57 protein-coding genes and 1 pseudogene (1 of these 58 only partly in view) are annotated in these 56,099 nt (G+C 61.7%); 25 read left to right on the top strand and 33 right to left on the bottom strand.

From position 1 onward, the window contains the following. Window positions 1–41: 41 nt before the first annotated feature. Window positions 42–1,001, bottom strand: a complete 960-nt coding sequence (gene panS, locus NCS02_RS25725) for a ketopantoate/pantoate/pantothenate transporter PanS (RefSeq protein WP_008348034.1) — start codon at window positions 999–1,001, stop codon at window positions 42–44. Window positions 1,002–1,315: 314 nt separating this feature from the next. Between panS and NCS02_RS25720 the strand changes: the two genes are divergently transcribed. The 3 genes from NCS02_RS25720 (at window position 1,316) to NCS02_RS25710 (ending at window position 3,630) form a co-directional block, all read left to right on the top strand. Continuing rightward, window positions 1,316–1,825, top strand: a complete 510-nt coding sequence (locus NCS02_RS25720) for a DUF6622 family protein (RefSeq protein ID WP_008348033.1) — start codon at window positions 1,316–1,318, stop codon at window positions 1,823–1,825. Window positions 1,826–1,974: 149 nt separating this feature from the next. Further along, on the top strand, window positions 1,975–2,748 hold the full coding sequence (locus NCS02_RS25715; protein ID WP_175980823.1) for a DUF899 domain-containing protein: 774 nt from the start codon (window positions 1,975–1,977) through the stop codon (window positions 2,746–2,748). 219 nt (window positions 2,749–2,967) lie between these two features. Next, entirely contained in the window at window positions 2,968–3,630 is a 663-nt protein-coding gene (locus NCS02_RS25710) for a hypothetical protein (RefSeq protein WP_008348031.1), read from the top strand. Between the two features lie 29 nt (window positions 3,631–3,659). Here NCS02_RS25710 and NCS02_RS25705 read toward each other — a convergent pair whose 3' ends face one another. The 7 genes from NCS02_RS25705 to NCS02_RS25675 all read right to left on the bottom strand — a co-directional run bounded on the left by NCS02_RS25705 (window position 3,660) and on the right by NCS02_RS25675 (window position 10,441). Beyond that, window positions 3,660–4,511: an alpha/beta fold hydrolase gene (locus NCS02_RS25705; protein WP_250503655.1), complete on the bottom strand. Its 852-nt coding sequence runs from the start codon at window positions 4,509–4,511 to the stop codon at window positions 3,660–3,662. Between the two features lie 3 nt (window positions 4,512–4,514). Next, window positions 4,515–6,236 (bottom strand): ubiquinone-dependent pyruvate dehydrogenase, encoded by a 1,722-nt coding sequence (poxB, locus tag NCS02_RS25700; RefSeq protein ID WP_250503654.1) that lies wholly within the window; start codon window positions 6,234–6,236, stop codon window positions 4,515–4,517. Window positions 6,237–6,538: 302 nt separating this feature from the next. Further along, a complete protein-coding gene (locus NCS02_RS25695) occupies window positions 6,539–7,336 on the bottom strand; it encodes a transporter substrate-binding domain-containing protein (protein ID WP_008348028.1) in 798 nt (265 codons plus the stop codon). A gap of 47 nt (window positions 7,337–7,383) precedes the next feature. Further along, window positions 7,384–8,112, bottom strand: coding sequence for an amino acid ABC transporter ATP-binding protein (locus NCS02_RS25690; RefSeq protein WP_175980819.1), 729 nt, complete (start codon window positions 8,110–8,112; stop codon window positions 7,384–7,386). Then, the gene (locus NCS02_RS25685; protein WP_008348026.1) at window positions 8,096–8,749 is read right to left on the bottom strand and encodes an amino acid ABC transporter permease; all 654 of its coding nucleotides are present in this window, start codon (window positions 8,747–8,749) and stop codon (window positions 8,096–8,098) included. Before NCS02_RS25685 ends, NCS02_RS25690 begins: the two co-directional genes overlap by 17 nt. After that, a complete protein-coding gene (locus NCS02_RS25680; protein WP_175980815.1) occupies window positions 8,746–9,492 on the bottom strand; it encodes an amino acid ABC transporter permease in 747 nt (248 codons plus the stop codon). Before NCS02_RS25680 ends, NCS02_RS25685 begins: the two co-directional genes overlap by 4 nt. Before the next feature lie 103 nt (window positions 9,493–9,595). Then, a complete protein-coding gene (locus NCS02_RS25675; protein WP_250503652.1) occupies window positions 9,596–10,441 on the bottom strand; it encodes an NAD-dependent epimerase/dehydratase family protein in 846 nt (281 codons plus the stop codon). Between the two features lie 144 nt (window positions 10,442–10,585). Here NCS02_RS25675 and NCS02_RS25670 point away from each other — a divergent pair, with 144 nt between their 5' ends. After that, a complete protein-coding gene (locus NCS02_RS25670) occupies window positions 10,586–11,347 on the top strand; it encodes a FadR/GntR family transcriptional regulator (RefSeq protein ID WP_250520046.1) in 762 nt (253 codons plus the stop codon). A gap of 43 nt (window positions 11,348–11,390) precedes the next feature. Here the strand turns inward: NCS02_RS25670 and NCS02_RS25665 are convergent, their stop codons facing one another. From NCS02_RS25665 to NCS02_RS25655, 3 genes are all read right to left on the bottom strand, one after another. Further along, entirely contained in the window at window positions 11,391–12,737 is a 1,347-nt protein-coding gene (locus tag NCS02_RS25665; protein ID WP_008348022.1) for an MFS transporter, read from the bottom strand. 232 nt (window positions 12,738–12,969) lie between these two features. Continuing rightward, window positions 12,970–13,878: an SMP-30/gluconolactonase/LRE family protein gene (locus tag NCS02_RS25660; RefSeq protein ID WP_250503651.1), complete on the bottom strand. Its 909-nt coding sequence runs from the start codon at window positions 13,876–13,878 to the stop codon at window positions 12,970–12,972. Then, window positions 13,875–14,705, bottom strand: a complete 831-nt coding sequence (locus NCS02_RS25655; RefSeq protein WP_008348019.1) for an NAD-dependent epimerase/dehydratase family protein — start codon at window positions 14,703–14,705, stop codon at window positions 13,875–13,877. The genes NCS02_RS25660 and NCS02_RS25655 overlap by 4 nt, the downstream gene beginning before the upstream one ends. Before the next feature lie 198 nt (window positions 14,706–14,903). Here NCS02_RS25655 and NCS02_RS25650 point away from each other — a divergent pair, with 198 nt between their 5' ends. Next, window positions 14,904–15,893: a LacI family DNA-binding transcriptional regulator gene (locus tag NCS02_RS25650; protein WP_008348017.1), complete on the top strand. Its 990-nt coding sequence runs from the start codon at window positions 14,904–14,906 to the stop codon at window positions 15,891–15,893. Window positions 15,894–15,968: 75 nt separating this feature from the next. On the opposite strand, the gene NCS02_RS25645 is transcribed toward NCS02_RS25650, so the two are convergent. Beyond that, entirely contained in the window at window positions 15,969–17,258 is a 1,290-nt protein-coding gene (locus tag NCS02_RS25645; protein WP_175980811.1) for an MFS transporter, read from the bottom strand. Window positions 17,259–17,659: 401 nt separating this feature from the next. Here NCS02_RS25645 and NCS02_RS25640 point away from each other — a divergent pair, with 401 nt between their 5' ends. Then, entirely contained in the window at window positions 17,660–19,615 is a 1,956-nt protein-coding gene (locus NCS02_RS25640) for a methyl-accepting chemotaxis protein (protein WP_175980809.1), read from the top strand. Between the two features lie 83 nt (window positions 19,616–19,698). Here the strand turns inward: NCS02_RS25640 and NCS02_RS25635 are convergent, their stop codons facing one another. Then, on the bottom strand, window positions 19,699–20,007 hold the full coding sequence (locus tag NCS02_RS25635; RefSeq protein WP_008348011.1) for a non-heme iron oxygenase ferredoxin subunit: 309 nt from the start codon (window positions 20,005–20,007) through the stop codon (window positions 19,699–19,701). Between the two features lie 17 nt (window positions 20,008–20,024). Beyond that, window positions 20,025–21,104 carry a fatty acid desaturase family protein gene (locus tag NCS02_RS25630; protein ID WP_250503650.1) on the bottom strand — a complete coding sequence of 360 codons (1,080 nt, stop codon included), beginning with the start codon at window positions 21,102–21,104 and terminating at the stop codon, window positions 20,025–20,027. A gap of 146 nt (window positions 21,105–21,250) precedes the next feature. Between NCS02_RS25630 and NCS02_RS25625 the strand changes: the two genes are divergently transcribed. Next, entirely contained in the window at window positions 21,251–22,303 is a 1,053-nt protein-coding gene (locus NCS02_RS25625; protein ID WP_008348007.1) for a LacI family DNA-binding transcriptional regulator, read from the top strand. Here NCS02_RS25625 and NCS02_RS25620 read toward each other — a convergent pair. After that, window positions 22,282–22,656 carry a hypothetical protein gene (locus NCS02_RS25620; RefSeq protein ID WP_250503649.1) on the bottom strand — a complete coding sequence of 125 codons (375 nt, stop codon included), beginning with the start codon at window positions 22,654–22,656 and terminating at the stop codon, window positions 22,282–22,284. The two genes, NCS02_RS25625 and NCS02_RS25620, sit on opposite strands and share 22 nt — an antisense overlap. A gap of 339 nt (window positions 22,657–22,995) precedes the next feature. Between NCS02_RS25620 and NCS02_RS25615 the strand changes: the two genes are divergently transcribed. Beyond that, complete coding sequence (locus NCS02_RS25615) at window positions 22,996–24,057, top strand: glycosyltransferase family 2 protein (protein WP_144403691.1); 1,062 nt, start codon at window positions 22,996–22,998, stop codon at window positions 24,055–24,057. A 13-nt stretch (window positions 24,058–24,070) separates the two neighbouring features. On the opposite strand, the gene NCS02_RS25610 is transcribed toward NCS02_RS25615, so the two are convergent. After that, on the bottom strand, window positions 24,071–24,391 hold the full coding sequence (locus NCS02_RS25610) for a hypothetical protein (RefSeq protein WP_250497375.1): 321 nt from the start codon (window positions 24,389–24,391) through the stop codon (window positions 24,071–24,073). 42 nt (window positions 24,392–24,433) lie between these two features. Here NCS02_RS25610 and NCS02_RS25605 point away from each other — a divergent pair, with 42 nt between their 5' ends. Further along, entirely contained in the window at window positions 24,434–24,886 is a 453-nt protein-coding gene (locus tag NCS02_RS25605; protein WP_250503648.1) for a Rossmann-fold NAD(P)-binding domain-containing protein, read from the top strand. Between the two features lie 38 nt (window positions 24,887–24,924). After that, window positions 24,925–25,182 carry a hypothetical protein gene (locus NCS02_RS25600; protein WP_033536198.1) on the top strand — a complete coding sequence of 86 codons (258 nt, stop codon included), beginning with the start codon at window positions 24,925–24,927 and terminating at the stop codon, window positions 25,180–25,182. Window positions 25,183–25,199: 17 nt separating this feature from the next. Here NCS02_RS25600 and NCS02_RS25595 read toward each other — a convergent pair whose 3' ends face one another. Then, window positions 25,200–26,612 (bottom strand): HdeD family acid-resistance protein, encoded by a 1,413-nt coding sequence (locus tag NCS02_RS25595; protein WP_250503647.1) that lies wholly within the window; start codon window positions 26,610–26,612, stop codon window positions 25,200–25,202. A 171-nt stretch (window positions 26,613–26,783) separates the two neighbouring features. Between NCS02_RS25595 and NCS02_RS25590 the strand changes: the two are divergent. After that, window positions 26,784–27,368: pseudogene (locus NCS02_RS25590) on the top strand (DUF1349 domain-containing protein). Window positions 27,369–27,477: 109 nt separating this feature from the next. Here the strand turns inward: NCS02_RS25590 and NCS02_RS25580 are convergent. Next, entirely contained in the window at window positions 27,478–28,266 is a 789-nt protein-coding gene (locus NCS02_RS25580) for an aldolase (RefSeq protein WP_250503646.1), read from the bottom strand. Window positions 28,267–28,508: 242 nt separating this feature from the next. Here NCS02_RS25580 and NCS02_RS25575 point away from each other — a divergent pair, with 242 nt between their 5' ends. Next, window positions 28,509–28,712: a cold-shock protein gene (locus NCS02_RS25575; protein WP_008347993.1), complete on the top strand. Its 204-nt coding sequence runs from the start codon at window positions 28,509–28,511 to the stop codon at window positions 28,710–28,712. 69 nt (window positions 28,713–28,781) lie between these two features. Here the strand turns inward: NCS02_RS25575 and NCS02_RS25570 are convergent, their stop codons facing one another. Further along, the gene (locus NCS02_RS25570) at window positions 28,782–29,051 is read right to left on the bottom strand and encodes a hypothetical protein (RefSeq protein ID WP_250503645.1); all 270 of its coding nucleotides are present in this window, start codon (window positions 29,049–29,051) and stop codon (window positions 28,782–28,784) included. A gap of 30 nt (window positions 29,052–29,081) precedes the next feature. Here NCS02_RS25570 and NCS02_RS25565 point away from each other — a divergent pair, with 30 nt between their 5' ends. After that, window positions 29,082–29,432 (top strand): hypothetical protein, encoded by a 351-nt coding sequence (locus NCS02_RS25565; RefSeq protein WP_250503644.1) that lies wholly within the window; start codon window positions 29,082–29,084, stop codon window positions 29,430–29,432. A gap of 223 nt (window positions 29,433–29,655) precedes the next feature. Here NCS02_RS25565 and NCS02_RS25560 read toward each other — a convergent pair whose 3' ends face one another. Continuing rightward, window positions 29,656–30,423, bottom strand: coding sequence for a sulfite exporter TauE/SafE family protein (locus NCS02_RS25560; protein WP_250503643.1), 768 nt, complete (start codon window positions 30,421–30,423; stop codon window positions 29,656–29,658). A gap of 82 nt (window positions 30,424–30,505) precedes the next feature. On the opposite strand from NCS02_RS25560, the gene NCS02_RS25555 reads away from it, so the two are divergent. After that, complete coding sequence (locus tag NCS02_RS25555) at window positions 30,506–31,396, top strand: LysR substrate-binding domain-containing protein (RefSeq protein ID WP_175980791.1); 891 nt, start codon at window positions 30,506–30,508, stop codon at window positions 31,394–31,396. Here NCS02_RS25555 and ppk2 read toward each other — a convergent pair. Both ppk2 and NCS02_RS25545 read right to left on the bottom strand, forming a co-directional pair. After that, complete coding sequence (gene ppk2, locus NCS02_RS25550) at window positions 31,393–32,484, bottom strand: polyphosphate kinase 2 (RefSeq protein WP_250503642.1); 1,092 nt, start codon at window positions 32,482–32,484, stop codon at window positions 31,393–31,395. The genes NCS02_RS25555 and ppk2 overlap by 4 nt on opposite strands. Before the next feature lie 52 nt (window positions 32,485–32,536). Then, complete coding sequence (locus NCS02_RS25545) at window positions 32,537–32,758, bottom strand: HP1242/YdcH family protein (protein WP_250523332.1); 222 nt, start codon at window positions 32,756–32,758, stop codon at window positions 32,537–32,539. 222 nt (window positions 32,759–32,980) lie between these two features. On the opposite strand from NCS02_RS25545, the gene NCS02_RS25540 reads away from it, so the two are divergent. Then, window positions 32,981–33,292 carry a hypothetical protein gene (locus NCS02_RS25540; protein WP_250503641.1) on the top strand — a complete coding sequence of 104 codons (312 nt, stop codon included), beginning with the start codon at window positions 32,981–32,983 and terminating at the stop codon, window positions 33,290–33,292. A 147-nt stretch (window positions 33,293–33,439) separates the two neighbouring features. Next, window positions 33,440–34,087 (top strand): VC0807 family protein, encoded by a 648-nt coding sequence (locus tag NCS02_RS25535; RefSeq protein ID WP_250523331.1) that lies wholly within the window; start codon window positions 33,440–33,442, stop codon window positions 34,085–34,087. Here the strand turns inward: NCS02_RS25535 and NCS02_RS25530 are convergent, their stop codons facing one another. Together NCS02_RS25530 and NCS02_RS25525 are read right to left on the bottom strand one after the other, a co-directional pair. Continuing rightward, window positions 34,088–34,912, bottom strand: coding sequence for an alpha/beta fold hydrolase (locus tag NCS02_RS25530; RefSeq protein WP_081851823.1), 825 nt, complete (start codon window positions 34,910–34,912; stop codon window positions 34,088–34,090). Between the two features lie 25 nt (window positions 34,913–34,937). Further along, on the bottom strand, window positions 34,938–35,111 hold the full coding sequence (locus NCS02_RS25525) for a DUF3563 family protein (protein ID WP_235366224.1): 174 nt from the start codon (window positions 35,109–35,111) through the stop codon (window positions 34,938–34,940). Between the two features lie 351 nt (window positions 35,112–35,462). Here NCS02_RS25525 and NCS02_RS25520 point away from each other — a divergent pair, with 351 nt between their 5' ends. Then, on the top strand, window positions 35,463–39,551 hold the full coding sequence (locus tag NCS02_RS25520; RefSeq protein WP_250503640.1) for a response regulator: 4,089 nt from the start codon (window positions 35,463–35,465) through the stop codon (window positions 39,549–39,551). Window positions 39,552–39,554: 3 nt separating this feature from the next. Here the strand turns inward: NCS02_RS25520 and NCS02_RS25515 are convergent, their stop codons facing one another. After that, window positions 39,555–40,466, bottom strand: a complete 912-nt coding sequence (locus tag NCS02_RS25515) for a response regulator (RefSeq protein WP_033536196.1) — start codon at window positions 40,464–40,466, stop codon at window positions 39,555–39,557. A gap of 406 nt (window positions 40,467–40,872) precedes the next feature. On the opposite strand from NCS02_RS25515, the gene NCS02_RS25510 reads away from it, so the two are divergent. Beyond that, the gene (locus NCS02_RS25510) at window positions 40,873–42,246 is read left to right on the top strand and encodes a sigma-54 dependent transcriptional regulator (protein ID WP_008347976.1); all 1,374 of its coding nucleotides are present in this window, start codon (window positions 40,873–40,875) and stop codon (window positions 42,244–42,246) included. Window positions 42,247–42,603: 357 nt separating this feature from the next. After that, complete coding sequence (locus tag NCS02_RS25505; protein WP_250523330.1) at window positions 42,604–43,911, top strand: MATE family efflux transporter; 1,308 nt, start codon at window positions 42,604–42,606, stop codon at window positions 43,909–43,911. Here the strand turns inward: NCS02_RS25505 and NCS02_RS25500 are convergent. The 4 genes from NCS02_RS25500 to NCS02_RS25485 all read right to left on the bottom strand — a co-directional run bounded on the left by NCS02_RS25500 (window position 43,896) and on the right by NCS02_RS25485 (window position 48,039). Then, the gene (locus NCS02_RS25500; RefSeq protein WP_250503637.1) at window positions 43,896–44,600 is read right to left on the bottom strand and encodes a class I SAM-dependent methyltransferase; all 705 of its coding nucleotides are present in this window, start codon (window positions 44,598–44,600) and stop codon (window positions 43,896–43,898) included. The genes NCS02_RS25505 and NCS02_RS25500 overlap by 16 nt on opposite strands. A gap of 14 nt (window positions 44,601–44,614) precedes the next feature. After that, a complete protein-coding gene (locus NCS02_RS25495; RefSeq protein ID WP_250520044.1) occupies window positions 44,615–45,811 on the bottom strand; it encodes an acyltransferase family protein in 1,197 nt (398 codons plus the stop codon). A 144-nt stretch (window positions 45,812–45,955) separates the two neighbouring features. Further along, window positions 45,956–47,128, bottom strand: coding sequence for an alpha/beta hydrolase (locus NCS02_RS25490; protein ID WP_250436493.1), 1,173 nt, complete (start codon window positions 47,126–47,128; stop codon window positions 45,956–45,958). Window positions 47,129–47,157: 29 nt separating this feature from the next. Then, window positions 47,158–48,039, bottom strand: coding sequence for a LysR family transcriptional regulator (locus tag NCS02_RS25485; RefSeq protein WP_250520042.1), 882 nt, complete (start codon window positions 48,037–48,039; stop codon window positions 47,158–47,160). A 126-nt stretch (window positions 48,040–48,165) separates the two neighbouring features. Here NCS02_RS25485 and NCS02_RS25480 point away from each other — a divergent pair, with 126 nt between their 5' ends. The 3 genes from NCS02_RS25480 to NCS02_RS25470 all read left to right on the top strand — a co-directional run bounded on the left by NCS02_RS25480 (window position 48,166) and on the right by NCS02_RS25470 (window position 51,305). Then, complete coding sequence (locus NCS02_RS25480) at window positions 48,166–49,449, top strand: MFS transporter (protein ID WP_250457278.1); 1,284 nt, start codon at window positions 48,166–48,168, stop codon at window positions 49,447–49,449. A 7-nt stretch (window positions 49,450–49,456) separates the two neighbouring features. Beyond that, complete coding sequence (locus tag NCS02_RS25475) at window positions 49,457–50,326, top strand: amidohydrolase family protein (RefSeq protein ID WP_502800899.1); 870 nt, start codon at window positions 49,457–49,459, stop codon at window positions 50,324–50,326. A gap of 97 nt (window positions 50,327–50,423) precedes the next feature. After that, window positions 50,424–51,305: an isocitrate lyase/PEP mutase family protein gene (locus tag NCS02_RS25470; RefSeq protein ID WP_008347967.1), complete on the top strand. Its 882-nt coding sequence runs from the start codon at window positions 50,424–50,426 to the stop codon at window positions 51,303–51,305. A gap of 48 nt (window positions 51,306–51,353) precedes the next feature. Here the strand turns inward: NCS02_RS25470 and NCS02_RS25465 are convergent, their stop codons facing one another. Further along, window positions 51,354–51,653, bottom strand: coding sequence for a DUF4148 domain-containing protein (locus tag NCS02_RS25465; protein WP_008347964.1), 300 nt, complete (start codon window positions 51,651–51,653; stop codon window positions 51,354–51,356). Window positions 51,654–51,881: 228 nt separating this feature from the next. On the opposite strand from NCS02_RS25465, the gene NCS02_RS25460 reads away from it, so the two are divergent. Next, window positions 51,882–52,175: a DUF1330 domain-containing protein gene (locus NCS02_RS25460; protein ID WP_008347963.1), complete on the top strand. Its 294-nt coding sequence runs from the start codon at window positions 51,882–51,884 to the stop codon at window positions 52,173–52,175. Between the two features lie 33 nt (window positions 52,176–52,208). On the opposite strand, the gene NCS02_RS25455 is transcribed toward NCS02_RS25460, so the two are convergent. After that, window positions 52,209–52,931: a haloacid dehalogenase type II gene (locus NCS02_RS25455; RefSeq protein ID WP_008347961.1), complete on the bottom strand. Its 723-nt coding sequence runs from the start codon at window positions 52,929–52,931 to the stop codon at window positions 52,209–52,211. 186 nt (window positions 52,932–53,117) lie between these two features. Here NCS02_RS25455 and NCS02_RS25450 point away from each other — a divergent pair, with 186 nt between their 5' ends. After that, window positions 53,118–53,828: an SDR family NAD(P)-dependent oxidoreductase gene (locus NCS02_RS25450; RefSeq protein WP_250523329.1), complete on the top strand. Its 711-nt coding sequence runs from the start codon at window positions 53,118–53,120 to the stop codon at window positions 53,826–53,828. A 69-nt stretch (window positions 53,829–53,897) separates the two neighbouring features. Continuing rightward, a complete protein-coding gene (locus tag NCS02_RS25445; protein ID WP_008347957.1) occupies window positions 53,898–54,134 on the top strand; it encodes a tautomerase family protein in 237 nt (78 codons plus the stop codon). Window positions 54,135–54,194: 60 nt separating this feature from the next. Here the strand turns inward: NCS02_RS25445 and treA are convergent, their stop codons facing one another. Together treA and NCS02_RS25435 are read right to left on the bottom strand one after the other, a co-directional pair. Then, entirely contained in the window at window positions 54,195–55,844 is a 1,650-nt protein-coding gene (gene treA, locus NCS02_RS25440; RefSeq protein ID WP_250523328.1) for an alpha,alpha-trehalase TreA, read from the bottom strand. Window positions 55,845–55,977: 133 nt separating this feature from the next. Beyond that, window positions 55,978–56,099: the final stretch of a helix-turn-helix domain-containing protein gene (locus NCS02_RS25435; RefSeq protein ID WP_250503633.1), read on the bottom strand. It continues 772 nt past the right edge of the window; only the last 122 of its 894 coding nucleotides appear in the window; its start codon lies off the right edge, out of view; the stop codon is at window positions 55,978–55,980.

Below are 56,099 nucleotides of genomic sequence, written 5' to 3'. Positions count from 1 at the left end.
GCGCCACAATCGGCGCGTTTTTTTTCGATCGATTCACACGTTCAGCCGTGCCGCGCGACGGCGGCCTGCGCGTGGGCTTCGCGCGTCGAGCCTTTCGCCGGACGTCCCGCCCAATAGCCCGCGAGCATCGACCCCGACAGGTTGTGCCACACCGAAAAAAGTGCGCCGGGCAACGCCGCGATCGGCGTGAAATACAGCTTGCCGAGCGTCGCCGCGAGCCCCGAGTTCTGCATGCCGACTTCGATTGCCAGCGTGCGGCAGACGGCTTCGTCGAAGCCGAGCAGACGCCCGCCCCAATAGCCGCCCAATAGACCGATGCCGTTGTGCAGCACCACGCCCACCGCGACGACCATGCCCACCGACGCGATGCTCTTCTGCGTGCCGCCGACCACCGCGGCGATGATGAGCAGGATCGCCACCATCGACACGAGCGGCAGCATCCACTCGATCTTGCGCACGAGCTTGCCGAACAGATGGTTCACGACGAGGCCGATGACGATAGGCAGCGCGACGATCTGCACGATGCTCATCAGCATGCCGTGCACGTCGACGGCGATGGAGGCATCGACATAAAGGCGCGTGAGCAGCGGCGTCGCGAACACGCCGACGAGCGTCGAGAGCGCGCTGATCGTGACGGACAGCGCCACGTCGCCACGCGCGAGATAGATCATCACGTTCGACGCCGTGCCGCTCGCGACGCTGCCGACGAGCACCATGCCCGCCATCAGATCGGGCGGCATGTGCAGCGCTTTCGCGATGACCCACGCGGCGAGCGGCATCACGAGGTAATGCAGCACGATGCCCGCGATGACCGGCGCGGGCCGCGTGAACACGCGCCTGAAATCGTCGATGGAAAGCGTGACGCCCATCGACAGCATGATGATCGTGAGAAGCGTCGTGACGTGCGGCGCGATGCCCGTCACGGATGAAGGCGCGCTATAGGCGGCGATGGAAACCAGCACGGCCCAGAGCGGGAAAAGGCGGGTGATGCGGGCAAGCATGAAAACGATCCTCGAATGTCGTTGCGTGTCGTGTTTGGTTCAGCGAAAGCGGCGGTGCGCGGGTTGACCGGACAGGCGCAGACGGACGAAAGCTTGCCCTCGTGGGGCGGACGCTGCCCGCGATGCCGGCGCGCGCGGGTCACGCGCGGTCTCTCTAGCCGATCGTCGGGCAGGCGCCGCATTTTACCCGTCGCGCGACGGGTTTTCGGAATTCGCTTAATTCCCGCGACGCGCGCATACGCTCGCCAACTCATTCGCGGCTAATTCTCCGGCGTCATCATGCGCATCAAACAACCACTTGCAAGGAGATGATCATGACGCCAATCGCCATCGTTCAAGGCACGCCGACGTGGGTCTGGGTGCTGCTCGCATTCCTTTTGTATCGCGGCATCAAGGCGATGCAGGCCAGCACCACCCCGCTGTCGAAGCTCGCAATCGTTCCGATTATTTTCGCGGGCATGGGCATCGCGCATCTCGTCGCGTCGCCGCTCGCCGGATGGATGGCCGTCGCCGTGTGGATCGCCACGCTGGGCGCGGGCATCGTCGGCGGCGTGTTCCTTGCGAGCCAGAGCCGCTTCATCGTCGATCCGATCGCGCGAACCGTGATGCTGCCCGGCTCCATGTTGCCGATGCTGCTGATCCTCGCGACGTTCATCGCGAAGTTCTGGCTCGGCTTCGAGATGGCGACCGTCGCCTATCTGCCCGCGCTCACGACCTATGCGGCAATCGACGCCGCCGTGTCGGGCATCGTCGCGGGCATCTTCGCGGGACGCTTCTTCACGTACTGGAAAACGATGCACGCGCTGCGCGCTTCGTGGGCTTGACCCTGATTGCTGCGGTCGCGCGTCGGGCCATCGGAACGCGCGATCGGGCAAATGGCGTCACACTTGTTACTCTCCGTTTTCCGCTATCGGAGTCAGACTGAATCACGGCAAACAACGAGCAAGAGTCCAACTCAGGAGGTTGCAAGGCCATGACTACATCCGACGAAACAGGGATGCGCACGCCGCCCGTCGTGTCGCAGGAGCAATGGGAAGCAGCGCGTCAGCAGTTGCTGGTGAAGGAGAAAGCCCAGACGCGCGCCCGCGACGCGCTCGCCGCTGAACGCCGCCGCATGCCCTGGACCGCCGTGAAGACGGACTACATGTTCGAAGGCCCCGCGGGCAAGATCGGCTTTCTCGATCTTTTCGATGGCCGGCGTCAGTTGATCGTCTATCGCGCGTTCTATGAGCCGGGCGTCTTCGGATGGCCGGAGCACGCGTGCCGCGGCTGCTCGCTGGTCGCGGATCAGGTCGCGCATCTTGCACATCTGAATGCGCGCGACACGACGCTCGTCTTCGTATCGCGCGCGCCGCAGCAGGACATCGCGCGGCTGAAGGAACGCATGGGCTGGACCATTCCCTGGTTCACGCTGACGGATCGCTTCGATGCCGACTTCGGCGTCGACGAGTGGCACGGCACGAACGTGTTCTTCCGCGAAGGAGACCGTGCATTTCGCACGTACTTTCTCAACAATCGCGGCGACGAGCAGATGGGCAATACCTGGAACTATCTCGACATCACGCCGCTCGGCCGACAGGAACTCTGGGAAGACTCGCCTGAAGGCTATCCGCAGACACCGACCTATAAGTGGTGGAACTGGCACGACCGTTATGTCGACGATGCGCCGCCCGATAAAAAATGGGTCGAAATCTCCGATGCCGGCGAAGCGGCATTCCGTGCTGAAAGCGCAAGGAACAAGGTCTAAAAACGAGCGATGTTGAATGCGGAACCGGTCATCATTTCTTGCCGGTTCCGTTCCGCATTTTTGTGGAACGATTTAGCTAAAGTTTTCGGCAAACGTTTCCGTAAACACAATCATCAACAGCGACGCCTCCGTCGCGCACGGCTCTCCCGCACCAGCCGGCACTATTCGCCGCTTTCGCCTGGACGCCCTCTCGTCCATCTCCTCCACGGATAATCTGCAATGAAGAAGTCGTTGGCCGCATGCGCGGCCGCTATCGGCACGCTCGCCGCGCTTGCCGCTCCGCTCTCGCACGCCCGCGAAATCTACGGTCAGATCGGCACCGAAGGCGTGGGCATCGGCTACTCGGAACCGCTCGGCACGCGCGACAACGTGCGCGCCGAATTCAACGGCCTGAAGTTCTCGCATAACTTCGACGCTGGCGGTCTCCACTACGACGGCACCGCGAGCATCTATCACGGCGGCTTCTATTTCGACTTTTTTCCGGCGCCGGGAACGGTCGGTTTTCGCATCACGGCTGGCGCGCTCATCGGCGGCGATCATGTCGATGGCACCGCGACCAGCATGAACGGCACCTACACCATCGACGGCATCGCTTATCCGACTTTCGGGGAAAGCATTCACGCCAAGGCTAAGTTCCCGGCCGTGCGTCCGTATATCGGCATCGGCTTCGGGCATACGCCTGTTGCCGAGAAAGGCTTTTCCGCGTTCTTCGATGCAGGCGTCGCGTATGGCCGCCCGCGCGTCACGCTCGACGTTCCGGCGGATATCGTCGCGGCGGCGGGACAGGAAAACATCGACGCGGAACAGCAGGATCTGCAGAACAAGGCGGACAAGTTGCGCTTCTATCCGATCGTAAAGGTCGGCGTCACTTATCGCTTCTGATCGCGCTTCTGATAGCGCTTCTGATCGCGTTACTGGATTCCGCCCGCGAACGCCAGCCATTCGCCGACGATCGCTTCGGGCGCATCTTCCTGCATCAGATGCCCTGATCCGCGCACGCGCGTAAAGCGCGCGCCCGGAATCAGCGATGCGAGTTCGACACCGCGCTCGACCGGTATCCACTCGTCCTCTTCGCCCCAAAGAATCGATACGGGGCATTTCAATTCGCCATAGCGCGATTGCACTTCATCGGTATAGCGCTGATCCATCTGCGCGATCTGCCGATAGAACGCGGCCTGCCCGACTTTGCCGGTCCACGGCCGCGTATAGACGCGCAGCGTCTCTTGCTGCAACCGCCGATGCGCCGCACCCTGCAGATACGCATCGAGCATCGCCTGATGCATGTACGGCGGCACACCCGCAAACGCGGCTTCATGCTGTCGCACATGACGCACGAAGGGCGATCCCCACGGCGCGACGGCGACCGGATCGACGAGCATCAGCGAACGATACGCGCAGCCGTCGATCAACGCGGCTCGCACCGATGTCGCGCCGCCGAAATCGTGTGCGAGCACATCGGGCAAGGCACCGTTCCACTCACCGCACCAGTGCGCGAGAAGCGCCGCGAGCACGCGATTCTGCACGCCGAGCGATACGTCCTGCCCCTCGCGCATCTCCGACGCACCGTAGCCCAGCAGATCGAAGTAATGCACACGCCGCAAACGCGCCGCTACCGGTGCGATGCGTCGCCACACCTGCGATGAAAACGGCGTACCGTGAACCATCACGAGCGGCGCGCCCTCGCCGATCATGCCGTAGCGCACGGCTTGTCCTTCGTATTCGAAAACGTGATCGAGTGGCAGCGTATCGTTCGATTCGTTCATGGGTCAACGCAGATTCGTGCGCGCGAGTTCGACGATCTCATCGCCGCGCCCGCTCAGGATCGCTCGCAACATATAGAGGCTGAAGCCCTTCGCTTGCGACAGTTCGATGGTCGGCGGCATCGCGAGTTCATGCTTCGACGTGACGACATCGACGACCGCCGGTCCCTTGTGCGCGAACGCTTCGCGCAGCGCGCTTTCGAGTTGCTCCGATTCCTCGACGCGCACCGACCAGATGCCTGCGCCCTTCGCGATCTGCGAGAAATCGGTCTTGCTGAGATCGACGTTGGTGTCGAGATAGCCGCCAGCCTTCAGTTCCATCGACACGAAACCGAGCAGGCTGTTGTTGAACACGACGACCTTGATCGGGAGATCGAGTTGCACGGCCGAGAGCAGATCGCCGAGCAGCATCGACAAACCGCCGTCGCCCGATAGCGAAACGACTTGCCGTTGCGGCCGCGCGGCCTGAGCGCCGAGCGCCTGCGGCATTGCGTTTGCCATCGAGCCGTGATTGAACGAGCCGTGCAACTGGCGCTTGCCGTTCATTGTCAGATAACGCGCGGCCCACAGTGTCGGCGTACCGACGTCGACGGTGAAGATCGCGTCGTCGGCTGCGATTTCATCGACGAGCTTCGTCAGATATTGCGGATGAATCGGACGTCCCGGCGCGGATGGCGTCGCGAGATCGTCGAGGTCCTTGCGGGCGGTCGCATAGTGCTTCAATGCGTTCTCGAGAAAACGCCGCTCATCCTTGCGTTGGAGCTTCGGCAAGAGCGCCGCGAGCGTTTCCTTGATCGTGCCGACGAGCCCCATTTCCAGCGGCGCGCGGCGTCCGAGTTGCGAGCCGCGCCAGTCGATCTGCACGATCTTCGCTTGCGGCGGATAGAACGGGCGATACGGAAAATCGCATCCGAGCAGGAGCAGCGTGTCGCACGACATCATCGCGTGATAGCCCGAACTGAAACCGATGAGCCCTGTCATGCCGACATCGAACGGGTTGTCGTACTCGATGAACTGCTTGCCGCGCAACGCATGCACTATCGGTGCTCCGAGCGTATCGGCGAGCGCGACCACTTCGTCGTGCGAGCCGGCGACGCCGCTGCCGCACATGATCGTCACCGCTTCGCAGCCGTTCAGAAGGCTCGCGAGCTTGTCGAGATCGGCGTCTGCCGGCACGATCGCGCCCGGCGCGCTCGCGGTCCAGCGCGGCTCGACGGCCGGGCCTTCGCTCAATGCGACGTCGCCCGGCAACACGATCACCGCGACGCCGCGCTGATCGATCGCGGCGCGCATCGCGCGTTCGAGCACGCGCGGAAACTGCGACGCATTCGACACCAGCTCCACGAAGTGACTGCATTCCCTGAACAATTCCTGCGGATGCGTTTCCTGAAAGTAGCCGAGGCCGATTTCCGTCGATGGAATGTGCGCCGCGATGGCGAGCACCGGTTGATGATTGCGATGACAGTCGTAAAGACCATTGATGAGATGCAGATTGCCTGGGCCGCAACTGCCCGCGCATACCGCGAGTTTGCCTGTCGCGGCGGCATCGGCTCCGGCCGCGAAAGCGGCTGCTTCCTCGTGACGCGTATGCATCCAGCGGATCGAGCCGACACGATCGAGGCTGAACGCCAAACCGTTCAGGCTGTCGCCCGTCACGCCCCAGATTCGCTCTACGCCCGCCGCCGCCAGTGTCTTCGCCAGATAGTCCGCTATCGTGCCCTTGGCCATGATGTGTCCCGTGATGAAGAGAGGATGTCCAGTGATCGACGGAGCCGCGCACGGAATGACGTGGCGCGCATCCGTGTTGGCTCAATGCATGCAGGATTCAAAACGCAAAAGGAGTGTACGCCGGAGCGCGGCGGTTTGTCCTGAACCGTGTCGAGACCGCGTGGTGCGGGCGTTCAGGATAGGCGATCGCGGTATTTTGAATGCATCATTCCGGAATGAATCCGGTATGCGTAATGCAAACGACAACGGCGGCGGATCGATGACCCGCCGCCGTTGCGCATGACTGAAGCGAGACCCTGCGCTCAGGCGCCCTTGCGCATGTTCTCCGGCAGATCCCGTCCGTGATACTTCTTGTAGATCGTGTTGAGGTTGCCGCTCTTCATGTTCGCGCCGACCCAGTTGTTCACCCATTCCTTCAGGCGCGGCTGGTCCTTGTTCATCGCGATGCCGAGATCGAACGTCTTCTGCTCGAACTTCATCTCGATGTTGCGTTGCGGAGCGCGATCCTGCATCTCCTTCAAGTTCGAAGGCGTGCTCGAGAAGATGTCGACCTGTCCCGTGACCATCGACGTGATGAGCGTCGCATCGTCTTCATAGCGTTGAATCTGTGCGCCCTTCGCCTGCTGTGTCGTCAGCGTGTCGTTCACCGTTGCACGCGTGAGGCCGATGGTCTTGCCGTCGAGATCCGCATAGCTCTTCACGTTCGCCGTCTTCACGCCGCCAACGATGATCGAGATGACCGCATACGGGTTCGAGAAATCGACGACTTTGGCGCGCTCCGGCGTGACCGACAGCGAGGAAATCACGAGGTCCGCGCGCTTCGCCTGCAGCGTCGGAATGCGCGCGGCGTTGGTGATCTGCACGAGTTCTAGCTTCACGCCGAGATCCTTCGCAAGCGCGGCGGCAGTATCGACGTCCGATCCCGCGGGCTTCAGGTTCTGGTCGGCATAGCTGAAGAGCGGCGTGCCGATGGCGATCGCGACGCGCACGACGCCTGCCTTCTTGATGTCGTCGAGTTCATCGGCCATCACGCTGTGAACCGCGCCTGCCATCATCAACGTTGCGAGCGTTGCGCGTGCAATGATTGATTTCGCTTTCAAGTTACGTCTCCGTCGTTATTAGTGTTGCTGAATTGATGCTGCGGTTATCAAAGTCCGTTATCGAGGAATGCGCGCAATTCGGGTGTGCGCGGCGCATCGAGCATGCTGCCGTCGCCCACTTCCCAAACCGTTCCCTGATGCATGTAGATGATGCGATCCGCCACGCGCTTCGCGAAGGCCATCTCGTGCGTGACGAGCAGCATCGTCATGCCGTCGGCAGCGAGGTCTTCCATCACGCGCAGCACTTCGCCCGTCAATTGCGGATCGAGCGCCGAGGTCACTTCGTCGAACAGCATCACCTTTGGCGACATCGCGAGCGAGCGCGCGATCGCCACGCGCTGCTGCTGTCCGCCCGACAATTGCTCGGGATACGCATCGGCCTTCTGTCCGAGACCGACTTGCTCCAGCACGTTTATCGCAATGCGCCGCGCTTCGTCGCGCGACATCTTCTTGACGTGACGCAGCGCGAGCATGATGTTCTCTTCGACCGTCAGATGCGGAAAGAGGTTATAGCTTTGAAACACGATGCCCACTTCGCGGCGCAACAGATGCAGATCGACCTTCGGATCATCGACGCGAATGCCGCACACTTCGATTTGCCCTTGGTCGATCGTCTCCAGCCTGTCGATGCAACGCAACGCCGTGCTCTTGCCCGAACCGCTCGCGCCGATCACGGCGATCATCTCGCCCTTGTTGACTTCGAAGGAAACGCCCTTGAGAACATGATTGGAGCCGAAGCTCTTGTGAATATCGCCGACCTTAACGATTGCTGACATTGAGCTTGTTCTCCATCGATTGGCTCCAGCGCGAAAGCGGATAGCACAGGACGAAATAGAAAGCGCCGACCAGACCGAAGATGAGGAACGGCTGGAAGATCGAGTTATTGATGATCTGCCCCGCGCGCGTCAGCTCGATGAAGCCGATCACCGAAGCAAGCGACGTCATCTTGATGAGCTGCACGAGAAACCCGACGGTCGGCGGCAGCGCGAGACGCATCGCCTGCGGGATGATGACGAGGCGCAGCGTCTGCCAGCGCGTGAGCGACAGGCATTCCGACGCTTCCCACTGCGGCTTGGGCATCGCTTCGATACAGCCGCGCCAGATATCGCCGAGATATGCGCTCGAATAGATCATCAGCGCGAGGCCGGCCGCGACGAGCGCGGGCACCTGATAGCCGTACACCGACAGGCCGAAGTACACGATGAACAGCAGGATCAGCAGCGGTATGCCCTGAATCGCCTCGATATACACGAGCGCCACGCGCGCAAGCCATGCGCGCGGCGAGATGCGCGCGAGCATCACGGCAAAGCCGCCGATACCGCCGAGCACGAACGCAAGCGCGGAAAGCACGAGCGTCCAGCCGATCGATTGCACTAGATAGACAAGGTGCGATGACGTGAATCCGCCGCTCATGCCGCACCTCCGGGAATGACCGTATCGATGCGCTGCGGATCGGGCGGCGTCTTGCCGGCGCGTTTAGCAGCAAGACGGATCGCGCGGCGGCGCTTGAAGAGATGTTCTCCCACCGCCCACGCGATGAGCTTGATGACGAGCGACAACGCCAGATATAGCGCCGCGACCACGATGTACGTTTCGAGCGAGCGGAACGTATCGGACTGCACAGTGTTCGCGACCGCCGTGAGCTCTTCGGCCGAAATCTGCGAGGCGATCGCGGAGGCCTGCATCATCAGCAGGAACTGGCTCGTCAGCGCGGGATAGACCTTTTCGATCGACGGCTGCAACATCACATGCCAGCCGATGCGCCACTTCGGAAGCCCGAGGCATTCGGCCGCTTCGATTTGTCCGCGTGGCACCGATTCGAGTCCCGCGCGGATGATCTCGGCCGCATATGCGCCGATGTTGATCGTCATCGCGAGCGCGGCGGCCGCGAACGTCGGCATGCGCAAGCCGATGCTCGCAAGACCGAAGTACAGCAGAAAGATCTGCACGAGGAACGGCGTATTGCGCACCGCCTCGATATAGACGATGCACAGGCGCGTGAGGACCGGCACTTTCGCGCGCTTCGCGAACGCCACCAGCATGCCGAGAATCAGCCCGAAGAACACAGCCACGCAAGTCATCTTGAGCGTGAGCCATGCGCCCAGCAGGAACGTCGGCCAGTACGGCAGCAGCGGTGAAAAATCGAGAGAGAACATGGCGGCAAGAGTTCCTGTCAGGTGTGGGCGCTAACACGCTGTGCGCCCGCTCTGGATGTATGACGACATACTACGAGTGCCGTGATACTGCATTTCGCATGCATTAAACCGGATCGAACGGGCCAGTCGTCGTGAAGGCACCGCCCTGCAGCACCGCCACGGGATCGGTGGGCGCCGGCGGCGGCGTCGCTTCGACCTTTTCGCGGAACTGCTCGGACGAGTCACGCGGAACGAAGCCGAGATGCGCGGCGCAGCGGTTGTCCCACCATGTATGCGCGTTCGCCGACATGCCGAAGACGATCGTGTGGCCGACGTCTTTCGTGAAGAGACTGCGGCGCAACAGGTCATGAAAATCGTCGTAGCTCATCCAGCTCGCCATCATGCGGCGGTCCTTCGGCTCCGGAAACACGGAGCCGATACGAATGCTCACCGTCTCGATGCCGTACCGGTCGAAATACATTTGCGCCATGTCCTCGCCGAAGGACTTCGACAAGCCGTAGTAGCCATCGGGGCGCTTGCGCGCAGCGGCGTCGATTCGTTCGTCCTGCCGATAGAAACCCGTGACGTGATTCGAGCTTGCGAACACGATGCGCTTCACGCCCTGACGGCGCGCCGCTTCGTAAAGATTGAAAACGCCCTTGATGTTGGCTTCAAGAATCTCTTCGAACGGACGCTCGACCGATACCCCGCCGAGATGAATGATCGCGTCGCAGTCCATCGCAAGCGCATCGACGGCGTCGCGGTCGGCGAGATCGCAAGGAGCGATCTCTTCGTGAGGCGCGGCGTCGCCCTGCAACACGCCAGGCAAGTCGGAGATCCGCACATGCCGCGCGAACTCGGCGACGCGATGCCGGATCGCGCGGCCGATTCCGCCGGCGGCGCCCGTCAGCAACAGACGATCGAATTGCGCATCTTCGTCGGCGGACGGCGTGCTGGTTTGTTGTTCCATCGTGTTGTGTCTCCTGAAGGCTGTCGTCGCTAGGGATTACCCTGCGCGCATCTTCTTGTACGTTGTCATATCACTGCATGACGCATATCATCATTTGCCGAACGATTTGTCAATGTGTGTAAAACCCACGCCAACGAGAATACCGTGACGCTATCGCCCGATCTTCATGCCGGCACCGACGCATCCTCGATTGCATCGCCGCAAGCGCGACGCAGTCTGACCGCGCAACTCGTCGACGCCTTGCGCGCCCAGATCGATGCACAGGAACTGAAGGGCGGCAGCAGGCTCGCGACGGAAGCGGAAATGGTTCAGCGCTTCGGCGTGAGCCGCACCGTCGTGCGTGAGGCGCTGTCGCGTCTGCAAGCGGCAGGACTCGTGGAAACGCGGCATGGCATCGGTACGTTCGTGTGTGAAGCGGGCATGTCGCCTCTTCTGCAACTCGATCCCGCCGATGTCGCCGGTTCGATGGATGCGCTCGCCATCCTCGAATTGCGCAGCAGTCTCGAAACCGAAAGCGCGGGACTTGCCGCAATGCGTTGCGATGCCGCGCGTCTTGCGACGATGCGCTCGACGCTCGGGGACTTTTCAAGAAATGTGGGCGAAGCAAGCGATACCGTATCGCCCGATCTGCGCTTTCACATGGAGATCGCGCATGCAACGGGCAATCGCTATTTCGTCGAGATCATGGAGCATCTGGGCACGCGCATGATTCCGCGCACGCGCATCACGGCGACGCCGATTCCGCGCGATCAATACGCGGATTACCTGATGCGCGTGAATCGCGAGCATGAACAGATCGCGGACGCCATTGAACGCGGCGATGCCGATTCGGCGCGCACCGCGATGCGTCTGCATCTGATCAACAGCCGGGAGAGATTGCGACGCGCGCAGTCGTCGCTTGAATGAATACGCGAGTACCGCGCGTTGGCGCGGTCCTCGCGATGCAACATCAACGCGCCATGTTCGGCTCGCCATCCTCGACGTCATGCGCGCCGGAAATCGTCTCCAGTGCCTGATCGTGATGCAGCAGCAGGACCGCCGCCACGCCGACCATGCCCGCCCCTGCCAGGCACAGCAGGCCCGCGCCGAAGCCGCCCGTGCTGTCCTTGATCCAGCCCATCGCATAGGGACCGAAGAAGCCCGCGAGATTGCCGAGCGAGTTGATCGCCGCGATGCCGCCCGCCGCCGCCGCACCCGAAAGGAACGAGGCCGGCAGCGTCCAGATCACCGGCAGGCAACCGAAGATGCCGAAGCCCGCGATCGACAGCGCGATCATCTTCATCACCGGATCGTCGAGGCCCGCCGATGCCGCGATGCCGCCCGCCGCGACCATCAACGCAATCGCGACATGCCAGCGCCGTTCGAGCTTGCGATCCGAATGACGGCCCCACAGCACCATGCTGATCACGCCCACGGCATAGGGCAATGACGTGACGAAGCCGGTCTGCAAGTTGGAAAGACCGAACGATTTGACGATCTGCGGCAGGAAGAAGCTCAGCCCATAGTTCGTGGCATTCGCGCCAAAGTAGATCAGGGCAATGGCGAGCACGCGCGGATTGAAAATGGCTTCCTTCACGCTGAACGCATGCACGGATTCGCGATGCGCGCGCTCTTGCGCCTGACGATCGACGAGCCAGTCACGCTCTTCTTTTGCAAGCCAGTGTGCGTCGGAAGGCTTGTCGGTCAGATAGAAGTACACGACGAACGCGAGCAGCAACGCGGGAATCGCTTCGATCAGATACAGCCACTGCCAGCCCGCCATGCCGTTGATGCCGTCCATCTGCAAGAGCGCGCCGGAGATCGGTCCGCCGATCACGGTGGACAGTGGAATCGCCGCCATGAAATAGCCGACGACGCGGCCGCGATACTTCGCCGGGAACCACAAGGTCAGCAGAAAGATGATGCCGGGAAAGAAGCCCGCTTCCGCGACGCCGAGCAGGATGCGCAAGCCATAGAACACGTATGCGTTGGAGAGGCCCGTCGCCTGCGCGATATGCGGAATGTAGGCCATCGCGGCTGCGAGGATGCCCCACGTGAACATGATGCGTGCGATCCAGCGGCGCGCGCCGAATCGTTCGAGCAGCAGGTTCGAAGGAACCTCGAAAAAGAAATAGGCGATGAAGAAAATGCCGGCGCCGAAACCGAACATGCTCGCAGTGAAACCGAGCGCCTTGTTCATCTGCAATGCGGCAAAGCCGACGTTGACGCGGTCCAGATATGCGATGAAGTAACACAAGATCAGGAACGGCACGAGGCGAACCATCACGCGCTTCATGGTGCGAGCTTCAAGGTCCATCAATGTCTCCTCCGGATTAGAGAATCTGTTGATCGCGGGTGCTTGAGATACCTGCGGAGACTACTCTTTCAGAAGGACTTGCAGCATTGGTGTTTGTGCTTGGTATCGGTTCCGAAGGGGGACGTGTCCATCATTTCGATGCGCGCCAATAAAGTGCGCTCGAATCGTTTGCGTCCCAAATCATGCGAAAAAAATGCGGACGGGGCGAATGATCGCCCCGTTTTCGTGAAGTTTATGCTACCGGTAACAGCGCGGCGTACTCCGGCTCCGGTAATCCTTGCACGCCGGGGTTGAATGCGAACACGTGACCGTCGTCGTCAGTGGCATTCATTGCCGGACGAATAGTCGTGACATAGAGCGTTTTCAGATCGCTGCCGCCGAACGCGCACATCGACGGCTTGCTCGCAGGCAGCACGATCTCGCGATCGAGTTCGCCGCGCGGTGTGAAACGCAGCAGGCGGCCGGCGTCGTTCGCACACGTCCAGTAGCAGCCGTCCGCATCGACCGCGGCGCCATCGGGACGGCCCGCGTAGTGATGCAGATCGGCAAATGCGCGCTGCGCGTGCGGCGTGCCGGTGTCGGGGTCGAAGTCGAATGCCCAGATCATGCGCCGTTGCGGATGCGAGTCCGACAAATACATCGTTCTGCCATCCGGCGACCATGCCAGGCCGTTCTGCGTGATCAGACCACCGACGACCGGCTCCGACAAAGCGCCCTTCTCATCGAAGCGATACAGCGCGCCGACGGCACTCGCGAGCGACATGTCCATCACCATCGTTCCGGCCCAGAAGCGCCCTTGCCTGTCGCAGCGGCCATCGTTGAAGCGCATGCCCGTCGCGGGAAACGAAGGCGCGGCGAGCTTCACGGCGTGCGCCTGGTTCGCGTCGGCGAGCGTCACGCCGAACATGCCGCTTTCCATGCCCGCGACGACGCGCCCAGCCTTGTCGAACGCAAAGCATGCCACCTGTTCGTCGAACGCCCATTCCGTACGTCTCGCGCTTTCGATCTCGAGCCTGACGATCCGTCGCGCGGGAATATCGACCCAATACAGCGCGCCCTCTTGCGCGCGCCATACCGGACATTCGCCGACGGTCGCGCGCCCGGCCGCGTCGATGCGTTCCGCGCGCACGGCGGCGCTCATCGCTTGCGCTCCATCGGCTCGCCCAATACGAACGGGCCGCCCTGGAAGCGCTGCGCCGGATCATCGCGATCGGCGCTCGGTCCGGTCACCGGAAAGAGCCCGTCGAACTGGGCCGAGCTGTCTTGCGGATTGAAGCCGAGGAAGCCCGCCTTCGAGTTGTCCCACCACTTCACCGGATTGTCAGAAGCGCCGTACACCACCGCATGACCGACGCGATTCGTGAACAGCGAGCAGCGCACGAGCTCGATGAAATCGCGGTAGCTCAGATACGTGACGAGCATGCGCGGATTCTTCGGCTCCTCGAACGACGAACCGATGCGCAGGTTCACCGTCTCGATGCCGAAGCGATCGAAGTAATAGCGCGACAGAGATTCGCCGAAGCACTTGGTCACGCCATAAAGACTGTCCGGGCGATGGGGCGAATCGGCGTCGAGCACTTCGGTGACTGGATGAAAGCCGATTGCATGGTTCGAGCTCGCGAACACGATGCGCTTCACCCCATGACGGCGCGCCGCTTCATAGATGTTGTACGTACCGCGGATATTCGCTTCGATCAGATCGTCGAACGGCGCGTCGATCGAGATGCCGCCGAGATGCACGATCGCGTCGACGCCCTCGACGAGCTGCATCACCTTGTCGCGATCCGCGAGATCGACGGCGCTGATCTCTTCATGGCTCGCTGCATCGTCGAGCGGCGCGATGTCGGAGAGCCTCACGACGTCGGCCCATTGAGCGAGCGCGCCGCGCAACTGACGACCCAGATTGCCGGCCGCGCCGGTCAGAAGCAGACGCTTGAACGGCTTGGCCGCTGCGTTTGGCTGATTCATCGAGACTCCTGTCAATACGTACTGATGCGTTGAAAGCAATAAGGAAGAAAACGTTTTCGGGACTATATCGATCGGCGCGACGCGCCGTCAATCGCCGTCTGGCATGCAAAACGCCGCATGCAAAACGCAAGTTTCGATGTCATCGTTTCCCGAATTTCTGCGACAATCCGTTAACAGTGCGAAAACGTTACCCTTCGAATGAAAAAAATTTCCCCGACCATTCGCGACGTCGCCGCTGCGGCGGGCGTCTCCGTCGCGACCGTCTCGAAGTACATCAATGGCGCGCAGCGCTTCTCCGCGCCGGTCGAGGCCAAGCTCAAGGAAGCCATCGATTCGCTCGGCTACCGCTCGAACCCGCTTGCGCGCTCGATGATTACCGGCAAGACGCGCACCATCGGTCTCACGATCCTCGACATCAGCAATCCGCACTTCACGCATGTCGTGAAAGGCGCGAACCGCATTGCGCTGCGGCACGACTACACGCTGCTGCTCGTCGATATCGACGAGAATCAGGCGCGCGAGCGGCCGCTCATCGAAGCGCTCGCGCAACGCGTGGACGGCCTGCTCGTCAGCTCGCGCCTGGCAGACGAAAACGCGCAGTGGATGCTCGATCTCGACAAGCCCGTCGTGCTGCTGCGTAACGCCGAGCTGCCGATTCCGAGCGTCGGCATCAACAGCCGCCTCGCTACTTACATGCTCGCGCGTCATCTGCTCGATCTCGGGCATCGCCGCATCGCGTATCTCGGCTTCGAGCACGCGCGCATCAACGATGAACGCATTCGCGGCGCGCGCGAGTGTCTCGCCGAAGCGGGCCTCGAACTCGATATCTACGAAGCCCATGCGCCAACGTCGCTTGCCGGCGAACAGGCTTGCTCGCGCGTGATGCTCGGTCCGAAGCGCCCGCAAGCGGTGATCTGCTACAACGACCTGATCGCGCTCGGCTTCATGAAGGAAGCCGCTTCGCTCGGCATTCGCGTGCCGCAGGACGTCTCGGTGACCGGCATCGACAACGTGCCCTACGGCGCATACGCCGCGCCGGGACTCACGACCGTCGACATTCAGAGCGAGAAGATGGGCGAACTCGCGATGCAGAAGCTCATCGACGCCCTCGCCGGTCATCCCGATCCGGGCAACTCCATGTTCGAGCCGCGGCTCATCGTGCGTGAATCGACTGCTGCCGCTGCATGACGTACGCCGCGCTGCCTGCAAGTTGCGAGTGCGGGCGGCGCGGCGCATGTCCTGACTAATAATCGCTAATACGAATTACGCTGCGAGCTTCGCCGGCGTCATCTTCGGCGTGAGCAAGTGCATGATCCCGAAGGCGATGAGGTACGCCGATGCGCCGATCGCGAACAGCACCCAGTAGTGACCCGTGCGTTGCAGCACCTGGCCGATCACTTCCGAGAACAGCACGCCGCCGATCGAACCGGCCATGCCGCCGATGCCGACCACCGCGCCCACCGCACGTCGCGGGAACAAGTCCGATGCCGTCGTGAAGAGGTTCGCCGACCAGCCCTGATGCGCTGCTGCGGCGAGACCGACGATGGCCACCGCGACCCACAGGTTTTCTGCCTGCGAAACGAACGCGATCGGCAACACGGCGCATGCGCAGATCAGCATTGCCGTCTTGCGCGCCGCATTCACGGTCCAGCCCGCGCGCAGCAGCGCGGAAGAAATCCAGCCGCCGCCGATGCTGCCGATGGTCGTGATCGCGTAGATCACGACGAGCGGCAAGCCGATGTGCTGCATGTCCATGCCGCGCGATTCGTTGAGCCACTTTGGCAGCCAGAACAGATAGAACCACCACACCGGGTCCGTCAGGAACTTGCCGACGATGAATGCCCACGTCTCACGCTTCCTGATGAGTTCCTTGAACCCCGGCGCGCGCGCCTTGGCGTTGGCCGCGTCGGCGGCGTTGGTGTCATCGCCTTCGTCGGCGATTTCGTCGTCGTGCGCGCGGCCGTCCGGCTGGCGGTACATCACGAACCACACGACGAGCCACACGAGGCCGATCGCGCCGACCATCACGAACGCAGCGCGCCACCCGAAGGCCACCGCGAGCGCGGGAATGAGTGCCGGTGCGAAGACCGCGCCGATGTTCGCGCCGGAATTAAAAATACCAGTCGCGAGGGCGCGCTCACGGCGCGGGAACCATTCGGCGGTCGTCTTGATGGCCGCGGGGAAGTTGCCGCCCTCGCCGATGCCCAGCAGCGCGCGGACCATGGCGAAGCCCATCACGGAGCCGACGGCCGCGTGCAGCATCGCGGCGATGCTCCAGACGAACATCGCGAGCGCATAAGAGATGCGCGTGCCGAGCCAGTCGACGATACGCCCGAAACACAGCAGGCCGATCGCATAGAAAGCCGAGAACGCGATCACGATGCGGCCGTACTGCACCTGCGTCCAGCCGATGTCGTGCTGCAGCATCGGGGCGAGCAGACCGAGGATCTGCCGGTCCATGTAGTTGATGACCGTGGCGAAAAACAGCAGCGCGCACACGGTCCAGCGATAGCGGCTGGCGGTACGCACGACGCCGGCAACGACAGTGTTCATGTAAGTCTCCGGACGCGGCGGCGCTCGTCGTGCCGCGTTTCTTGTTGCGTGAACGGCGACGAGCGCCGTGGGCGATGGCTTTGCGCCGGTTAAAAGCGCAAGCTCGCCGAGGTTTTGGAAAACGTTTTTTCGAAGAATAGTGGGTTTGCTGCCTACTGGCTATCCTAGTATTTGCCCTAATCTGTGGCAGAACTGTTGCTGACGGGCGAGTTGGAAGCCCTTTCACCACCCGTATCGGCGCGTACGAAAAGTTAATCGTTTTCTAGGAGTTGTCTTGGGAAACAGGAGCCGCTCGGCGCACGCGAAGCCATCGCAATGGCTTTCATGCCCGCGGCAAATTAAAGTTTCTTAAGCGTCTGCCGATAAGGATCATCACAACTCTTATCGCCCAGTGATTCCCCATGTTTCGTAATGTTCTGGCCCGGACCAACGTCGGGACCAAATTCGCCGTGCTCGCCTGCGCGCTCACGGCAGTCGTCGTCGCGTTCTTCACCATCGCCGTCACGCGCAGCGCGGGCGAGCAAGTCGATACGCATGCGCTCGCGCGCGTCGAAAGCGAGAATCGCTCGATCGCGACGATGATCGGCCTCTTCGACAAGGCCGTGAGCGCGGAAGTCACGCGCTTCATGACGATCTTCGCGCATCGTCTGCCTTCGACGTTCGCGCTCGATGAAACCCGCACCGTGGACATCGACGGTAAAGCCACGCCGACTTTCCTCGCGGGCGACAAGGCGCTGAACAACGACTTCACGATTCCCGACGCGTTCCTCGAGGAAAGCGGCGCCATCGCGACGATCTTCGCCCGCACCGGCGACGATTTCGTGCGCGTGACGACGTCGCTCAAGAAGCAGGACGGCACGCGCGCGATTGGCACGCTGCTCGACCGCAAGGGCCCCGCGTATGCGCCGATCCTTGCAGGCAAGCCCTATATCGGCATCGCGGCGCTTTTCGGCAAGCAGTACATCACCGCGTACAAGCCCGTCACCGATGCATCGGGACGCATCATCGGCGCACTTTTCGTTGGCGTCGACGTGACATCCGAATTCGCAGCGTTGCAGGACACCATCGCGAAGCTCGCGATCGGCGCGAGCGGCTATCACTTCGTCGTCGATGCATCGACTGGCCCGAACCGCGGCAAGCTGCTCGTGCATCCCGGTTCGAAAGGCGAACTGGCCGATGAGCGCGTTGCGCCCTTCAAGCAGATGCTCGACACGCACGAAGGCGAGCTCTCGTTCGACGGCCCCGATATCGCGGGCGCGGATTCGCGCGTGCATGGCGGCAACAAGGAAATCATCTATATGACGGTGCCGCAATGGCAATGGATGATCGGCGGCATTGCATATCGCGACGAAGTGCTCGCCGACGTTCACGCGAGCCGCAATCGCTTCCTGGTTCTCGGGCTCGTCATCGTGGCGCTGCTCGTCGGCGTGCTGCTCTATGCGGTCACGCGACTCGTGGGCCGTCCCATCGACGACGTGACGCGCGCGTCGGAACGCATCGCCGCGGGCGACTTGACCGTGCGTATCGACAGCGCGCGCGAGGACGATATCGGCCGGCTGATGCGTGCGATCGACGGCATCGCGCGCGGACTCGCGGGCATCGTCGCGCAGGTGCGCAGCGCATCGGCGGACATGAACGAAGGGACGGCGCGCATTGCATCGGGCAGCAGCGATATCGCCACGCGCATCGCAACCCAGGCCGCGAGCGTCGAAGAAACCGCTGCGAGCATGGAAGAAATCACGAGCACCGTGCAGCAGAACGCTGCGAATACGGCGCAGGCGGGGACGCTCGTCGCGTCCGCATCCGATGCCGCGCGCGCAGGCGGTCATGCAGTCGGGCGCGTGGTCGCGACGATGGGCGAGATCGACGCATCGGCGCGACGCATCGCCGACATCACCGCGACGATCGAAGGCATCGCGTTCCAGACCAACATTCTCGCGTTGAACGCTGCCGTCGAAGCCGCGCGCGCGGGCGAGCACGGCAAGGGCTTCGCGGTGGTCGCATCGGAAGTGCGCGCGCTCGCACAGCGCAGCGCGGGCGCAGTCAAAGAGATCGAAGTGCTGATCGCCGAATCGGCCGCGAAGGTCTCGCACGGCTACAAGATCGCCGAGGAAGCGAGCAGCACGATGGGCGGCATCGTCGAGCAAGTCTCGCGCGTGAATGCCATCGTCGATGAAATCGGCGTTGCGTCACGCGAGCAGGCAAGCGGCATCGAGCAGGTGAACAGCGCGGTCATGCTGATCGGCGAAGCGACGCAACAGAACGCCGCGCTCGTCGGTGAAGCGGAGCATTCCACCGCCGAACTGCGCGATCAGGCCGAGCGGCTTGCGCGCGTCGTCAGCATGTTCCGCGTTTAAGCCTTCGCGCATTCATAGCGGTTCAAGCGGACGTGGCGCGTCGTCGTGCGCGCCACATACCGACGTCGATCGTCGACGGGGCATCAGACCTCGATGAAGATGCGGCCATCCTCGACTTTCGCGGGATACGTCCGCAGCTTTTCGCAAACGGGCGCGCACAGCGGCCGGCCGTCGCGAATGTCGAAGCGTCCGTTGTGCTTCGGACATTCGATGACGTGGTCCATCACGAATCCGTCACTCAGATGAACGTGCTCGTGCGTGCATAGGCCATCGCTGGCATAGACGGCATCGTTCACACGATAGATCGCGAAGGTGCGGCCATCGTGATCGAAACGCATCACGTCTTCGTCTTCGATATCGTCCATCGCAGCTGCATCGATCCATTGCGTCATCGGAACGGCCTCCTTGGTCATGCCTGCGTCGCGGCGGGCATCGGTCTTTCGACGTGATACGACGGATCGCGCGTTTGCCGCACGAGCGCCGGAATGATCTCTGCATATGCCGCGATCGTGCTCGTGTAAGGCGGCGGCATGTCATGCTTCACCGCTTCGTGCAGGCGCGGCAGCGCGTAATAAGGCACCATCGGGAACATGTGATGTTCGACGTGATAGTTCATGTTCAGATACAGAAAGCGGAACACGGGATTCATCATCACCGTGCGGCAGTTCTTGCGATGATCGAGCACGTTCTCAGGCATGCCCGCATGCTGCGTGAGGCCGAAGAAGAGATAGAGCCACGCGCCGTACAGACTCGGCAAGCCGATATAAAGCAGGGGAAGGATCGAATGAGACACGAAGCATGCGCCAATCACCGCCGCATAGATCGCGAGCGTCACGCGCGCTTCAAGAATGACTTTCGGCCATTCCGATTCCGGCACGTAGGTCTTTTCTTCGTCTCCGATATTGCCGAACGCGGATGAAACGATCTTCGGCACTTCGCCCGCTGCGTGCTTCAGCGCAAAGACGTTCAATGCGAGACTCAGCCAGTCCGTCGGCAGCGGCACGGCAATCTCGCGATCCCTTCCGACGACCAGCGTATCCGTGTGATGACGCGCGTGACTCCAGCGCCAGATCGTCGGCCGGCGAAACACCTGAAACGACGCGAACTGATAGAGCGCCTTGTTCATCCACGACGTCTTGAATGCGGTGCCGTGACCGCTTTCGTGCCAGCGCGAATCGGCGGGGCTGCAATAGAGCGTGCCGTAAAGAAGAAATGCGGGAATCGCCCAGAGCGAATGCGCTTGCCATGCGAACCACGCCAGCACGCCGCTCGCGATGATCGACGCATACCAGAGCAAGGTGTCGCCGATGGCGCGTGCATCGCCACGCTGCATCAGGCTCTTCATGACCGGCCGCGGCACCGCGCACTTGTACCAGTCCGCATTGACCAGGCCCGACGCTTTCGCACGCTCGCCTGCGCCGTCGATGAGCCGGTAATCGCGATAGCCGTCCCGCGCGCCCGCACCTTGCGCCTGCTCGGAATCCATCATGTCACCTCAAGCGATGATTGGATTTGCATCATTCGTCGTTGCTGATTCGATGATAAAAGGGGATGCATCGCCCGCGCAATCTTCACGCGCATTTGCTATCTTTAGGCATCATCGCGCGAATTGAAAACCCATCAATTACATCAAAGATGAGCAAGCGTCCCACGCTTCAATCCGTGGCCGAGGCTGCCGGCGTCAGTCCGGCAACAGTGGATCGCGTCTTCAACGGACGTCTCAGCGTGCGCGAAGGCACTGCATTGCGCGTGATCGAGGCCGCCGAGCGCATCGGCTATCACGGCGCAGGCTTGATGCGCGAACGTCTGCGCGCGCAACGCGGCGAGCGCCATGAACGCTATGCCCTCGGCTTCTGTCTGCAGAAACGTGCGGATCCCTTCTATCAGACGTTCGCGCGCATTCTGACGGATGCCGCCGCGCGCCACGAACCGGAGCATTGCAACGCCGTCATCGAGTACATGGATGAACTCGATCCGGCTTCCATCGCACGCACGCTGCTTACGCTCGGCGAGCAGGTGGATGCGCTCGGCGTGGTCGCAGTGGACCATCCGCATGTGACCGCCGCAATCGAAACGCTTCACGGGCAGGGCAAGCCGACGGTCACGTTGCTATCGGATCTGAGTGCGCCCTTACGCGCGGGTTATATCGGCGTCGATCCGCGCAAGAGCGGACGCACGGCCGCGTGGGCCGTGAGCCGCCTCACGCGTCGCGACGAAGGCACTGTTGGCGTGTTCGTCGGCACGCCGCGTTATCTCGGTCAGGAAAGCTGCGAGATCAGCTTTCGCTCGTACTTGCGCGAACATGCGCCCGGATTGCGCGTGCTCGATACGCAGATCAATCTCGAAGACAAGCAACTCGCTTACGAAGCGACGCTCGCGATGCTCGCCCGTCATGCCGATCTCGCCGGCCTCTATATCCCCGGCGGCGGCGTGGGCGGCGTGATACGCGCGCTGCGCGAAGAGGCCGCGGGACGACGCATCGTCACCGTGTGCAGCGACCTGATGCCCGACCGGTACGAGGCGCTCGTCGAAGGCGTCATCGATCTCGTGATCGACACGCCGCTTCAGCGCATCGCCGAGACGGCCATTCAGGCAATGCTGCGCGCGTTGCAAGCGCTGCCGGGCGAAGCAGCACAGGCCAGCCAGTATCCGCTGCCGGCGCAGCTTTATACGCCGGAGAACGTCTGAGCTTGACAGCGTGCCGATTCAACCGAATGCGTATTTTTTTCTTCTTCGACCTCACGATGCGAAAGTGATGAGAAAAATATGCAGTGCATTGCTACAGTCGCTTGCACGCAGAAACCGTTTGTCACGACTGAATGCTGAAGATGCTCGGGCATGTGGCCGAGCGCACCGAACGGCGACCATCGACTCAGGACGATAACGTTTGCGAGCCATCCTGCGTCGCCGATATGAGGCGGCGGCGATGAAATCCCAGCTTCACGCGGCCGTTTTTCCACTAGTATGTCCCGGTGGACTGCATTTGCCTGCACGCTGAAAGAGGCGAGTGTCATCGCTTCGTTGCTTTGAAGGACTAGCATGCAGTCGCTCGGGGAACCCGCCCGGCAAAAACGGCTCTATTAACGATTGTTCCATCGACATGCACGTCAGGCCGGGGTGTCCGGGGCCCGCCATATGACGTGACATGCTCCAACAATAATGCGCTGCCAGAGCTTCCCGTCTTGTACGGTGATCGAGCCAGCCTCATCCATCAGACCAGCTGCATGTCCGGTCGTGCCGCAATCAATCACAAGGTGATGCGCGTTTGCGCGCGGCGGCACGGCGGGACATCGACAACGGCTCTTCGCATGGTGCGTGCGGAGAGACAGAGCCCAATCAATCGACGGAGAGCGTCATCCATGCCGTTTGAGAGTGACTCCTTGCGAGACACCAGTCCGCTGCTCAGCATCGTCGTGGCGGCTTATAACATCGAGGGATACATCGAGGAAGCGCTCGAATCCCTCCTGTCCCAACCTCATATCGACGCGATGAAGATCATCGTGGTCGATGACGGTTCTCGCGATGAGACCTATGCGGCAGCGCGCTCGGTCGTGGAGCGCGATCGCGGCGTGCACATCGAATTGATACACCAGGAAAATCGCGGCCTGAGCGCCGCGCGCAATACCGGCCTCGCGGCGGTGCGAACGCCTTATGTCGGCTTCCTGGACGGCGACGATATCTATCTGAAGGGCTTCACCGAAGCGATGATCCCGGTGCTCGCCGAGCGCAAGTGGGATGTGGTGGAGTACAACGTCAAGATCATCGATGACGACGACCGCGAGCTCGATAACATCGAACTCGTCGACCATGCGACGAGCGGCGGTCATCCGATGGATCGCGCGGCGCTGCAGCAGTTTGCCGATCGATTCCATACCTTTGCGTGGGCGCGCGTCTATCGCACCGACCTGTTCGACGCAGCGCCCTTTCCCGAAGGACGAAACTACGAAGACATGGCCCTCGTGCCCTCGACTTATCTGCGCGCAAAAAGCATCTATCGGATTCCCGCGCCGCTGATCGGCTATCGGCGGCGCTTCGGCAGCATCACGCAGACAGCCAAGCTGCGCGACATGCACAATCTGCGCCTCACAGGGCAGGAAGCGCTCGCACGTTGCGACGGCAGTGACATGGACGATTTCTGGCTCACCGTCTTCGACAAGCTCTTTCAGCGTGCGTGCCACGTTTGCGCGCGCGTCGATCGCGCTTCGTTCAAGCAGGCGTCCGAGACGCTCACGGCCATGGCCGTCGATCATCGGAAGATGCGCGAGAAACTCACCGAAGGCGGCAAGCGTCAGGTTGTCGAACTGAAGCCGTTCGATCTGAACGTACGCGCGGACCGCTCGATCCACTTCCTCAAGGGCCTCGTGAAAAAGGTGTTGCGCCGCAGCCTCGATCATCATCAGCGGGCGCGGCGGCCGAGCACGTCCAATCAGTTGAGCGGATGACGCGGCCCCCCTTTCACGCCTCTTCGATGGCGCGCAAGCTCATTCGCTTATAGGCATCGACGAGCAATGCGCCCTCGCCGCGCTTGTGCGCGACGGCAAGGCGCATTGTTTCTTCGCCTGGCTGCCAGATCAGGAACGCGAGCGCATTGACGCGCTTGCTGTCCGCACGCGGCATCACGCGCCGGATCGCCGACGCCAGCAATGCGCCGCACGCGCGGCTCTCCGCGATCTCGATGTATTCTTCGACGCGTCGTTGTCGAGCGGCGCCGAACGCATCGTGCTGTTGTCGGGACGTGGCGAAGAAGAAGCGCAGGCGGCGGAAGAAGCGCTGCAACGCTCCGGGGCGAGCTGGACCATCCTGCGTTGCAGCTGGTTCATGCAGAACTTCAGCGAGAGCTTTCTGCTGGATCCGATCCGTGAGGGCACGCTCGCGCTGCCCGTCGCCGATATCAAAGAGCCTTTCGTCGATGCGGAAGATATCGCCGATGCAGCCGTCGCCGCACTCACGCAGCCAGGCCACGAAAAGCGGCGTTACGAACTCACCGGACCTCGCGCGATCACTTTCGCCGAAGCGCTCGCATGCATCGCGAAAGCGACGAGACGTGACATGCGGCTCGTGCCCGTGCCGCCCCATGCATTTCGCGACGCTCTGCTCGCGGCTGGCGTGCCGAAGCCCGAGACCGACCTGATTCTCTATCTCTTAACGACCGTGCTGGATGGCCCCAACGACAAGCCCGCCGATGGCGTGCGCGCCGCGTTGCATCGCGAAGCCTGCTCGTTCGAGGACTACGCCACGCGAGCCACGGCGAGCGGCGTATGGGATGTGTGACGCACGAAGCCGCCACTGTTTCGCGGTAGACTTGAGGGATGGAAAAATGTCCCTACTGCGAGCGAATCCGTGACGAATGGGACTGTCACGGTCAGGAATGCCGCACCGCCATCGCCCGCGCGCTGCGTCGACAACGCATGGGATTGCCGATGGTACCGAAGGTCATTCGCAATGAGATTCCGCCGGGCGCGTCGACGGGCGAAGTGATCGCTCAGCTATCGCGTCAGCGCTTGCGCGCACGGCGCGCGAACGAGGAACGCCGCGCACGCAAGGAAGCCGAAGACCTCGATCTATAGCGTAGCGGCGCAGCGCATCAAACGCGTGCGGGCGGATCGGCATTCGATCCGCCGTTCTGCGCAAGCGCACCTTCCTCGCGCCATGCACGCCGCGACTTGCGCATCTTCGTAAGCGCCATGCGCGCGACCTTTAGCCAGCCATAGGGACGCGGATCGGCAACCATGCTGAGCGCGCGCGCATAGTCGAGCGTGAGGCCGGGCGTCCAGGCCATCGTCACCGCGCGCTTGCGTATCTGCGCCGCGACCCACAGTTCCGGCGTCACGATCATCCTGACGAGCGCGCCCCAACCCGCGCGCGAACCGTAAAGGCGCCCTGCCGCCCCTTCGAGCGCGGCGTCGAGTGCGCGCGACACGCTGCTCGAACAGTTGCGGTGCGTGAGGTTATAAGTCGTATCCGCGCGATAGTTGCGCCAGAAACTATCGAGCCGCGCCGGGTCGTAATTGCGGATACGCACGCGCACGGTCGATGGACACCATGCCTTCGATTCGATCGCATAACTCGGCTGGAACACGCCGGGCACATCGTTCTCGCGCGTGGCACGCAGCAGGCGCGCGAAGTCATCGGGCGAGCGGTCGATTTCAACCGCGGGATAGAGACTCACATAGATGCCTTCCGGCGATTCGAGCGCCGCGTGTCCCGTCGAGATCACGCCATTGCGATCCACCGCGGCGATATAACGATCGACGATCGGGTGCCATTGCGTTTCGGCCTTCGACGATCCGACCGGCGTCCACACATGCACGGTGAGCGCCGGTTCGTTATCGGCGGGTGGGCCGTCCCATTCGCTGGCTTGCAAGACGCGCGCTTCGTTATCGGGCGCCTTGTCCGCAACGCTCGCCGCTTCCGCGCTTGCATCGCCCCATACGGCCGGATTGCTCGTCAGCTTGCGCACGCGCATGCCGATCATGATCAGATTCCAGCCCGCGAAGATAAAGAACGCACCGATGCAATACGGCACCGTGCCTTTGTAATGCGTCGGATACGGTTGAATCATGAAGATGCCGAGGACGATCTCGAAGATGGCGAAGCCGAGTGCGACACGATAGCGCCGGTAACGTACGACAAGCGCCGATGTCGCCTGCAACAGGCCGTCGAAGATAAACGCGAGCCCGATCAGGATCGAAAGAACGAAGTGACCGTGATGATCGCCTTCGAAGATCAACGCGGCAGTAAGAACGAATGCAATGCCCTTCGCATAGCGCAGTCTGCGCTGTCCGCCGACGCCCGCCCACGCGACGGACAATGTCAGCGCGCCCTCGATCAGCAGCAGCCAGCCGACGAACGCGACCGGAAAGCCGAGCGCGCCGTCGAGGGCATCGATGAAGACGCCGATGCCGACGGCCAGAAGCAACCAGCCCGTGACCGTCAGGCTGCGCCAACGATTGCGCAAATAGTCGACGCCCAGCAGAATCATCATCAGCTTGACCATCGTTCTCTCGATTCAAAGCGTGACGGTAAGTGTTCGTATGTTAATGCAGTCGACACAGAAAACCGTTTTCCTACGACCGTTCGTTGCCCTGCACTGTGTCACGCGCGGCAGCATGACGGCTTGCGCGCCGTGAAATACTTGCGCTGCCATCTTCACGCGACGCCAGACGCCATGTTCGAGCAATGCCGATGGATCAACGAGCCCGCGCAATGGCGCGTCGACAACGACACGCTCATCGTCACCACCGACACGAACACCGACTTCTGGCGCAAGACGCATTACGGCTTCGTGCGCGACAACGGCCATGTTTTCGCGGCGAGCGTGGAAGGCGACTTTACGGCGGAAGTCGCCGTCGCTGGCGATTTCTCCGCGCTATACGATCAGGCGGGCCTGATGATCCGCGAAAGCCCCGAGCGCTGGATCAAGGCCGGCGCCGAATACAACGACGGCGCGCTCACGTTCAGCACCGTACTCACGAACGACCTCTCGGACTGGTCGCTCGGCTCGCGTGCCGGCGCAAACCGCTTCCGGCTTCGCGTGACGATCGCGCAAGGCGTGCTGAAAGTGCAATGCAGCGCCGATGAACGCAACTGAACGCTCATGCGTCTCGCGCCTTTCTCATCGAGCGGCGCGAACGCACGATGGCTCGTCGGCCCGATGTGTTGCACGCCCGAGCGCGGCGGTCTCACGGTCCATTTCTCAGACTTCACGATCGGGCCGCCCATCGTGAAAGACCTGCACGACATCTCGATGTAAGGCACACCGGCTCGCAAAAACACTCATTTGCAGGGCCAGGCCGCGATTCCTGCAGCAGACCGACATGGGCAAACGCGGCTGGTTCAGGCGCTTCGACGCGAAGGAGTCATCACGCCTCGAAATCGATGCCTCGCGCGCGCAACTGGCGCATGCCACTCGCGAGATGCGCCCGCGCGCTTTCGGCATCGCCCGCGCGCATCTGTTCGTACGTGCGCTGCGCGATCTCGTGCGGCACCGGCTTGAGCGGCCGGTTCGCGCTCATCGCGCGCAATTGCACTTCGGCCGCGCGCTCCAGATAGTAGAGATCGTCCCAAGCCTCCGCGATAGTTGCGCCTGCAACCATCACGCCGTGATTCTTGAGGAACAGGATATCGGCGTCGCCCATCGTGCGCGCGATGCGATCGCCTTCCGCGTTGTCGAGTGCGAGACCGTTGTAGTCCTCGTCGACCGCCGTGCGGCCGTAGAACTTCAGCGACGTCTGCCCGAGCCACAGAAGCGGCGGGCCGTCGAGCAGGCACAGTGCGGTCGCGTTCGGCATATGCGTATGAAAAGCCGCCTTCACGCGCGGCATCAGCTTGTGCACGCGTGCGTGAATGTAAAATGCGGTCGCTTCGGGCTCGCCTTCGCCGTCGATTACATTGCCGTCTAAATCGCAGATCAGCAGACGCGACGCCGTGATCTCGCCGAACGCATAGCCGTAGGGGTTCACGAAGAACAGATCGTCGTGCCCTGGAACCATCGCGGAAAAATGATTGCAGACGCCCTCTTCGAACCCGTTCAGCGCCGCCAGCCGGAAGCAGGCTGCAAGCTGCCGGCGCGCTTCGGCGATCCCGGGCGCGTCGAGCCGTGCGGAAGCGGACGCGGCGCGCGGTGCGCCGCTGGAAAGCGTATGTGCCATATGAGCTTGCCTTTGTCGTTTGCGTGACCGTGAAGGCGAGGATAATCGAACGGACGCGCGCATTATGTCCGACAAAAAAAATCAGCGCGACCGGCGCCTGAGCGCGGAGTATGACGCGTGTATGTCATGTCTCTTAGCAGAAACGCTTATTTGAACTCCGACTTGTGGCATGGTAAAACTCTATGCCGCTCGAAATTCGAAGCGCATCTTCAACGTAATTCGTCTCAATAGGGTTTGGAAAAATGGCAACAGGTACTGTGAAGTGGTTCAACGATGCAAAGGGTTTTGGCTTCATCACGCCGGACGACGGCGGTGAAGACTTGTTTGCACATTTCTCCGAAATCCAGTCCAAGGGTTTCAAGTCTCTCCAGGAGAATCAAAAGGTGAGCTTCGAAGTCAAGCAAGGCCCGAAGGGCAAGCAAGCTTCGACGATCCAGCCGCTGTAAGTTTCAACGCTGGCGCCTCAGGCACGAAACGGCCCGTATGGGCCGTTTTTGCATTGGTGCACGCGGAGATTATTTATCTACCGGATGGTCGGGATTTTCGCGCCAGCGCAAACTGACCTCGGCGCGCATGTCCTTTGAATAAATCAGTAGAATAAATACTGTATTTGCAGCGCCGTTCTCATTGACGGTGATGCGAAATTCTTTCCTCTGATTCACGTGAACTCGGCAAGCAATCGGAAAAAATGCCGTCCGCTGGTTCGGCACAAAACAAAGGCATTGCTCGTCTTCGTTTGGTTCCTGACTTGCGATGCGCGCGCGCAATCGTTCGCGGCGAATCAAAATGCCGCGCGTTTCGTCTCGGAGGTTGTGATGAACGACTTTCGCACCGCCCAGGCGGGCGGCGGTTACGTGTTTTCCTACGATAGCCGCGAAACCGAAGCGTCCTTGTCTGCCAGGCTCGATCGCTGGTTTTCGGGCGCCGATCCCCAGGCCATCGCCATGGACCCAGCGGAAAAGCAGGCGCTCTTCGGCTTCTACTGGGCCGCCAGCATGATGCCGGCGAATTCGCCGTGCTTCCGCGACATCGCCGACCCGGCTTGCGGCGCGGATCTGTCCAAGTGGATGGCGCGCGAACTCGACGACGATCCGCGCTTCATCCGTGCCTACGAGTCCGCGAGAAAGCCGCTCGGCCTGCCGCCAATCGAACGCAACGCGCACTGAGCGGCATACGGGCGCGATGTGTTTCGTCGCGGATTCTCGAGCGAAAACATCCGATTCGCGCGCGCCTGATCGATGCGGATTTCGGCGTTTCGGGCTCGTCTTCCTCGCGCGATCCGTGCAGCAGGATGACCTTCGCCGCGATGCTTGCGAGCAGCGATAGCGCCCCGATGGTCTCAAGCAAGGCGGGAATCATGTCTGTCTCCCTGAACGTCGACGCACTCGATCATCGATGCGAGAGCATCGGCCCGTAGGTCTTTACGAAAAATGCAATCGTGATACCGGCGCTGACGATCAAGGTGCCCGCGCGAACCCACTGCGGCGGCGCGCGCCGGCCGATCTGCGCGCCGCCATACCCGCCGGCGATCGCCGCGATTAGCATCGCGATCGTCTCCGGCCAGCGCACTGCCTGCGCCGCCGCGAACGTCAGCACGGCCACCGAGTTGGCCGCGCTCACGAGCAACGTGCGCGGCGCATTAAGGCTCTTCAGGTCGCGCGAATCGAGCAGGCCCCAGACGGCCATCATCATGATGCCGACCGCGCCGCCGAAATACCCGCCATACACGCCGAGCGCGAACTGGATCGACAGCACCGCCGCCGCGCCGATATGCCAGCGCCGCCGCAACATCTCCCCCAACTTGCGGCCGAACGCAAGCGTGAAGCTCGCGCACAGAAGCAGCCACGGCAGCACGAACGAAAACGTCCGCGACGACGTGGACAGCAACAAGACTGCGCCGACGAGCCCGCCGGCGAGCGTCGTCACGAGCATCTTGCGGATCGACACCGAGCCGACCGGACCGAGCCCGTCGCGATAGGCCCACGCGCTCACGACACCGCCCGGAAACAGCGCGACGGTGCTCGAAGCGTTCGCCTGAACCGGTGGCAAGCCGGCGGCGATCATCGCGGGGAGGCTCACGAACGAGCCGCCGCCGGCCAGCGCATTCATCGCGCCCGCAAGAAAACCGGCGCCGATAACGACAATGAAGGGTTCCATGCGACAGATGCTAGCGACGCGGCCGTCCCCTTACAATCTGGCATTTCCAATGCGAGGCTTCGGCCAATCCGAAGGAAGCGCGATGCGTTTCGATCTGACCGACATGCGGCTTTTCCTGACCGTGGTCGAGCGCGGCAGCATCACGGCGGGCGCTCAGGCGATGCACCTCGCGCTGGCCTCGGCGAGCGAGCGCATCGCGGGCATGGAGGCCGCGCTTGGCGCGCCGCTGCTCGAGCGCAACCGCCGCGGCGTGCAGGCGACCGCCGCCGGCGATGCCTTCGTGCGCCACGCGCGCGCGATTCTCGGCCAGGTCGAGCAGATGCGCGGCGAGCTGCGCTCGTTCGCAACCGGCCTCAAAGGCCGCATCCGGCTGATGTCCAACACGGCGGCGCTGGCCGCCTTCCTGCCGCCGAGACTCTCGCGTTTTCTCGTCGCCTATCCCGATCTTTCGATCGATCTCGACGAACGCCCGAGTGTGGAGATCGTGCAGGCGCTCGCGGAGAGGCGCGCGGATCTCGGCGTCGTCTCGGACACGACAGATCTTGGACAATTGGAGACGCATCTGCTCGCGAAGGATCGACTCGTGGTCGTGGCGAATCGCGCGCATCGGATTGCGGGAGAAAGCGAGGTGGCGTTCGCGGAAATCGTCGGCGAGGCATTCGTCGGGCTGTCGGATGCCGCGCTCGAATTGCATCTTGCGGAGCGCGCCTCGCGACTTGGCCGGCAGATCGGCTACCGAATCCGCATGCGCAGTATCGACAACGTCGGGATGCTCGTCGAATCGGGCATCGGACTCGCGATTCTGTCCGAGGCATCGGCGCGGATGCTGGAGCGGCCGACGCTCGCGGTCGTGCCGCTATCGGAGCCGTGGGCGACACGCCGTCTGCATCTGTGTGCCCGCGACTTCCGCGCGCTCACGCCGCACGCGCGTTTGCTCGCCGAAACGTTGATGGACGGCGCAACCGCAAGCTAGAACGGACGCCCGACGATAAACGGATCGACCGCGCCGATCGCTTTGAGATCGCGATTCGCGTAGGGCAGCTTGTGCAGCACATAGCGCATCGCGTTGAGGCGCGCGCGCTTCTTGCAATCGGAGCGTACGACGGTCCAGGGCGTGTCCGCGCTATCGGTATGCGCGAACATGGCTTCCTTGGCGTCGGTGTACGCATCCCACTTGTCGAGCGACGCGAGATCGACCGGACTCAGCTTCCATTGCTTCAGCGGATGAATCTCGCGCTCCTTGAAGCGTCGGCGCTGCTCGGCGCGGCTCACGGAGAACCACAGCTTGATGACGTGCGTGCCGCTCTGCGAAAGATGCCGTTCGAACGCGGGCACCTGCTGCATGAAGTCTTCGTATTCGCGCGGCGAGCAGAAGCCCATCACGCGCTCGACGCCCGCGCGGTTGTACCACGAGCGGTCGAAGAGCACGATTTCGCCCGCCGTCGGCAAGTGTTCGACATAGCGCTGGAAATACCATTGACCGCGCTCGCGCTCGGACGGCTTTTCCAGTGCGACGACGCGCGCGCCGCGCGGATTCAGATGCTCCATGAAGCGCTTGATGGTGCCACCCTTGCCCGCCGCGTCGCGCCCTTCGAAGAGGATGACGACGCGCTGACCCGTGTCGCGCACCCACGCCTGCAACTTCAGCAGCTCCACCTGAAGGCGATACTTCTGCTTCTCATACGCGCGCCGCGACATCAGGTTCCGATACGGATAGCCGCCATTGCGCCACGACGGCGACAGTTCGTCGTCGGGATCAGGCGTGCCGTTGGCGGCCCGCAGCATCGCGTCGCCATCGAAAAGATGGGCGCGCAACGCCGATACTTCATCCGGCGACATACCGCCGATCAACGTTCGGACGGTATCGACCAGCGATTCAGCTTGTGCGCCGTCTCGTGCGTCGAAGCGCTTCAGTATGTCGTCCAGGCTGCTCGTCAGCAGGTCATGCGCCGCTTCGACAGCGCGGCCCGTTTCTTCCTGTTCGATGGACGGCGGCTTCGTTCGCGCCGCGACGCCGCCGTCGCTCGATTCGGCAGTGTTACCTGGCGATATCAACTTCATTCCTTCCTCGATGTTGTTGCTCGGAGTCTCTGTCTCTCACGTCGTTTTGTCTTCAGGCGGCTTCGTGCGCCTTTCGCAAGACCGTGTAGAGCTTGTCCTTCAGCAGCAGCTTTCCTTTTTTCAGCGATTCGATGGCGAAGCCATCCGCAGGCGTGACACCGGTCTCCATGTTGTGGATCTGATGATCGAGTTCGTTGTGGCGCTCGAAGAGCCGCGAGAAGTGGCCGTCTTCGGTCTTCAGGCGCGAGATGAGATCGCGATATTCGGGAAACATGCTTGATCCTCCGGTTGATAAACAATTAGCAATTCGAAGTACATATTACCGACCGGAGAGGGCCTTTTCTTAGACAAATATCAAGCGATGCTGTGTCAGACCGCCGCGGATTGCATTTGCAAGCACCTAGGCAAAACCCTCTTTCGCCCGGGTATCGTCCTTGCACAGAATGATGTCGCCGGCCGGGCATCCGCGCGGCCGGCGTGAGCCAAGGAGGCCGACATGAAGAAAAGCCGCAATCGCGCGCAGGGACGCGCCCTGCACATTGCGTTGATCGCCGGCGCTGCTGGCTTGTGCTTCGCCACGGCGGCCAGCGCGGACAGCCAAGCCGCGAAGAAGATGGGCCAGATGGGCGTAATCAACCAGACACTGCAGCCGAAGCCCCTGAAGCCGGCGACGCCGAACACGCCGAACGCGAATACGACGACGCCGAACTACAACGCGAACTCGAACTACAACCCCAACGCGGGCAATACGGCAAACGGCGCCGTGCCCGGAACGCCCGCCGCCGCGGGCGCGCCCCCGAGAAAGTAGGCGCCATGTGCGCGTGGGCCGCTCGTTGGATCGGGAGCGGCCCGAGCCCTTCCCAGCGAACCGGAGCGCGCGTTCGCACGGCCGCGCATTGTCGATCTCTTATACTTGGCTCAGGCATTGCCATTCAAAGCGCACATTCCTGAGTCCATGAAAAAGATCAAACCCGGTCTCGTGCTCGAACTCGTCGCTAACCTGCTGCTTCCGTGGCTTGCGTACCGGCTCGCGCTGCCTTACTGGGGCGATGTCGGCGCGCTGTATGCATCGGCCGCGCCGCCGCTCATGTGGAGCGTCGCCGAATTCGCGCGCTCGCGCCGCGTGGATGCGCTTTCCGCGCTCGTGCTGTTCGGCATCGCGCTATCGATCGTCATGCTCGCGATGGGCGGCAGCCCGCGCATCCTGCTCGTGCGCGAATCGCTCGCGGCGGGCGCAACGGGCATCGTTTTTCTGATCTCGCTGTTTTTCGAGCGCCCGCTCGTCTTCTATCTCGCCCGCGCGACCGTCACGCGCGAGCAGGAAGACGGCGCGAAACGCTTCGAGGCGTACTGGAGCGAGAGCGCTTCGCTGCGCATGTCGTTGCGGCTGATGACGCTCGTGTGGGGCGTCGGGCTCTCGCTCGAGACCGTGCTGCGCTTCTGGTTCGCGTGGACGTGGCCGGTCGAGCGTTATCTGGTCATCTCGCCGGTCGTGAGCTACGTGATCTACGGCGGATTGCTCGCGTGGACGTTTTGGTTCCGCGCGCGGCTCATCGAGCGTCAGGGAGAAAGCGCGTCGTCGCGCGACGGTCTGCTCGGCTAGCTAGGCCAGCGGCGCGCACGTCGCCATCGCGATGTGATCCGCGATCGCCGCGTTCACCGCACAGGCATGCGTGAGCGGCCCCATGTGTCCCGCATCCGGCACGACGATCAGCTTCGCCGCCGGCATCAGATCGGGCAAGGTTTCCGCGATCAGGCGCGTCGGCGCGGGCGCGTGCTCGCCGCGCATGACGAGCGTGGGAATGCGCAGCTTCGCATACGCGCTCGCCGGCGTCGGCTCGTGAATCAGCGCGCGAAAATCGAGCGGCGCTTTCGGCACCCAGCGCGTGAGCATCGCCTGTACGGACGGCCGCAACGCCGACCATGCGCCATGTCCGCCCCAATAATCGACGAAGGAACGCGCCGCGCCGCGCAGATCGCCGGCGACGACGCCCTCCGCCGTGCGCGCCGCGATCGCGAGAATCTCGGCGAATTCAGTCGCACCGCGCGCGCCCATGCTCTTCAGCAGATGAAACGCCGACGGCTCGTAAAGCGTGATGCTCGCGACGCCGTGCGGCCGTTCCAGCGCGGCGCGCAACGCGACGCCGCCGCCATACGAATGTCCGACGAGATGCACCTTGCCGCGCTGACGATCGATGATGTCGATCGTGCGGGCTGCTTCGTCCGCGAGCGTGAAGGCGCGCTCGCCGCTCCACGGTCCGACGCTGTCGCAACCATAGTGCTCCGGCGCCATCAACGTGTAGCGCGCGTGATCCGCGTTGAGTGCGTCGAGCGTTTCGCCGAGCTGGCGCCATTGATTCGCGCCCGCGCCCGAGCAGTGCAGCGCGATGACCGCTGCGGCGGTGTGTTCGTCGTTCGAATCCATCATCGTTCGTTCTCGCTTTCGTGAGTGATCAGGCGTCGCCGTCGCACGCGCGCATACGGCGTTCGAGCTCGCCGATATCCGCGCACGATCCGAGATAGGCGTCGCGGCGGCTATGCTCCGCACGTTCCAGCAGCATCCCGGTCCAGCAGATCAGATGCGGCAGCATGAAGTCCTTTCCGACATTGATTAGGTATCCCAACATGATTCGCTCCACTTGCACCAACGAGACCTTCCATGAAATGCCGGCTGAGCGAACGTGCAAGACGGATGAATCGGAGAGTCGCTGAGGCGGCGGGTGTCGATGCAATGCAGCGACCGTGCCAGTTTCGCCGATGCCTTGCCAGTCAAGGCTCGGGGCGAAATCAGCCGCGCGCAGGCCGACGCGAGTGTCGGGCGCGAGCCAACGCTTCGTCTTCGGAAAGACGGCGGACGTCGAACACGTCGCCGGACCTCGTCGGAAGCGACTCCTTGCGTGAGATACGGAAAAGGCCGCGAGAATATTCCCTTCGCATGGGATCAAGCTTTCGCGCCGCCGCGCCGTTAATACGGCTGATTGCCGCGAAAGTCGCTTCGCCCGGCGCGCCTGCCCGTAGACCGGCCCGCTTCGGATGGCGCGATAAGATACGGCAGCGTTCGATCTTTGCGTCCCGCAATCGCTCATTCGGAGGCAAACGGCTTGCACAGTCGCCACTCGCTCACTTTCAGGATGACGGTGTTCATCGGCGTCGTCTGCGTGCTCCTCATCGGCACCGATCTCTGGCGCAGCGTCGCCGCACGCCGCGCGCAGATCGACGAGATGACGACGGCGACGTCCAACCTCGCGCGCGCGATGGCGCAGCACGCGAACGACGCGTTCAAGGAAGCCGATACGACGCTCATCGGCATGGTGGAGCGCGTCGAGGAGGACGGCACGTCGCCGGCCGACCTCGCGCGCCTGCACCGCTCGCTCGTGTCACGCGTGCAGCAGTTGCCGCAATTGAACGGGCTCTTCATCTTCGACAAGGACGGCGCGTGGATCGTCAATTCGCAGGCGAAGCTCGACTCGCGATTCAATAACTCGGACCGCGAGTACTTCGAATATCACCGCACGCATACCGATCAGGGCTCGCACATCGGGCCGCCGGTCAAGAGCCGTTCGACGGGAAAGTGGATCGTGCCGGTATCACGCCGCATCGACGCGCCCGACGGCAGCTTCGCGGGCGTCGCGCTCGCGACCATCGACATCGATTTCTTTTCGCGCTTCTACGACAGCCTCGATCTCGGCCAGTCGGGCGCGGCGGTTCTCGTGCTGAACTCGGGCACGATGATCGTGCGCCGCCCTTTCGAGGATCGTTTCGTCGGCAAGAACGTGAGCGACACCGCCCTTTATCGCTCGCATCTGGACGGCCGCTCGGGCGTGTTCACGACCAAATCGTCGCAGGATCACGTCACGCGTCTGAACAGCCTGCGGGAATTGCAGGACTATCCGCTCTTCGTCGCCGCAGCACTTTCGGAAGATGAAATCCTCGGCCCGTGGTGGCGCGATACGCTCTGGCACGCCTCCGTCACGACCGTGCTCGCGCTCGTCATCGCGATGTTCGGCGCACGGCTCGTGCGTCAGGTCACGGCGCGCACCCACATCGAGCAGGCGCTCGCTCGCAGCCTCGCGACGACTCAAACCGTCCTCGACACCGCGATCAGCCCGATCATCACCGTGGACGAGCGCGGCGCAGTCCGCTCCTTCAATTCGGCCGGCGAAAAGGTATTCGGCTATAAGGCGAGCGAAGTCATCGGGCAAAACATCCGGATGCTGGTGCCGCCGCCCCATCTGGATTTGTATAACGAATACATAATGCAATTCAAGGGGGAAAGCGGCGTCGCGACGGCCGACTGCGAACTCGCCGGACAGCGCAAGGACGGCACGTCGTTTCCTGCGCATGTATCGACGGGCGCGATGCGTCTCGATGGCGCTTTGCATTTTGTATCTGTAATTACGGATATCTCCAGGCAGCGGAAGGAACGCAGCGAACTGGCGCACGCGCGCGACCAGTTGCTTCTGGCTGCCGACATTGCCGAACTGGGCATCTGGTCGTGGGATCTGGTGACGGACAAGCTGCACTGGAACGCGCGCATGTTCGAGATTTATCAATATCCGCCGGAGATGCTCGATAACGGGCTGCACTTCGAGCACTGGCGCCTGCGCATACATCCCGAGGATCACGACGCGATCATGGCGAACCTGCGCGCGGCCGCCGCAGGAGAGATCGAGACCTTGCAGCCGTTCCGGATCGTCCTGCCAGACGGGACGACGCGGCGCATCCAGAGCGGGCTGCGCACGCAGCGCAACGCGAATGGCACGCCCGTCGTGATGACCGGCGTGAACTACGACGTCACCGACCAGTACGAACTGGAGTTCCATCTGCGCAATGCGAAGGAGCAGGCCGATGCCGCGAGCGCGGCGAAGTCTTCGTTCCTCGCGAACATGAGCCACGAAATCCGCACTCCGATGAACGCGGTGCTCGGCATGTTGCATCTCGTGCAGCTGACGGCGCTCAATGGGCGCCAGCAGGACTATGTGAGCAAGGCGGAAACCGCGGCCAGATCGTTGCTGAATTTGCTCAACGATATTCTCGATTATTCGAAGATCGAAGCGGGCAAGCTGCAGCTCGACAGCCATCCGTTCGAGCCGGAAAAACTGATGGAAGAGCTCGGCATCGTGCTCTCGGGCAACCAGGGCGCGAAGGATGTCGAAGTGCTGTTCGATCTCGATCCCTCCGTGCCGACTGTGCTCGTCGGCGATAGCTTCCGCCTTCAGCAAGTGCTGATCAATCTCGCGGGCAATGCGCTCAAGTTCACGTCGGCGGGGCAGATCGTCGTGAGCGTGCATCGGCTCGACGATTCGCCCGATGCATCCGGCGAAGCGGTGCGCTTGCGTATCACGGTCAGCGATAGCGGCATCGGCATCAGCGAGGCACAGCTCGAACGCATCTTCGAGGGCTTCACGCAGGCGGAGGCATCGACTTCGCGCCGTTACGGCGGCTCGGGCCTCGGGCTCGTCATCAGCAAGCGGCTCGTCGCGATGATGGGCGGGCAGCTCGAAGTCGAAAGCCGCGTGGGCGAAGGCAGCCGCTTCTGGTTCGACATCACGCTTGGCGTCGAAACGGCGAGCGCGTTGACGCATGACGAAAGCGCGAACCTCGAACATGGCGCGCGCATTCTCATCGCCGATGACAACGCGATCGCAGGCGAGATCATGGCGCGCACGGTGCGCTCGCTCGGCTGGCGCGCGGACATCGTGACGAGCGGACGCGAAGCGGTCGAACGCATCGGCGAAGCTGCGCTGAACGATGCGCCCTACGACATCGCCCTCCTCGACTGGCGCATGCCGGAACTCGACGGGCTCAACGCCGCCAGGCAGATTCACGCGATGAAAGGCCGCGCTGCGCCGCCTCTCGTGCTGCTCGTCACGGCATTCGGCCGCGAGGTGTTGAAGGAGTCGCAGGAAGGCGGCGACGCGCCTTTCGCCGGCTTCCTGACGAAGCCCGTGACGCCGAAGCAACTCGCGGCGGCAATCCGTGCCGCGCTGCCTCGCGACACGGAAACGACGCGGCCCGTCACGCCGCTGCCGACAATGAAAGCTCGCCGCCTTGCGGGACTCGCGTTGCTCGTCGTCGAAGACAATGCGCTCAACCGCCAGGTTGCCGAAGGCGTGCTGCTCGCTGAAGGCGCATCCGTCACGCTTGCGCAAAGCGGCCGTGAAGGCGTCGATCGGGTCATCGCAGCAAACGCCTGCTTCGACGCGGTGCTCATGGACGTACAGATGCCCGATCTCGATGGACTCGAAGCGACACGCCTCATTCGCGCGGACGGTCGCTTCGCCGCGCTGCCCGTCATCGCGATGACGGCCAATGCATCGGGCGCGGATCGCGATGCATGCATAGCGGCCGGCATGAACGAACATGTAGGCAAGCCAATCGATGTGGAGCGGCTGGTCGCGGTGCTGCGCGCGCACACCGAACGCACGCTGCAAGCGCCGGATGCACATCACGCGAATGCCGATATCGAATCCATCATCGAGCCGCGTGATTCGATCGTCGCGCGTTTCGGCGGCAACGTCGATCTGATCCGCAAGGCGATCGACGGCCTCGACGCGCAGACTGGCAAGCAACTCGCGATGCTCGCCTCGGCGCTCGCGGCGCACGACGTGCGCGGCGCCGCGGCGATGCTGCATGCGATCAAAGGCAGCGCGGGCACGATCGGCGCTGCTGCGCTCGCGCGGCTCGCGAGCACGCTCGAGAAGGACGCGCATCTTCTGGAAGCTGCGCGCGTGGCGTTGCCGCGCATGCAGCAGTTGCTTGCATCGAGCGTGGCGCAACTCGTCGATGAATTCGGTCGGCCCCGATCGCCTGCACGGAACACTTCCAACGTTTCACCGCTGCAAGACTACGACTGGCGCGCACGCCTCACTGCTATCGTCGAATTGCTCGATGCATCGAATCTGCAGGCGATCGCGCTATCCGAGAACTTGTCGCCTTATGCGCCGAGCGCGTATCGCGAGCACTTCGAGCAGTTTCTCGCGTGCGTGCGCGCACTCGAATTCGCGCGCGCATCGGAGATCGCGCGCGATATGCTCGAACAGGTTCGAGCCGAACGAGAACGCTAGACGTTAGCGGCCATTTGCATCGCGAACATACACCGGAAACGGATGGACGTTCGCGCCGCATGCCGAGTCCAGCATCGCGCGCAATTCTTCCCGCGCCTTGCGCGCAGAAGCCAGCGCGCCCTGCACGCGCGCCTGCAACACGGCGGACCTGGCCGGCTTTGCAATGACATCCGCCGCGCCCGCATCGAGCGTGCATTGCTCCGTTTCGACATCGCGCGCATCGGCCAGCACGACGATCGGTACGTGGGCCAGTTCCGACAACAATGCGCGCACCGCCGCGCAAGGGTTATCGCAGCAACGCGCATCCAGCACGATCGCATCCGGCTCCTTGCTTTGCGCAAGACCTAGCGCGGCATTGCAATCCTTCGCGAGATCGAGTGCGCCGATGCCTTCGAGCGCATGCCGATGCGCCTCGATCGTGTCGTCCCCGAGGATGCCGAGCACGCGCACGCCCGTAGGTTTCGACGCCGCCGCTTTACCCTGCTCGTGCCGACGCGCCTGCGCCTCCATCACGCGATGCCGCAGACGAAGCTGTGCCCGCACACGTGCCTGCAGGCGCGGCGCGACCAGCGGTTTGATGACGTAATCCGCCGCGCCGATGTTGAAGGCGTCGACTTCGAGCGCGGGCGCGTCGTGACTGGTGACGAATATCACCGGCACGCGCGCGAGCTTCGCATCGCGCTTGAGGATTTCGCAGACATCGAAGCCCGTCATGTTGGGCAGATTGGCGTCGAGAAGGATCAGATCCGGCGTCGACTCGCGCGCCAGCGCGAGTGCCGCTTCGCCAGTGGTGGCAAAGCGCTGGTTGGGGAACTCCGCGAGCATGTCCCCAATGATGCGAATCATCGCCGGGTCGTCGTCGACGAGAAGCAAACGCGGCTGGTACGTTGAGGTGGAGTTCTCTGCTTTATCCATATTCGAACGGTCATTCATCAGACGAGATGCACCTTTATGAACTCTACGCCCGCAATGCGTGCGCCGCAAAGTGAAATGCGTGGAGGTATTAATTATCTGATATTTCAGTGCTCGCAGATTTCTGTTCCGCAAATACTTTCGTGCATGGACATATTCATAAGTGAATAAGTAACTTGTTCCGAGCGCTCCGCGCGCGCCCGGCCGTGTCACGTAGGGCACGGCCGGATAAAGCACGTTTGTTCCGCAGATTTTCGCACGGGCGTCCCGAAAAAAATGCTATGACGTTTTTAATCGAATCCGCCGATCAATGTAAACATTCAAAAACGGCTTATCGTTTGCGAGGCTTTTTACATTGCGACCTCAGGGCGCATACTTGCCGGAATATCTATAAAAGCCGGGAATAGCCATGTACGGGGAAGCCAGAACGCTCTACTTCGTGGGCCGCGCATTATCGGACGATGTCTCCGAGCGTTTGTGCGCTCGTGGCTGGACCGTCGAGCGCATCGACCCGGCCAAGCCGCCCAAGTCCGCCAAACACGGCAAACGCGCAGCGGCGGGTATCGTCGATCTCACCAGTCGCGGTTTTGCACAGGACGCGGCCGCGCTCACCGCGATGCTCGCAAGTTATCAGATCGGCTGGGTCGCGACGGTCGACGCCGAGCATGTCGATAACCCCGATATCTGCCGCCTCATTCGCGATTTTTGTTTCGATTATGTGACCGTGCCGTCCACCGCCGATCGAATCGTCGATGCAGTGGGACACGCATACGGCATGGTTTCGCTGCACGATGCCGCGAGCAACGATCCGCGCAAGGACGAATGCAAGGAAGGCAGCATGGTCGGTTCCTGCGATGCGATGCAGGCGCTTTATCGCTCGATTCGAAAAGTCGCGATGACCGATGCGCCCGTCTTCATCTCCGGCGAATCGGGCACGGGCAAGGAACTCACCGCTGTTGCGATTCACGAGCGATCCGTGCGGCGCGAGCGGCCTTTCGTCGCGATCAACTGCGGCGCGATTCCCGCGCATCTGTTGCAGTCGGAACTCTTCGGTTATGAGCGCGGCGCATTTACCGGCGCCAATCAACGCAAGATTGGTCGCGTTGAAGCGGCCGACGGCGGCACGCTCTTTCTCGATGAAATCGGCGATCTGCCGCTCGAAAGTCAGGCGAGTCTGCTGCGCTTTCTTCAAGAGCGCAAGATCGAGCGTCTCGGCGGACAAGGTTCGACGGACGTCGATGTACGCATCATTTCGGCGACGCACGTCGACATGCAGACGGCCATGCTCGAAGGACGCTTCCGCGCGGACTTGTACCATCGCCTGTGCGTATTGCAGATCGACGAGCCGCCGCTGCGCGTGCGCGGCAAGGATATCGAACTGCTTGCGAATCACATGCTCGATCGCTTCAGAAAGGACGCGAGCCGGCGGCTTCGCGGCTTCGCGCCGTGCGCGATTGCAGCGCTGCATAACTATGGCTGGCCCGGCAATGTGCGCGAGTTGATCAATCGCGTGCGTCGCGCAATCGTCATGTCGGAAGGAAGGCAGATTCTCGCCAGCGATCTCGAACTGGGCGAATATGCGGAAGCCGCGCCGATGACGCTCGCACAAGCGCGCGAAGCAGCCGAGCGACAGGCTATCGACGTGGCGTTGTTACGTCATCGCGGACGTCTCGGCGAAGCGGCGGACGAACTGGGCATCTCGCGCGTCACGCTGTATCGCATGTTGACTGCCTATGGCTTGCGCGCCAAGGCCGACAGGCCGCTGGAGGCATCAGGCGGCTGACCGGTGCGCGAATCATGATTCGCTTAAAAGGGCAATAAGGAACCTTCATTCGCCTTCGCCGCTCCAATCACGGCGTCATGAAAGCGTGAAGCGGCATTCACACCGCATTCGTACCTCACGCACGTCGCAGTTCCTCTCGTAGCGCTCCCGCGCTACGCAGTCTCGTTTCAATCATTTGCGGCCCGCCTGCGTATCTTCGGCGCGCTCATTCTGCGCTAATGCGCCATGCCATAACATTCATTCGCACGCATGATGCGTCGCGAATTCTTATGGGCGTGCCTAGCGAGTAACGTCTGGTTGTCAGTCATGGCTTTCAATAACAACGCTTCTCTCATTCGTCAATTTTCGAACTATGCAGTGCCCACCGTGCTAGCTGCATGGGTGTACTGCATGCACTCGGTCATCAGCGGCATCTTCATCGGACGCCATGTCGGCCCAGATGCGCTTGCCGCGTTGAATGTGCTCGTTCCGTTGCTCTATCTGCCTTACGCATTCAGCGTGATGATCGGCGTCGGCGGATCGACGCTCGTCTCGAGATTGCTCGGCGAGCAGCGCGAACGCGATGCCGCCGAAGCATTCACACAGGCGCTCTGGCTGCTCGGTCTATGCGGCGTGACATTCGCGATGGCGATCCATTTCTATGCCGATACCTTCGTGCAATGGACGGGCGCGCGCGGCGAGCTTGCGCTGCTCGCGAAAGACTTCCTGCACGCCTATGCGCCTTTCGTTCTGTTTCCGACCGCATGTTATGCGCTCGAACTGTTCTTGCGAATCGAAGGCGCGGCGAAGTTCGGTCTCGTCTGCCTGATCGCGGGCGGCATCGCCGATGTCGCCTTGACATGGTGGATGGTGAGCCACATGCAATGGGGCATGCGTGGCGCGGCGCTCGCATCGGGCATCAGCCAGGCGTTCGCCTGCATGCCGATGCTCGCCTACCACTTCGTCAAGGCCCGGCACGTTCGGCCTGTTGCCCATGCTTTCACGCGGCTCGATCACGCATGGCGCATGGCTTATAACGGGGCATCGGAGTTTCTCGGCGAGATCGCGCCAAGCGTCACGCTCTTCGCGTTCAATCACGCTGTATTGCGCTGGCTCGGCGACACCGGCCTCGTTGCGTTCGCAGTCGTGGAATACATGACGATGATCGCGTCGGTCACGATGGTCGCGCTCGTACAGAGCATGCAGCCTATCGTGAGCTTTCAGCGCGGCGCGGGCAACGCGCATGCCGTGTCGCGCGCGTTTTCAATCGGCGTCATCGTTACGGCAGGCTTCGCACTCGCCGCCGCTTTCGCGATCCTCGCGCTCGCGCAACCGCTCGGGGCGCTCTTCGTGCCCGACAGTCCTGCGGCACAAGCGCTTCTGCGCGACGCATTGCCGTGGTGCGCGCTCGCGTTCCTGCCTGCCGCGATCAACGTAGCGATCAGCGGCTATCTGACGGCCATCGAAGCGCCGCTCGCGTCGATGGTCGTCGCCCTGTTGCGAAGCTGGCTGCTGCTCTTGTCGATGCTATGGCTTCTGACCGAATGGTTCGGGCCGCGCGGCATCTGGATGACCGTCGCCATCACCGAGCTTGCGACGCTGGCTCTGAGCATCGTGCTGTATCGCACGCGCGGAAGGCGGTTCGAATTGCCCGCGCCAGCGACGACGAATCAGGCGCTTTTGTAGGCAACGAGTCCGACCCACTCGCGGCCACCGAGAGGGAAGTATTCCGGATCCACGCCGCGAGGACACGGCGTGAATTCCACGCACTCGATGCGAAAACCCGCGAGCATGAATTCGCGGGCGAGTATCGTCGGGTCCATGAGGTTGACTGTCGCGGGCAATAGCTTTGGCGCGAGTGCATAGCGATCCGAATCCTCCGTCCATCCTGGCCATGCATTGCCCGATACGATCGCCCGCTCGTAGTCGGAAATCATCTTCGCCATGAAACGATGATACGGCGTGAAGCACAGCACGAATGCCTTGCCGTTGGGTTTGAGCCAATCGTATAGCCGGGCGACGCCCGTACGGAAATCATCGGGCGCGAGGAAATGGAGTACGTGAGACGCGAGAATCACGTCGAGAGAAGAGGCTTCGAGTTCGTAGTGCGGGAACGCGCCTTCCAGCAAGACGAGATTACTGACGTACGCGGCTGGTGCAGCCTGCCGGATTTGCTCCAGTTGCGCCCGGGAAATGTCATTCGCAATCACGCGCGTGCGTTTGCTCAACGCAGGCAGGGACGCGGTTCCATAACCTGCGCCGATATCCAGCAATACCCCACCTCGCTTGCGAGCGAATCGAATGAACGCGCGCGTGTACTTTGACAGCGGGAAAGCCGAGCCATGCCGGCTTTCCGTCAGGCGTTCTCCGCTCATGCTTATCCTCGCGATCAGGCGTCGCGCGTCAGATGAAAGCGTCGATCGACCGATGCGAGCAGGCGTCTCGACAAGCGTGTAGCACGCCCTTGAATCAGCCGGTCCAACACACGCGACAATGCATAAGAGACGACGAGCACCGCGATCAGCGTCGCGCCGAACAACGCAAGCGACGTCTCTCCATTCTTCTGTCCGAATGAGCGATCGAAGAAATGAAACGTCACGTAGACGCAGATGAAGTGCCAGAGATAAATACCATAACTTTCGCGGCCGAGCGCGGCGGCGGCGCGTCGAACGAGTGTGACGCGCGGCACGGCATGCTTGTTATCGCGATGCTTGCGGGCATGACGTGAACACACGAAGAGCAGAAAGGCCACGGCGCTGCATGCCGCGAATACGGGCGCGAGCGCATGCGCCTTGTCGAGCCACACGCCGAGCGCTGCGGTCGTGAGCGCAAAAGCCAGCGCCAGTGAAAAATACAGTAAAGACACGCGCGCCGTCACGTCGGACGCGCCGAGAAGATGCGAGCGAAATGCATACCACGCCCACATGCCGACGATGAAGCACGGACCCTGCACGGGCGGCCAGAAATAGCTGAACGTGTTATTGGCGACATTGCAATCGAGCGTGCCGTTGCAATCGGCCATCGACATCACGGCATACGAGAGGCCGAGCAACAACACCGTAGCCAGCAAGAGGCGCGCGCGATTCATCGCGAGAAAAAATAGAAGTGGCGCAATCAGGTAGAACAGCATCTCCACGCCGATCGACCATCCGCCTGGCACGACGTTATTGATCGCTGTCGGCGAAAGCGCATGCAGAAAGACCAGGTTGAGCAGCACGTCCATCGGCCCATGTGCGCCGAGAATCCATGCGCGTTCGATGCCCGAGCGCGTCGCGCCATAGCTGATGAGTCCATAGACCGCGATCGCCGCGTAGTACATCGGCGCTATGCGAAAGAAACGCTTGATATAGAAGCGCAACGTGACATGACGCGCATCCGCGCAGCGCGCGTGATCCACTTCGAGCGTCATGAAGATCGTGATCGCGCTGATCACGAAGAACAACTGCACGCCGTATTGGCCCATGCGCGCAATGAGCGTGACGGTGCCCGGCAGATTGGGAAACTGAAACGACAGGTGTACTGCGACTACCCCGACGATCGCGAGCGCCCGGCCAGCGTCGAGCGCGGCAACACGTCCTTTATCCATCGATACTCTCCTCGCGGTTCATGCCGACCTACAAAAAAGGCCGCGAGGCTCGTGGACAGACGCGGTTTCAATGAAGTTCCGCCGGACAACTCATTCAGATGACACTCTTACAACAAGAAACTTCATACACGTATGGATACATTTCTATGGCGCATTCTGACGGAGAAACCGCAGTATGCGGCTGACGACGGTGCTCGGCTGCTCCTGCTGCACCCAATGCCCTGCGCCTTCGATCAGATGCGTCGCGCGAAAATCGGTGCAGGCCAGCACGCGCATCGCTTCGAAATCGCCCGGCCGCTGGTAATAGCCCCAGTCGCTCGCGCCTGCGATAAAGCATGACGGCACGTCGATAGTGCGCCCCGACCACATCCGCAGTGCAGCAGCAAGACTCGGATCGGTGCCGCACCGATACCAGTTCAGTCCACCCTGAAATCCCGTGCGCGCGTATTCGCTCGCATAGACGTTCAAATCGCGGTCGGACAGCCAGGCACATCCGGCGATTTGATCGGCGTCGGGCGAATGTTCGGCGACGGTTTGCGGCATCGTCGCATCCGCGTTCATCACGTAGTACGTGGGCAGCAAAGCCAGTTGATCGGCAGAAACGGATGCGAGCGGATGCGGACCATTGTCCGGCCAGTCCGCGCTCTTCATGTGGTAATACGCGCGCAAGAACGCGGCGAGTCCTTGCGGCGGGTGCCACATGTCGTCATTCGCCTGCGCGCCCGAGTAATACCATTGATAGTGCTTGCGCGGCGGATCGAGCGACGCGAGCCCGGCGACCGCTTCGGCCATGATCGATTGCGCCGTCTCGACGCGCGCGAGCCTTGCATCGTCGTTCGCGGTATTGAAGGCGAATGCAGGCGGCCCCGCAAAAGGCGCGCTCATCATCACGACCGATGCGAATACATCGGGACGAATCAATGCACACCACGCGGCAACGGGCGAGCCGAAATCGTGACCGATAACCGATGCGACTCTGCGATAACCCAGCGCCGACACGAGACCCAGTACATCGCGGACCAGATTCGGAAATGTGAACTCGTCGAGATCGGTATCGAATGAAGCAATACCGCCGATAGTACGCCCATAACCGCGCTGATCCGGCGCGACGACATGAAAGCCCGCATCGGCAAGCGGTTTCATGATCTTGCGCCAGCTATAAGCGAGTTCGGGAAAGCCGTGAAGGAGCACGATGCAAGGCCGACCGGGGATATCGAATCCGGCTTCGAGCACATGCATCGAAAGGCCATTGCCATTGTCGATCATGCGCGCGCGAATGCCGTCCGGTAGCGGCAGATCGTTCGATGTTTCATTCATGCGTGTCTCCTTGCGATGCGATCATGCGCTCATGCTTCGAGCAAGGCCGCGAAGCGATCCGCGAGCGTCGGGCGGGAACGCATCGGCCATATTGCGCTGAGTTCGAATGGTGGCAGGTTATCGCCGTCGCGCACGTCGCAGAAGCGCACGCCGGCGAACTGCAACGCAGTCACGGATTGCGGCAGGAGCGATGCGCCGCATCCGGCCGCGACGCAAGCCAATACCGTCAGAGAACGATTCGCGTCCTGCACGACGTTGGCTTCGCAACCCGCTTTACGAAAAGCACTGAGGATGCCCGCGCGAACTACCGGCAATTGATCGCTCGGAAACCATACGAGGCCTGCATCGGATAACTCCTTCAAACCGACTTTTCCATCGTCGCCAATAACAAAAGACATCGGCAGTACCGCGAGCAAGCGCTCTCTCACGATCAACTTTTCGCGCATGCGCCCGCCCACGGCAACAGGCGTATGCAGCAAGCCGATATCGATCGTTCCTTTCTCCAACGCGCTTGCCTGCTCCGCATTGCTCATTTCTTTTAGCATGAGTTCGACGTTCGGCACCTCTTCGCGCAGCGCCGCAATCGCGCGAGGCAACAGGCTGAAAAGTGCCGCCGATGCAAAGCCTATCGTCAGACGCCCGCCGCGCTGCGCACCGATTTCACGCGCACGATGCGATGCCGCGTCAATGCGCGCCACGCTCAATCGAATGTCTTCGACGATTGCGTCGCCCGCCGGAGTCAATTGCGCGCCACGTCGCGTGCGCTCGAAAAGCTTCACGCCAAGATCGCGCTCCATGCGCGAAAGCGCCTGACTCAACGCGGGTTGCGCAATATCGAGTACCTCGGCCGCGCGCGTGACGCTGCCTGCATCGACTACCGCGAGAAAGTATTTGAGGTTGCGCGTCTCCATCTTGCGAGCATATCAAAATGCTATGAAAGATGAACGTATCCATAGTATGCGCGGCCGCGATTCGTTTTTAGAATTCAGTGGCATATTGAACAAGAGCCGGCCAGAGGCCAGCACAGGAGACGCGAGATGAATTGGTACCGTGAAATTTCCACGGCGGAAAGACGCACGCTTTGGGGATGCTTTGCAGGCTGGGCGCTCGACGGCGTCGATACGCAGTTATTCAGTCTCGTCATTCCGACACTCATCGCGACATGGGGCATCGGAAAAGGACAAGCCGGTCTGATCGGCGGCGCGACGCTCGTCGCGGGCGCATTGGGCGGACTCTTCGCGGGCGTGCTTTCCGATCGAATCGGACGCGTCAAGGCCTTGCAAGTCACGGTTCTCTGGTTTTCGCTTTTCACGTTTCTCAGCGCCTTTGCGCAGAATTTCGAACAGTTGCTCGTGCTCAAGTCGCTTCAGGGACTCGGCTTCGGCGGCGAATGGACGGCGGGCGCAGTATTGTTGAGCGAGACGATTCGCGCGAAACATCGCGGCAAAGCTATGGGCATCGTGCAAAGCGCATGGGGCTTTGGCTGGGCCGGTGCGGTTCTGCTCTATGCAATCGTGTTTTCATGGGTATCACCCGACTGGGCCTGGCGCGTGCTGTTCGCCGTCGGCCTCATTCCGGCTGTGCTCGTCATTTATATGCGCCGCAATATCGAAGAGCCGCCGCGTGAATCGAAACCTGCCGAAAAGGAACATGCACAACGTCAGAGCGCTCTCGCCATTCTCGCTGGAATCTTTCATCCTTCGGTGCTGCGCACGACGATCGTCGGCGGATTGATCGGCCTCGGCGCGCACGGCGGCTATCACGCCATTACCACATGGCTGCCCACCTACCTGAAAACCGAGCGGCATTTGTCGGTGCTCGGCACGGGCGGCTATCTGGCTGTCGTGATTACGGCATTCATCATCGGATGCTTTGTCAGTGCATGGCTGCAAGACAAGATCGGTCGCAGGAAGAACGTGATTCTCTTCGCTGTCTGTTGCGCGGTCACGGTCAACGTCTATGTGTTCCTGCCCATCGGCGATATTGCCATGCTCGTATTGAGCTTCCCGCTCGGTCTGTTCTCCGCGGGCATTCCCGCAACGCTCGGCGCGCTCTTCAACGAGCTCTATCCGCAAGGCGTGCGCGGTACGGGCGTCGGCTTCTGCTACAACTTCGGACGCGTCGTGTCGGCGGCGTTTCCGGTGCTCGTCGGCCACATGGGCAATTCGATGCCGATCGGACAGGCAATCGGCATCGACGCGGGCGCGGCCTATGGACTCGTCGTCGTGGCCGCGTTGCTCTTGCCTGAAACGAAAGGCCGTCGCATTGCTGCTGTGCCTGGTCAAGCTGCATCGAACGAGCGTTCGCCCAAGCATGTCTGAACTTTCCATGATGCGTTCACTTCATTCCACGCTCGGCGATGAGCAATGGCTCGAATCGAAGCCTGCCGCCATCGAAGCGATCGACAGTCACGCGCATGTCTTCGTGCGCGGCCTGCCGCTGGCACCGCATCGTCGACACGCACCCGACTACGACGCAACGCTCGACGCCTATGCGGAACACTTGCGCACCAACGGCGTCTCTCATGCGGTGCTCGTGCAACCGAGTTTTCTCGGCACCGACAATTCGTATTTTCTCGATGTGCTGCAGCGCTATCCGCAACGCTTTCGCGGTGTGGCCGTTATCGATCCTTCGATCAGCGACGCGGAGTTGTATCGCCTCGCGGCACTCGGCGTCGTCGGCATGCGGCTCAATCTGATCGGGCTTGCGTTGCCCGATCTGCGTGAAGCGCGTTGGCGAGCGTTATTCGAGCGCGTCAACGCGCTCGGCTGGCACGTCGAGATTCATCGCGATGCCGTGGACTTGCCGATGCTTATCGCGCCATTGCTCGAACAAGCCTGCACAATCGTGATCGATCATTTCGGCCGTCCCGATCCGGCATTTGGCGCCGACGATCCGGGCTTTCGCTATCTGCTGACGACGGCGCAATGCGGCCGCGTGTGGGTCAAGCTATCGGCGGCTTACCGCAGCGTGGAAGGCGAAACCGGCACGTCGCTCGGTCAGACGCTCACGTCCGCCTTGCTCGATTCATTCGGCGCAGCGCGGCTCGTGTGGGGCAGCGACTGGCCGCACACGCAACATCAAAGCCTGATGGACTACGGCGCATCGCGCGATGCGCTCGACCGCTGGATTCCCGACGCATCGCTGCGTACCATCGTGTTGCGCGATTCGGCGCGTGCGCTGTTCCGCTTCGAATGACGTTCGTGCGAGCGCCGAAGCGCATCGCGCGTTAGCATTGCAGACGCTGGCGCATGCATCGACGCTGAACACGAACTATCTTTCCGGAACCTTAGCCATGACCACTTCTTCCTCGCGCCGCCGCGCGGCCTTTCGCGAACGGGTCAACGCTCGCAGCGCCCTGCTGCTGCCCGGCGCATTCAACGCAATGAGCGCGCAAGTCGCCGCCGATCTCGGCTTCGAGGCGATCTACATCACCGGTGCAGGTGTAACCAACATGTCGCTCGGCCTGCCGGATCTCGGCTTCATGGGACTCGCGGAAATCGCGGAGCATACGTCGCGCATCCGCGATGCAGTGGACCTGCCGCTTATCGTCGACGCGGACACGGGCTTCGGCAATGCGCTCAACGTGCGTCACACGGTACGCACGCTGGAGCGCGCGGGCGCGGACGCCATTCAGCTCGAAGATCAGGTTATGCCGAAGAAATGCGGGCACTTCGCGGGCAAAGCCGTGATATCGACGAATGAAATGGTAGGGAAGATACGCGCAGCGGCGGATGCCCGCGAAGACGATAACTTTCTGATCATCGCGCGCACCGATGCGTGCGCGGTGGAGGGCTTCGATGCAGCGATCGAACGAGCACGCGCATTCGTCGAAGCGGGCGCCGACATTCTCTTCGTCGAAGCGATCGAAACGCCGGAGCAAATCGCGTCACTGCCGAAGCTGCTCGACGCGCCGCAACTGATCAACATCGTGATCGGCGGAAAGACGCCTGTTACCGACCGCGCGGATCTCGAACGCCTCGGCTTCAGCCTCGTGCTCTATGCAAATGCGGCATTGCAAAGCGCCGTGCGCGGCATGCAGACCGCGCTCGGCGCCTTGAAATCGCAGGGACGTCTCGACGAAAATCCCGCTGTCGTTGCGCCTTTCGCCGAGCGTCAGCGGCTTGTGAACAAGCCGCTCTTCGATGCACTCGACCGCAAATACGCTGCGGACTGAATGCATCGCCTGAGGCGGTCATATAGACCGCTTCAGTCATTCACGCATTTAGCGCGAGTACATTGCGTTCCAGTCGGACTGCGACACACGTGCGCTACCCGATTGCGATGCACCGTTGGCCGCGCCGCCATAGGCCGTCGCACCATCGCGTGCGGCGAGCTTCGCTTCGGCCGCTTGAATGGCTTCGGGATAGTGCGCCTGATCGCCGTCGCCGACGTGATAGCCGACGCTCTCCAATGCCGCCAATTCCGCGCGCACTTGAGCGCGCGTGATCTGGCTTTGCGCGAACGAAGCGACGGGAATGACGAGAGCGGTTGCGACGAGTGCTGCGCGGATGATCGACTTCATGATGAAACTCCAGTGTTATGAGGTGCCCGGCTTCGAACACAGTGCCTTTCGAAGCAGTGAAAGCAGTTTATGACGCAGGTGCTCTCGGGTTAACCCCTAGCGCAAGAAAGCACCTTTCACCGAAACGCGCTTAATCGAGAATTTGCTATGCTGTCCGCCGGACTGAATGCAAAAGCACAGTGCGTTCGCCTCATGGCGCAAGGCGCCCTTCAAACACTGGAGATAAAGATGGCAAAGGGATATTGGGTCAGTGTGTACACAAAAATCATGAAGCCCGATCAGGTTGCGGAATACTCGAAGATCGCAACGCAGGCTATTGCAGAAGGCGGCGGCCGTCCGCTCGTGCGCGGCGTTGCGTCGATGGTGCAAGGCGAAGGCGTGCTCGAGCGCACCGTCGTCATCGAATACGATTCACTCGAAGCAGCCGTCGCCGCCTATAACAGTGCAACGTATAAGCGCGCACTGGAAGTGCTGGGCGATTCCGTCGTGCGCGACTTCCGCATCGTCGAAGGCGTCGCTTAAATCCAGCTCGTCATTGGCCGATGCTCGCAGCGCTCACGCACCCACGGCATCGGCCAATTCGTTCATATCCTTGGCAACGACATCCCAATCGCTTTCGGCTTTTAAATCCACTGTCTGAGCGGGACCGCGTTCATAGGGCCGTGCGATGAACGCCGTGCGCAACCCACACCTTCTTGCCGCCGCGAGATCGTCGTTATGCGCGGCGACGAGACATACTTCTTCCGGCGTCAGCATCAACACTTCGGCCGTGCGTAAATACGCCTGCGGATCGGGCTTATAGATTTGCGCAATCTCCGCGCCGAGAATCGCATCCCAAGGCAGACCGGCGCGCTTCGCCATATCGACCATTAATCGAATATTGCCGTTCGAAAGCGGCGCGATGATATGGCGCGCCTTGAGCCGTTGCAAACCCGTTATCGAATCCGGCCACGGATCGAGCCGATGCCATGCAAGATTCAACTCTTCAAGCGCTTCGGCAGCCACGGCATTCGGATCGATGCCGAACTCCGGCAGCACGTCGAGCAGATTCTCGCGATGCAGCACATCGAGCCGCACGAATGGCCGCTCCCCGTTGATCACCTTGCGCATCGCAGGCACGTAGCGGCTTCGCCATGCATCGGCGAACGCTTCGGGCGTTGCGTCGATCGCGCCGTGGCGTTGAAGAAATGGCGCAGCCTCGCGTGCAACTCCGCCGCGCCAGTCCACTACCGTGCCGAATACGTCGAACACGAAGGCCTTTACGTTTTGCAGCGTCACGTCGTTTCTCCTATCGGTGATTCATTCGTCTGATCGATTTCGCTGCGGCCCATTTGTTCCTCGCACGCAAGACTGATTGTCCATCACGGGTGTACGCAAGGAATCTCGAAAGGCCTAGATTACGAGCCATCGGAGCCGTCGGTCCGATCCGCAACAGGCCCAAACCAACATTCATCGAGGTTCATCATGAGCAACGCAAGCAAAGTCGCTATCGTTACCGGTGCATCGCAAGGCATCGGCGCTGAAATCGTCAAGGCATTCCGTGCGCAAGGTTATCGCGTCGTCGCGACCGCCCGTTCAATTCAGCAACCGGACGATCCGAACGTCGTCGCTGTCGCCGGTGATATCGGCGATCGCGCCACCGCGCAGCGCGTGGTCGAAGCGGCAATCGCAAAGTTCGGCCGCATCGATATGCTCGTCAACAACGCCGGCATATTCGTCGCAAAGCCTTTCACGCAATATACGCAGGAAGACTATGCCGCGGTTCTGAACGTGAATGTGAATGGCTTCTTTCACATCACGCAACTGGCTATCGAGCAAATGGAAAAGAACAAGAGCGGCCACATCGTCAGCATCACCACGTCGCTCGTGGATCATGCGGTAAGCGGCGTGCCTTCGGTATTGGCGTCGCTGACCAAGGGCGGTCTGAATTCCGCGACAAAGTCGCTTGCTATCGAGTATGCGAAGTCAGGCATTCGCGCGAATGCAGTGTCGCCCGGCATCATCAAGTCGCCGATGCATGCGCCCGAAACGCACGACGCGCTCGGCGCACTGCATCCGATGGGACACATGGGCGAAATGAGCGACATCGCGAACGCGGTGCTGTATCTTGATGCGGCGCCGTTCGTGACGGGCGAGATCCTGCACGTCGACGGCGGTCAAAGCGCGGGACATTGATCGATTCTTTACCCGTTGAGGATGCGCCTCTCGCAGGCGCTTCGTCGTTTCCCACTCAAGGAGATCGTCATGCCGATCGTAACGATTCAGGTGACACGCGAAGGCAACAAGCCCGGCACGAACGCGGTGACTGCCGAGGAAAAGAAGCAACTCATCGAGGGCGCGAGCCAACTCCTTCTCGAAGTATTGAACAAGCCGCTCGATACCACGTTCGTCGTCATCCAGGAAGTTGAAATGGAGAACTGGGGCGTGGGCGGCATGACAGTACCGGAATATCGGCGGCAAAAGCAGGCGAAGAAGGATTGACATGAACCGAAACGCGGGCATCGCTACATGACCTTTGACGATGCCCGCCGTTTCATCGGCTCATTGCCCCGGCGAATAGAGATCGAGCAGTTTCAGCGTCACGCCATTCGTCCATCCGAAACCATCCTGTAACGGATATTCCCCACCTCCTCCGCCGCCCGTTCCACTACCTTCCACGATGTACTTCTCAACGAGCTTATGTTGAGTGTTATAGACGTTATTCACGTCGGCAAGAAAGCGCGTGCCGATCTGTTGCGCGAGATCGCTGCGCCCATAGCGCTTCAATCCTTGCACGGCGATCCAGTGCAATGGCGCCCAGCCATTCGGCGCGTCCCATTGCTGCGTCGTGTTGTACGTGGTCGTCGTGAGTCCGCCCGGCTTGAGCAAGATCGCTTCGACGGTTTCCGCGGTCTTGTGCGCGCGCTCCGGCCACGCCACGTTGGCGAAGAGCGGATAGAGCATAGCAGCCGATGGGTTGTTGCGCGGCTGACCGAGTTTCCAGTCGTAATCGCCGTAATACCCGTTCTTGTTCCAGAGATATCTGTTGATGCCGATCGCGCGTTTGGCCGCACGCCCCACGAAATCGCCGACACAACGGAAATCACGCGCCTCGCCGCAACCGATTGCGATCGTCGTTTCGAGGTGGAACATCAGGCTATTCAAATCGACGGGAATGATCGATGTCGTGCGGATCGTCGCAAGCGTCATATTGTCGCCGAACCAGCGCGAGCTGAAGTCCCAGCCGCTTTCGGCCGCCGCACGCAAGTCGCGATACACCTCGTTCGCCGGACGGTTCGTGACCAGCTTGGCGGTCGCCACGTCTTCCGAGTAGGACTCGTCGCGCGGCGTATCGCGTTCGTCCCAATACCGATTGAGCACGGTCTTGTCCGGCATCATCACGACGTTGCGTACCGCGCCGCCTGGCTGCAGCGTATCCGCTCCTTGCATCCAGTAATCATGTTCGCGGCGCAATTGCGGCAAATACTTCTGATAAACACGTCCACCTTCCTTGTGCGCGGCAAGTTCGACCATATAGGAGAAGAACGGCGGCTGCGAACGGCTCACATAGTATGTGCGATTGCCATTCGGAATATGGCCGATCGTGTCGATCAGATACGCGAAGTTATCGAGCATATCGTCGACGAGATCTTCGCGGCCTGCCTCCTGCAGACCGAGCATCGTGAAATAGGTATCCCAGTAGTAACCTTCCCGAAAGCGTCCGCCAGGCACCACGTACTGCTTTGGCATCGGAATCAGGGAACTGTTGGCGGGTACGTTCGCGGTCGTCGTCAGACGCGTGAGTTCGGGCCAAAGCCAGTCGATATGTTCGCGCAGGCTCTGATTCGGCGGCGGCGTAATCACCTGATCCGTTGGCGGCGTGAAGTATTGTGCGACGAACGTCGCGAGCGAGAAGCCCGGCACCGACATCTGCTGATGATAAGCCTGCACGATCTGCGCGGGGTCTATCTTGGGTATGGCATCGACGAAAGTCTTCTGATCGGGATAGACGCCCTGCGTCTGCACGGCGACGAAAAGGTCACCGTATAACTCGCTGGGTGGCGGCAGAAGCGTATACGCCGTTTGTGCGTCGGCATAGGCGAAATTGGCAGCCGAGCTCATGACGAGCCAGGCGCACAGCATTCCGCGTGCCTTTATGCGGAAGCGCCGCGACGCGTCGTGCGCCGCTGGATCCGATGACAGTACGATCATGTTCACTCCTTCGAAGGGTGATTGAACCGGACTGGTCTCGCTCGGGCCTTTCTTGTTGTTATCGATTTACAGCACGGCGAAGCATCGCACGCTTGTACGAAGCTGGCAACCCTCGAAGAAGGAAGCGAACGGGCTATTGAATGGCCAGCGCCTTGTGCGCTTCCGCCTGGAATTGGGTCGGCGTGACGCCGGTCTGCTTGCGAAAATAGCGGCTGAAATAAGCGATATCGGCAAAGCCCAGTCCATGTGCGATCT

The sequence above is a fragment of the Caballeronia sp. NCF2 genome, from assembly GCF_023631205.1.
Classification (GTDB): domain Bacteria; phylum Pseudomonadota; class Gammaproteobacteria; order Burkholderiales; family Burkholderiaceae; genus Caballeronia; species Caballeronia zhejiangensis.
The sequence above is the reverse complement of the archived record's forward strand: the minus strand, read 5'-3'. Positions and strand labels throughout refer to the sequence as shown.

Coding starts and splice junctions, on each gene's coding strand:
- NCS02_RS25605 (WP_250503648.1), top strand. CDS start 24,434: ATGCAGAACTTCAGCGAGAGCTTTCTGCTGGATCCGATCCGTGAGGGC.
- NCS02_RS25625 (WP_008348007.1), top strand. CDS start 21,251: ATGAGCAAGCGTCCCACGCTTCAATCCGTGGCCGAGGCTGCCGGCGTC.
- NCS02_RS25545 (WP_250523332.1), bottom strand. CDS start 32,758: ATGTTTCCCGAATATCGCGATCTCATCTCGCGCCTGAAGACCGAAGAC.
- NCS02_RS25470 (WP_008347967.1), top strand. CDS start 50,424: ATGACCACTTCTTCCTCGCGCCGCCGCGCGGCCTTTCGCGAACGGGTC.
- NCS02_RS25475 (WP_502800899.1), top strand. CDS start 49,457: ATGATGCGTTCACTTCATTCCACGCTCGGCGATGAGCAATGGCTCGAA.
- NCS02_RS25690 (WP_175980819.1), bottom strand. CDS start 8,112: ATGTCAGCAATCGTTAAGGTCGGCGATATTCACAAGAGCTTCGGCTCC.
- panS (WP_008348034.1), bottom strand. CDS start 1,001: ATGCTTGCCCGCATCACCCGCCTTTTCCCGCTCTGGGCCGTGCTGGTT.
- NCS02_RS25715 (WP_175980823.1), top strand. CDS start 1,975: ATGACTACATCCGACGAAACAGGGATGCGCACGCCGCCCGTCGTGTCG.
- NCS02_RS25565 (WP_250503644.1), top strand. CDS start 29,082: ATGAACGACTTTCGCACCGCCCAGGCGGGCGGCGGTTACGTGTTTTCC.
- NCS02_RS25540 (WP_250503641.1), top strand. CDS start 32,981: ATGAAGAAAAGCCGCAATCGCGCGCAGGGACGCGCCCTGCACATTGCG.
- NCS02_RS25620 (WP_250503649.1), bottom strand. CDS start 22,656: ATGCTAGTCCTTCAAAGCAACGAAGCGATGACACTCGCCTCTTTCAGC.
- NCS02_RS25560 (WP_250503643.1), bottom strand. CDS start 30,423: ATGGAACCCTTCATTGTCGTTATCGGCGCCGGTTTTCTTGCGGGCGCG.
- NCS02_RS25465 (WP_008347964.1), bottom strand. CDS start 51,653: ATGAAGTCGATCATCCGCGCAGCACTCGTCGCAACCGCTCTCGTCATT.
- NCS02_RS25555 (WP_175980791.1), top strand. CDS start 30,506: ATGCGTTTCGATCTGACCGACATGCGGCTTTTCCTGACCGTGGTCGAG.
- NCS02_RS25600 (WP_033536198.1), top strand. CDS start 24,925: ATGGAAAAATGTCCCTACTGCGAGCGAATCCGTGACGAATGGGACTGT.
- NCS02_RS25685 (WP_008348026.1), bottom strand. CDS start 8,749: ATGAGCGGCGGATTCACGTCATCGCACCTTGTCTATCTAGTGCAATCG.
- NCS02_RS25450 (WP_250523329.1), top strand. CDS start 53,118: ATGAGCAACGCAAGCAAAGTCGCTATCGTTACCGGTGCATCGCAAGGC.
- NCS02_RS25640 (WP_175980809.1), top strand. CDS start 17,660: ATGTTTCGTAATGTTCTGGCCCGGACCAACGTCGGGACCAAATTCGCC.
- NCS02_RS25490 (WP_250436493.1), bottom strand. CDS start 47,128: ATGAATGAAACATCGAACGATCTGCCGCTACCGGACGGCATTCGCGCG.
- NCS02_RS25655 (WP_008348019.1), bottom strand. CDS start 14,705: ATGAATCAGCCAAACGCAGCGGCCAAGCCGTTCAAGCGTCTGCTTCTG.
- poxB (WP_250503654.1), bottom strand. CDS start 6,236: ATGGCCAAGGGCACGATAGCGGACTATCTGGCGAAGACACTGGCGGCG.
- NCS02_RS25660 (WP_250503651.1), bottom strand. CDS start 13,878: ATGAGCGCCGCCGTGCGCGCGGAACGCATCGACGCGGCCGGGCGCGCG.
- NCS02_RS25665 (WP_008348022.1), bottom strand. CDS start 12,737: ATGGACCTTGAAGCTCGCACCATGAAGCGCGTGATGGTTCGCCTCGTG.
- NCS02_RS25485 (WP_250520042.1), bottom strand. CDS start 48,039: ATGGAGACGCGCAACCTCAAATACTTTCTCGCGGTAGTCGATGCAGGC.
- NCS02_RS25495 (WP_250520044.1), bottom strand. CDS start 45,811: ATGGATAAAGGACGTGTTGCCGCGCTCGACGCTGGCCGGGCGCTCGCG.
- NCS02_RS25705 (WP_250503655.1), bottom strand. CDS start 4,511: ATGAACGAATCGAACGATACGCTGCCACTCGATCACGTTTTCGAATAC.
- treA (WP_250523328.1), bottom strand. CDS start 55,844: ATGATCGTACTGTCATCGGATCCAGCGGCGCACGACGCGTCGCGGCGC.
- NCS02_RS25720 (WP_008348033.1), top strand. CDS start 1,316: ATGACGCCAATCGCCATCGTTCAAGGCACGCCGACGTGGGTCTGGGTG.
- NCS02_RS25460 (WP_008347963.1), top strand. CDS start 51,882: ATGGCAAAGGGATATTGGGTCAGTGTGTACACAAAAATCATGAAGCCC.
- ppk2 (WP_250503642.1), bottom strand. CDS start 32,484: ATGAAGTTGATATCGCCAGGTAACACTGCCGAATCGAGCGACGGCGGC.
- NCS02_RS25515 (WP_033536196.1), bottom strand. CDS start 40,466: ATGGATAAAGCAGAGAACTCCACCTCAACGTACCAGCCGCGTTTGCTT.
- NCS02_RS25710 (WP_008348031.1), top strand. CDS start 2,968: ATGAAGAAGTCGTTGGCCGCATGCGCGGCCGCTATCGGCACGCTCGCC.
- NCS02_RS25650 (WP_008348017.1), top strand. CDS start 14,904: ATGAAAAAAATTTCCCCGACCATTCGCGACGTCGCCGCTGCGGCGGGC.
- NCS02_RS25645 (WP_175980811.1), bottom strand. CDS start 17,258: ATGAACACTGTCGTTGCCGGCGTCGTGCGTACCGCCAGCCGCTATCGC.
- NCS02_RS25675 (WP_250503652.1), bottom strand. CDS start 10,441: ATGGAACAACAAACCAGCACGCCGTCCGCCGACGAAGATGCGCAATTC.
- NCS02_RS25500 (WP_250503637.1), bottom strand. CDS start 44,600: ATGAGCGGAGAACGCCTGACGGAAAGCCGGCATGGCTCGGCTTTCCCG.
- NCS02_RS25445 (WP_008347957.1), top strand. CDS start 53,898: ATGCCGATCGTAACGATTCAGGTGACACGCGAAGGCAACAAGCCCGGC.
- NCS02_RS25530 (WP_081851823.1), bottom strand. CDS start 34,912: ATGATGGATTCGAACGACGAACACACCGCCGCAGCGGTCATCGCGCTG.
- NCS02_RS25580 (WP_250503646.1), bottom strand. CDS start 28,266: ATGGCACATACGCTTTCCAGCGGCGCACCGCGCGCCGCGTCCGCTTCC.
- NCS02_RS25575 (WP_008347993.1), top strand. CDS start 28,509: ATGGCAACAGGTACTGTGAAGTGGTTCAACGATGCAAAGGGTTTTGGC.
- NCS02_RS25510 (WP_008347976.1), top strand. CDS start 40,873: ATGTACGGGGAAGCCAGAACGCTCTACTTCGTGGGCCGCGCATTATCG.
- NCS02_RS25535 (WP_250523331.1), top strand. CDS start 33,440: ATGAAAAAGATCAAACCCGGTCTCGTGCTCGAACTCGTCGCTAACCTG.
- NCS02_RS25525 (WP_235366224.1), bottom strand. CDS start 35,111: ATGTTGGGATACCTAATCAATGTCGGAAAGGACTTCATGCTGCCGCAT.
- NCS02_RS25630 (WP_250503650.1), bottom strand. CDS start 21,104: ATGATGGATTCCGAGCAGGCGCAAGGTGCGGGCGCGCGGGACGGCTAT.
- NCS02_RS25635 (WP_008348011.1), bottom strand. CDS start 20,007: ATGACGCAATGGATCGATGCAGCTGCGATGGACGATATCGAAGACGAA.
- NCS02_RS25480 (WP_250457278.1), top strand. CDS start 48,166: ATGAATTGGTACCGTGAAATTTCCACGGCGGAAAGACGCACGCTTTGG.
- NCS02_RS25680 (WP_175980815.1), bottom strand. CDS start 9,492: ATGTTCTCTCTCGATTTTTCACCGCTGCTGCCGTACTGGCCGACGTTC.
- NCS02_RS25595 (WP_250503647.1), bottom strand. CDS start 26,612: ATGGTCAAGCTGATGATGATTCTGCTGGGCGTCGACTATTTGCGCAAT.